The organism is Ramlibacter cellulosilyticus (genome assembly GCF_014297465.1).
Lineage (GTDB): Bacteria > Pseudomonadota > Gammaproteobacteria > Burkholderiales > Burkholderiaceae_C > Ramlibacter > Ramlibacter cellulosilyticus.
The window spans coordinates 57,672-100,641 of the sequence record NZ_JACORT010000016.1; the positions used below are offsets into that span (position 1 = coordinate 57,672).

A 42,970-nucleotide genomic window follows, 5' to 3' on the forward strand; every position below is an offset into this window, starting at 1 on the left:
ACTCCTCAGTCGGTGGAGATGGTGTTGGCCGGCGCGCTCGGCGCGGGCCGCTTGACGTACTTGAACGTGCCGGTGGCGTGCGCGCAGGCGTTGCCGGCCTCGTCGTAGATCGTGCCTTCGGTGAAGGCCATGGACTTCGTCCGGTGCATCAGCCGGCCCTTGCCGGTCAGCAGGCCCTTGCAGGGCTGCATGAAGGTGGTCTTCATCTCGATCGTCACGACGCCGATCTCCAGGTCGACGCTGCGCGCGGCCGTCGCCATGGTCACGTCCAGCAGCGTCATGATCGCGCCGCCGTGCGTCACCAGGAAGGAGTTCATGTGCTCGTGCTTCGGCAGGTACTTCAGCTCGGACTGCCCGCCCTCCATGGCAATCAGCTCGAAGCCGAGATGGTGGACGAAGGGGATCTCCACCCCGAACAGCTTGGGTGTCGCCACGTCCTCAGCCTCCGGTGATCATGGAGACGCCGCCGTCCACCGCCAGCCACTGGCCGGTGATGTGCTTGCCGGCGTCCGAGGCGAACAGCAGCGCCGTCCCCTTGAGGTCCTCGTCGTCGCCCAGCCGGCGCAGCGGTGCGTGCGCGGCGAGCTTGTCCTCGCCCAGGCGCTCCAGCGTCCCCTGGGTCATCTTGCTGGGGAAGAAACCGGGGCAGATGGCGTTGACGTTGATGCCGTAGCGGCCCCACTCGCCCGCGAGCGCCTGCGTGAAGGTGATGACCGCGCCCTTGGACGTGTTGTAAGCCAGCGTGGTCATGTCCGCCGGGTTGCCGCCGAGGCCGGCGATCGACGCGATGTTGACGATGCGTCCCGTCTTGCGCGGGATCATGCTGCGCTTGCCGATCTGCTGCGACAGCAGGAAGTAGCCTCGGACGTTCAGGTTCATCACCTTGTCCCAGGCTTCCAGCGGGTGGTCCTCGGCCGGCGCGCCCCAGGCGGCGCCCGCGTTGTTCACGAGGATGTCGACGTCGCCCATGCGCTCCAGGGTCTGGTCGGCCAGCTTGCGGATGTCTTCCTCGCGCGCGCAGTCGGCGGCGATCCAGCGTGCGTCGATGCCGGCTGCCTGCAGGTCGGCCACGGCCTCCTCCAGGTCTTCCGCCTTGCGGGACGTGAGCATGATGCGCGCGCCGGCTTCGCCGAGCGCATGCGCGATCTGCAGCCCGAGGCCGCGCGAGCCGCCGGTGACGAGCGCGGTGCGGCCCTTCAGGTCGAACAGTTGCTGGATGGTGCGGGTCATGGGGAGCGGTGTCTCCGGTTCAGGGTTTCGAGTCCGGCGCCTGCGGCAGGCGCGAACGCACGATGATCAGCACCACGCCGGCGACGGCGGCCAGCGCACCGATCACCGACAGGCTCCAGCCGCCGATCCGCGTCTCGTCGTGCGAGGCGATGCCCAGCACCAGCAGGAACAGGCCGCCGTAGATCAGGGTCCAGGCGAGAGCGTCGATGCGGGCGAGCGTGCGCTGGGAAGCCATCAGAACGCCTCCTCGGGCATGGTGGCGCAGGTGGGATCGCGCGTCTCCACGACGCGCAGCCACGCGGGGATCCTGGGCAGCTCGTAGTGGAAGAAGTAGCGCGCCGCGCGCTGGCGGCCTTCGTCTTCCGGGCGCGCAGGCTGCGCCGGCACGGACAGCAGCACGTCCAGCCAGGTCCACGCGATCACCAGGTGGCCGAAGGCCTGCATGTACGGCACGGCATTGGCCAGCGCATCGGACGGGTTGGCGGTGGCCCAGGCCGCCTTGGTGGCGGCGCCGACCTTCTGCAAGGCCTGGCCCAGCGCATTGGCGTGTTCGGCAAGGTGCGGCTGCTGGATGGCCCGCTCGATCGTCGCGTTGATGCGGCCGGCCAGCAGCAGGAGGCCCTTGCCCCCTTCCATCACCACCTTGCGCCCGAGCAGGTCCGCGGCCTGGATGCCGTGCGTGCCTTCGTGGATCATGTTCAGGCGGTTGTCGCGCCAGTACTGTTCCACCGGGAAGTCGCGCGTGTAGCCGTAGCCGCCGTGGACCTGGATCGCAAGCGAGTTCGCCTCCAGGCAGAACTCGCTGGGCCAGCTCTTGGCGACGGGCGTCAGCACCTCCAGAAGCAGGCGCGCTTCTTCCGCCGACCCGGGCGTGCCGGTGTGCTGTTCGTCGACCAGGCGCGCGCAGTGCAGCAGCAGGGCCAGCGCGCCTTCGCAGTACGACTTCTGCGCGAGCAGCATGCGCTTGATGTCGGCGTGCTCGATGATGCGCACCTGCGGCTGCGAGGCGTCCTTTCCCGCGGGGCCGACGGGGCGGCCTTGCGGGCGGTTCTTCGCGTAGTCGAGGGATGCGTAGTAGCCCGCGAGGCCGAGCGCCGTGGCGGCCAGGCCGATGCCGATGCGCGCCTCGTTCATCATGTGGAACATGCAGCGCAGGCCTTCGCCCGGCTTGCCCACGAGGTAGCCGATCGCGCCGGCGCCGCCGCGCACGGGGTACTTGCCCTCGCCGAAATTCAGCAGCGTGTTGGTCGTGCCGCGCCAGCCCAGCTTGTGGTTCAGGCCCGCGAGCGCGACGTCGTTGCGTTCGCCGGTGAGCTGGCCATCGGTGCCCACCAGCTTCTTGGGCACGATGAACAGCGAGATGCCGCGCGTGCCGGGCACGAGCTTGCCGTCCGGGCCGGGGATCTTGGCCAGCACGAGGTGGACGATGTTCTCCGCCAGCTCGTGTTCGCCGGCGGAGATCCACATCTTGTTGCCCTTGAGGCGGTAGCGCGGGCCGAGGGGGTCGCCCTCGAAGCCGGCGCCATCCGGCGTCGCGCGCGTGGCGATATCCGAGAGCGAGGAGCCGGCCTGCGGCTCCGACAGCGCCATGGTGCCGGAGAACCGGCCGCCGAACTCGTTGCGCGCGAAGACTTCCTTCTGCAGCTCGGTGCCGTGCACCATCAGCAGGTTCGCGTTGCCCTTGGTGAGCAGGCCGCCGCCGATGCTGACCGACGCCGTGGCGAAGAAGGTGCCGGCCGCGGCTTCCACCGTGTAAGGCAGCTGCATGCCGCCTTCCTCGTAGTCCTGCGCCGCGCTCAGCATGCCGGAAGCGACGTAGGCCTCGTGCGCGTCGTGCGTCGCCTTCGGCAGGATCACCTTCTCGCCATCGAACCGCGGCTCCTCGGTGTCCACCAGCCGGTTGAACGGGGCGTACTTCTCGCGCGCAATGCGCTCGCAGGTGTCGAGCACCGCATCGAACGTCTCGCGCGAATGGTCCGCAAACCGCGCGCGCTCGTTCAGCCGATCGGCATGCAACCAGTCGTAGAGGAGGAAATCAATCGTGGGGCGAAGGGAGGACATAAAGACGGGTACCGGACGCAAAAGCCGCGAAAGTACGCAAAAGTCGCAAAGAAAACCTTGAGGGATTTCCTTTTGCGACTTTTGCGGAACCTTTGCGACTTCTGCGTCCGGCTGTTTGGTTATCAGAGAACCTCGAACACCCCCGCAGCGCCCATCCCGCCACCGATGCACATCGTCACCACGACGCGCTTCGCCCCGCGGCGCTTGCCTTCGATGAGGGCGTGGCCGGTCAGGCGCTGGCCGGAGACGCCGTAAGGGTGGCCCACGGCGATGGCGCCGCCGTTGACGTTCAGGCGGTCGGCGGGGATGCCAAGCTTGTCGCGGCAGTACAGCACCTGCACGGCGAAGGCTTCGTTCAGCTCCCACAGGTCGATGTCGTTCACGGTCAGGCCCAGGCGCTTGAGCACCTTCGGCACCGCGAACACCGGGCCGATGCCCATCTCGTCCGGCTCGCAGCCGGCGACCGCGAAGCCGAGGAAGCGGCCCATCGGCTTCAGGTTGTTGCGGCTCGCGTATTCCTCGCTCACCACGACGCAGGCACCCGCGCCATCGGAGAACTGGCTCGCGTTGCCGGCCGTGATCACGCCGCCGGGCAGCGCGGAACGGATGCCCGCGATGCTCTCCTTGGTGGTGCCGGGACGCAGGCCTTCGTCCTGGGAGACGGTCACCTCCTTGGTGATCAGGCCCATCACCGGATCGGCGACGCCGGCCTTCACCGTGATCGGCGCGATCTCGTCCTTGAACTTGCCGGCTTCCTGCGCGGCGACGGCCTTCTGCTGGCTGGCGGCGCCGTATTCGTCCATGCGGTCGCGCGAGATGTCGTAGCGCTTGGCGACCTGTTCGGCGGTCTGCAGCATCGACCAGTAGATCTCCGGCTTCTTCTTGTCCAGGGTCAGGTCGCGCAGCATGTGCTGGTTCATCTCCTGCTGCACGCACGAGATGCTCTCCACGCCGCCGGCGACGTACACCTCGCCCTCGCCCGCGATGATGCGCTGCGAAGCCATGGCGATGGTCTGCAGCCCGGAGGAGCAGAAGCGGTTGACCGTCGCGCCGGACACGGTGACCGGCAGGTCGGCCATCAGCGCGATCTGGCGCGCGATGTTGGCGCCGGTGGCGCCCTCGGGGTTCGCGCAACCCATGAGCACGTCTTCCACGGCGTCGCCGGGCACGCCGGCGCGCTGCAGCGCGTGCTTGACGGCATGGCCGCCCAGCGTGGCGCCGTGCGTCATGTTGAACGCGCCCTTCCAGCTCTTGGTCAGGGGCGTGCGGGCGGTGGAGACGATGACGGCCTTGGTCATGGTGGATTGCCTTTCAGGGTCGGATGCGGATCAGGGCGCCGGCGCGTTCAGGTTGCGCAGGAGCTGGTGGTAGAAGCGGACGAGCTCGCCGAGGTTGGCCACGGAGATGCGCTCGTTGGTGCCGTGCAGCCGGGGCAGGTCGGAAGGCCGCGCGCGCACCGGGGAAAAGCGGTAGATGCTGTCCGCGATGGGGACGAAATGCTGCGAATCGGACCCGGCCACGTACAGTGCCGGCGCGACGATGGTGCCGGGGAAGACCGAACGCAACGTCCGCTCCATCACGCGGTAGGAGGCGGCCTCGGTGGAACTCACCGGGGTGGGCTCCTTGCTGCCGCCGACGGGGTTCACCTCGATGCCCGCCCCGGCCTTGTCGCGCACGTGCTGCAGCACCGAGGAGACGCTGTCGCCCGGCAGGATGCGGAAGTCGATGATCGCCTCGGCCTGCCCGGGGATCACGTTGTGCTTGTTGCCCGCGTTCACGATGGTGAGCGCCGTGGTCGTGCGCAGCATCGCGTTGGTGCTCGGGGCCTTGGCGAGCTGCTTCTCCACCAGCGGGCCGAACAGCCACAGGTTGGCCAGCGCCACGCGCTGGAAACCCTGCATCTCGGGCGCGAGCGTCGCGAACAGGTCGCGCGCCACGCCCTTCAGCCGCGGCGGGAACTGCTGCTCGTCCAGCCGCTGCAGCGCCGCGCCGATCTGCGCGATGGCGGTGGTGCCGGGCGGCGGCGGCATCGAGGCATGGCCCGGCTGCGCCACGGCCTTCAACTGCACGGTGACATAGCCCTTCTCGGCCACGCCGATCAGCGCGGCGGGCGCCGCGACGCCGGCGACCACGCCTTCGGTGAGCACCAGGCCTTCATCGATCACGAAGTCCAGGCGCACGCCGCGCTCCTGCAGCAGCTTCGCGATGGGCGCGGCCCCGCGCAGGCCGGCGACTTCCTCGTCGGCGCCGGACACGATGTAGACGGTCTGGCGCGGCTGGAAGCCCGAGGCCAGCAGCATTTCCACGGCTTCGAGCTGCGCGACGAGGTTGCCCTTGTCGTCCCAGGCACCGCGACCCCACACGTACCCGCCCTTCACCACGCCCGCGAAGGGCGGCTCCTCCCACTGGCCCTCGGTGCCGGCAGCGATGGGGGCCACGTCGTGGTGCGCCATCAGCGCGATCGGCTTCGCCGCCGGGTCGCTGCCCTGCCAGGTGTACAGGAGGCTCAGGCCGCCGACGAACTCGCGCTTCAGCCGCGCGTGCACCAGCGGAAAGCGCTGCTCGAGGGCCGCGTGCAGCTTGCGGAACTCCGCCGTGTTGAGCGCCGGGTCCTGGTCGCTGCTGACCGTCTGGAACCGGATCAGCGTCGCGAGCTTGTCGGCGACGGCGGCGTTGTCGATCGCCAGCGGCGGCGCGGGCGCCACGTCGACCTGGCGCGAACCCTGCCGCCACGTGTTGACGCCCACCGCTGCCACGAGCAGCAGCAGCACGGCGAACACCAGCAGCAGGACACGCTTGGCCATGCGGGCCGCCTCAGCCGTTGAAGCCCTTGCCTTCCTGCGCCAGCTTCAGCAGCAGGGGGGCGGGTTCCCAGAACTTCGCGTCGTCGCGCGGGTTCTGCTGGAACCGCTTCATGGCGTGCACCACGTTGAACAGGCCGACCTGGTCCGCGTACAGCATCGGGCCACCGCGGTGGATCGGGAAGCCGTAGCCCGTGATGTAGACCATGTCCACGTCGCTCGCGCGGGCCGCAATGCCCTCTTCCACGATGCGCGCGCCTTCGTTGACCAGCGCGAACACGAGGCGCTGCACGATCTCCTCGTCGGAGATCTTGCGCGGCTCGATGCCCAGCGACTTGCGGTGTTCGACGATCATGTCCTCCACCAGCTTCGACGGGATCGCGTCGCGCTTGCCCGCTTGGTAGTCGTACCAGCCGGCACCCGTCTTCTGGCCGAAGCGGCCCAGCTCGCACAGCTTGTCGGCAGTGCGCGAGTACAGCATGTTGGGACGCTCCTGCGCGCGGCGCTTGCGGATCGCCCAGCCGATGTCGTTGCCGGCCAGGTCGCCCATGCGGAAGGGGCCCATCGCGAAGCCGAACTTCTCGATGGCCTTGTCCACCTGCTGCGGCGTCGCGCCCTCGTCCAGCAGGAAGCCGGCCTGGCGGCTGTACTGCTCGATCATGCGGTTGCCGATGAAGCCGTCGGTGACGCCGGAGACGACCGCCGTCTTCTTGATCTTCTTGGCCAGCGACATCACGGTCGCGAGCACGTCCTTGGCCGTCTTGTCGCCGCGCACCACTTCCAGCAGCTTCATCACGTTGGCGGGGCTGAAGAAGTGCAGGCCGACGACGTCCTCGGGCCGCTTGGTGAAGGAGGCGATCTTGTTCAGGTCCAGCGTGGAGGTGTTGGATGCGAGGATCGCGCCCTTCTTCATCACCTCGTCGAGCTTTTCGAAGACCTTCTGCTTGACGCCCATCTCCTCGAACACCGCTTCGATCACGAGGTCGGCGTCCTTGATCTCGTCGTAGGAAAGCGAGGTCTTGAGGAGCGACATGCGCTGCTCGTACTTGTCCTGCTTCAGCTTGCCCTTCTTGACCTGGGCCTCGTAGTTCTTGCGGATCGTGGCGATGCCGCGGTCCAGGGCTTCCTGCTTCATCTCGAGGATGGTCACCGGGATGCCGGCGTTCAGGAAGTTCATGGAGATGCCGCCGCCCATGGTGCCGGCGCCGATCACGGCCACGGACTTGATGTCGCGCTGCTTCGTGTCTTCCGGCACGTCGGCGATCTTGGACGCGGCACGCTCCGCCATGAACAGGTGGCGCAACGCGCGCGATTCGGGCGTGAACATCAGCGCGGTGAAGATCTCGCGCTCGTAGGTCATGCCCTCGTCGAACTTCTTCTTCGTCGAGGCTTCCACCGCGTCCACGCACTTGGCCGGCGCGGGGAAGTTCTTGGCCATGCCCTTGACCATGTTGCGGGCGAACTGGAAGTACGCGTCGCCCATCGGGTGCTTCGAAGGCAGGTTGCGCACCAGCGGCAGCGGACGGGTGTCGGCGACCGAGCGGGCGAAGGCGATCGCCTCCTCCATCAGCGACTCCGGCGAGCCCGCCATCTTGTCGAACAGCTTCTGGCCGGGCAGCTGGGCGAGCATCTCGCTCTTGACCGGCTCGCCGCTCACGATCATGTTCAGGGCCGGCTCGACGCCCAGCACGCGCGGGAGGCGCATGGTGCCGCCGGCGCCGGGGATGAGGCCCAGCTTCACTTCGGGCAGCGCGATGTTGGCGCCGGGCGCCGCGATGCGGTAGTGGCAGCCCAGGGACAGCTCCAGTCCGCCGCCCATGGCGACGGAGTGGATCGCCGCCACGATGGGCTTGGACGAGTTCTCGCAGGTCAGGATCACGGACAGCAGGTTCGGGTCCTGCGTGGCCTTCATCGAGCCGAATTCCTTGATGTCGGCGCCGCCCGAGAACGCCTTGCCGGCGCCCGTGAGCACGATGGCCTTCACGGCCGGGTCCGCGTTCGCCTGGTCGATGCCCTGCGTGATGGCGACCCGGGTGGCGTAACCCAGCCCGTTGACGGGCGGGTTGTTCATCGTGATCACGGCGACGTCGCCGTGCACCTTGTATTCAGCCGTCATGCGGAAATCTCCAGTGGGTGGTGTCGGGGGAGAAAAGAACGGTCGTTCGCTTTTGGCGATTCTAGAGGGGGAAGAGCCTTCCACCCGCGCCTCATGTCACAGGTGGGACAAAACTGGGCAGAGGTCTATCACAAGCGAGCGCGCAACTCCAGCGCGGCGGTAAGCGGTGGGGTTCGCTGCGCTCACCTTCCGGCGCTGCCGCGCCGCCACCCTACGACGGGCAGCGTGCCGCTGGTAGGGTGGCGCGGCGAAGCCGCGGAAGGTGAGCGCAGCGAACCCCACCGATGGACCTCAGACCTCCAGCCACTCCTTGCGGATGTACGCATCCGCCCACAGCGTGTCCGGCGTGCCGTGGAACACGATGCTGCCGTGCCCCATCACCAGCGCCCGGTCCGAGATCGCCATGGCGATGGTGAGCTTCTGCTCGATCAGCAGCACCGAGACGCCGCGCGACTTGAGCTTCTTCAGGTACTCGCCCACGAGTTCCACGATCTTGGGCGCGAGGCCCTCGGTGGGCTCGTCGATGATGATCAGGTCCGGGTCGCCCATGAGCGTGCGGCACAGGGTCAGCATCTGCTGTTCGCCGCCGGAGAGCACGCCCGCTTCGGTGTGCTGCCGCTCCTTCAGCCGCGGGAACATGCCGTACATGTCGTCGAAGCCCCAGCGGCCCTTCTGCTTCGCGCTCTTCTGGCCGAGCATCAGGTTCTGGTGCACGGTGAGCTTGGGGAAGATGTCCCGGTTCTCCGGCACGTAGCCCAGGCCGAGGTGCGCGATCTCGTAGGGCTTGCGGCCCTGGATTTCCTGGCCCTTCCAGTGCACGCTGCCGGTGCTCTCCACCATGCCCATGATGGCCTTGGCGGTCGTGGAGCGGCCGGAGCCGTTGCGTCCGAGCAGCGCCACGATCTCGCCAGCGCGGACGTCGAACTCCACGCCGTGCAGGACGTGGCTCTTGCCGTAGAAGGCGTGCAGGTTGGCGACTTGCAGCATCAGTGGCCTCCTTCCTGCTGCGCGGCGACGACCGAGCCGAGATAGGCTTCCTGCACCTTCTGGTTGGCGCGGACCCGCTCGGGCGTGTCGAAGGCGATGATCTCGCCGTACACCACCACCGCGATCTTGTCGGCGAGGCCGAACACCACGCCCATGTCGTGCTCGACCGTCAGCAGGGTCTTGCCCACGGTCACTTCCTTGATCAGGTCGATGAAGCGCCGGGTCTCCTCGCGGCTCATGCCCGCCGTGGGCTCGTCCAGCAGGATCACGCTGGCGCCGCCGGCGATCGTGATGCCGACTTCCAGCGCGCGCTGCTCCGCGTAGGTGAGGTTGCCGGCCAGCACGTCGCGCTTCTTGTGCAGGCGGATGCGCTCCATGAGCTGCTCGGCGCGCTCGTTCGCGTCGTGCAGGTCGGCCAGGAAGCGCAGGAAGGTGTACTTGTAGCCCAGGCTCCACAGCACGCCGCAGCGCAGGTTCTCGAACACCGACAGCTTGGGGAAGATGTTGGTGATCTGGAAGCTGCGCGACAGGCCGAGCCGGTTGATCTCGAAGGGCTTCTTGCCGTCGATGCGCTGTCCGTGCAGCAGCACCTGCCCGCTCGTGGGCGCGAAGCGGCCGCTGACCAGGTTGAACAGCGTCGACTTGCCGGCGCCGTTCGGGCCGATGACCGCCACCCGTTCGCCGGCGGCGACCTGCAGGTTGCAGCCGCGGATGATCTCCGTGCGGCCGAAGCTCTTGCGCACGTCCTTCAGTTCCAGCGCGGGCGTGGTGCCGGTCACAGCGTCTCCCTCCGCTTGATTTCCTTCTCGATGAATTCCTGGATGTCGCCCCACTGCCGCAGGAACTGGCGGCGCGAAGCCTCGAACAGGCCCAGGCCCGTCAGCAGCACGAAGCCGGCGCCGAACCAGCTGTTCACGCCATGGGCGTCCAGCGGGATGCCCAGGAAATGCAGCTTCGGCCCGAGGGCGGAATTGAGCTTCAGGTGGTAGACCATCTCGATCATGGCGCCAGCGCCCACGAGCGCGACGAGCGCGGTGACGGCCAGCGCCAGGTAACTCACCCAGACCTCCTTCAGCCGCCCGAAGGACGCGACGCGCAGGTTCATCATGATCAGGCTCGCGATGCCGCCGGGGGCGTACATCACCATGAACAGGAACACGAGCCCGAGGTACAGCAGCCAGGCCTTGGTGAATTCGGACAGCAGCACGAACGCGAGCACCATGAGCACGCCGCCGATGATCGGGCCGAAGAAGAAGGTGGCGCCGCCGAGGAACGTGAACAGCAGGTAGGCGCCCGAGCGCGGAGCGCTCACCACTTCCGAAGTGACGATCTCGAAGTTCAGCGCCGCCAGCCCGCCGGAGATGCCGGCGAAGAAGGCGGAGAGGATGAACACGATGTAGCGCACCTTCTGGGTGTCGTAGCCGATGAACTCCACCCGCTCCGGGTTGTCGCGCACGGCGTTGATGATGCGGCCGAGCGGCGTGCGCGTGAAGGCGAACATCGCGGCGGTGCAGACGAACGTGTAGACCGCGATGAGGTAGTAGAGCTGGACCTGCGGGCCGAAGGTGATGCCCAGCGGCTTCGGGCCCGTGACCCGGTTGCCGGAGATGCCGCCCTCGCCGCCGAAGAACTCCGGGAACATGAGGGCCGAGGCCCACACGAGCTCGCCGATGCCCAGCGTGATCATCGCGAAAGGCGTGGCCGCCTTCTTCGTCGTGACGTACCCGAAGGCCACCGCGAACAGCGCGGACGCGGCGCCGCCCACCAGCGGGATGAGGCTGACGGGCACCGCCCAGGCCCCCTTGGAGACGAGGTTCAGCGTATGGATCGCGAGGAAGGCGCCCATGCCGGAATACACCGCATGGCCGAAACTGAGCATGCCGCCCTGGCCGAGCAGCATGTTGTACGAGAGGCAGACGATGATCGCGATCCCCATCTGGCTCAGCATCGTGTGCGCCAGGCTGGTGGTGAAGACGAGGGGCGCCACGAGCAGCAGCAGCGCGAAGGCGCCCCACACCACCCAGCGCCCGACGTTGTAGGGCCGGAACTCGTAGAAGTCCCTGCGCGAGCCGCCTCGCGCGGGCACGCGCGACGGCACGGCGGCCGGCAGGTCCATGGGCACGCCCGCGCGGCGGTTCTCGCGTTCGGCTTCCGAGCCGGGCTCGATGTTCGACAGGGTGCTCACGTCAGCCCTCCCGCGTGCCCAGAAGACCCTTGGGCCGGAAGATCAGGATCAGCACCAGGAACACGTAGGGCAGGATCGGCGCGATCTGGCTGATCTTCAGCTTCCACAGCGTGTAGCCCGGGCTCTCCGGCGTGACGGCCATCCCGAGGGACTGGAAGGCGCCCATGAGAGAGGCGTCCACGCCGACGGCGAAGGTCTGGATGACGCCGATCAGCAGCGAAGCGACGAAGGCGCCAGCGAGCGAGCCCATGCCGCCCACCACCACGACCACGAAGATCACCGATCCCACCGTGGCGGCCATGCCGGGCTCCGTGACGAAGGCATTCCCCCCGATCACGCCCGCCAGCGCCGCCAGCGCGCAGCCGCCGCCGAAGACCAGCATGAACACGCGCGGCACGTTGTGGCCCAGCGCCTCCACCGTCTCGGGATGCGTCAGCGCGGCCTGGATCACCAGCCCGATGCGCGTGCGCGTGAGCAGCAGCCAGATGGCCACCAGCATCAGCAGCGCCACCAGCATCATGAAGGCGCGATACATCGGGAACTGCGTGCCGTAGATCGTGAAGAGCGGGCCATCGAGCACGTCCGGCACGCGGTAGTCCACCGAGCTCGTGCCCCACACGAGCTGCACCATCTCCAGGATGATGAAGGACAGCCCGAAGGTGATCAGCAGCTCGGGCACGTGCCCGAACTTGTGCACCCGGCGCAGCGCGTACTTCTCGAACAAGGCGCCGATGAGCGCCACCAGCAGCGGCGCGATCACCAGGGCGGGGAAGAAGCCCACCAGCTGCGCCACCGTGTACGCGAAATAGGCGCCGAGCATGTAGAAGCTCGCGTGCGCGAAGTTGAGGACGCCCATCATGCTGAAGATCAGCGTGAGCCCGGAGCTGAGCATGAACAGCAGCAGCCCGTAGCTGATGCCGTTCAGCAGCGAGATGGTGAAGAACTCCATTCGCGTCGTTTCTGTTCTCTTGGTGAGCCTGCCGCATTCTGCCGGAGCGGCACGCAAAAAAAAGCCGGGGACGCTGACGGCCCCGGCTGCTCGCGTCGCGCGGCCTCAGCCCGCCGGCCGCTTCATCTGGCAGCTGGTGGGCGTGCTGGAGACGTACGGATCCATCTGCTTGATCGGAACGAAGGTGTAGCCCGTGTTCTCCACGCTGTACTCGCCCTTCTTCGCCTTCTGCCACTTCGTGATGAACATCGACTGCTGCAGCTGGTGGTCGGCCGCGCGCATGGTCACGTCGCCGGCGAAGCTCTTGACCGTGAGCCCTTCCATGGCGCGCGCCACGGCTACCGGGTTGGTGCTCTTCGCCCTGGCCATCGCGGCCCCCAGCAGGTTGATGCCGTTGTAGGTGGCATAGGTGTAGTAGTCGTCGTTGAACTTCTTGTGGAACTCGGCGCCCATCTGGCCCAGCTCGCCGGTGTGGTTGGCGTGCCCGTACGCCACCACGTACACCTCGCTGTCGCCGCCGCCCGCGAGCGCGGTGGGAGTGCCGGTCACGCCGGCGTAGTAGGTGTACATCGGGATCTTCAGGCCCGCGTCGTTCATCGCCTTCACCAGCAGCGTGAGGTCCTGGCCCCAGTTGCCGGTGAGCACGCTGTCGGCGCCCGACTGCTTGATCTTCGCGACGTACGGCGCGAAGTCCTTGACCTGGCCGATCGGGTGCAGGTCCTCGCCGACGATCTGCACGTCGGGGCGCTTGCGCTTGATGGCGTCCTTGAAGTACTTCGCGACCTGCTGGCCGTGCGAGTAGTTCTGGCCGATCACGTAGACCTTCTTGACGCTCGGCTGGTCCTTCATGAACGAGGTCAGCGCCTCCATCTTCATGGAGGTGTCGGCGTCCAGGCGGAAATGCCAGTAGTCGCACTTCTCGTTGGTCATCGCGGGGTCGACGGCCGCGTAGTTCAGGTAGACCACCTCCTTGCCCGGATTCCGCTCGTTGTACTTGGAGACGGCGTCCAGCAGCGCGAGCCCCGCGCCCGAGCCGTTGCCCTGCGTGATGTAGCGGAAGCCCTGGTCGATGGCCGCCTTGAGCGTGTTGAGGCTCTCCTGCGGGGATCCCTTGTTGTCGAAGCCGACCACCTCGAACTTCACGCCGGCGGGGTTGCGGCCCGACAGCTTCTCGGCGGCGAACTGCCAGCTTTTCAGCTGGTTCTGGCCGACGTTGGCGAACGGGCCCGACAGCGGGTCCATGAACGCGATGCGGACCGTCTCGCCCTTCTGCGCGAAGGCGCCGCCGGCGGCTGCCAGCACCGCACCCGCGACGACGATCTTGAGCGTGAACTTCATTGCCTGTCTCCTGTGGTGTGCAACGACAGCGCGCAGGGTACAAGTAATGGTGCAGCGCAGCGCTCAGGGATTGCCCCTAAGCTGCCGCACATGTGACACGGGAACTCAAGCCGAGGGCAGCTTGTAGTCCTTGAGTTGCTCCCGCAGCCGGGTCTTCAGCATCTTCCCGGTCGCCCCGAGGGGAATGGCCTCGACGAACACCACGTCGTCGGGCACCTGCCACTTGGCGATCTTGCCTTCGTAGAACTTGAGCAGCTCCTCGCGGCTGACGTCCATGCCCGGCTTCTTCACCACCGCGACGATGGGGCGCTCGTCCCACTTCGGGTGCCGCATGCCCACGCAGGCCGCCATCTGCACCGCCGGGTGCGCCATGGCGATGTTCTCGATGTCGATCGAGCTGATCCACTCGCCGCCGGACTTGATCACGTCCTTGCTGCGGTCGGTGATCTGCATGTAGCCGTCGGCGTCGATGGTGGCCACGTCGCCCGTGGGGAACCACCCGTTCACCAGCGGGTCGCCGCCCTCGCCCTTGAAGTACTCGCGCACGATCCAGGGCCCCTTCACGTGCAGGTCGCCGTAGGTCTTGCCGTCCCAGGGCAGCTCCTGGCCGTCGTCGCCCACGATCTTCATGTCGACGCCGAAGATGGCGCGGCCCTGCTTCAGGCGGATCTTCATCTGCTCGGCGGGGGGCAGCGCCAGGTGCTTGTTCTTCAGCGTGCACAGGGTGCCGAGCGGGCTCATCTCCGTCATGCCCCAGGCATGCAGCACGTCCACGCCGTGCTCCTCGCGGAAGGCGTCGATCATGGCCGGCGGGCAGGCCGAGCCGCCGATCACCGTCCGCTTCAGCGCGGTGAAGCGCAGGCCGTTCTGCTTCATGTGCCCCAGGAGCATCTGCCACACGGTGGGCACGCCCGCCGCGAAGGTGACCTGCTCCTGCTCCACCAGGTCGTACACGGACTTGCCGTCGAGCGCACCACCGGGGAACACCAGCTTGCAGCCGGTGAGCGCCGCGGAATACGGGATGCCCCACGCGTTGACGTGGAACATCGGCACCACGGGCAGCACGGAATCGCGCGCGGACAGGGACATGACGTCCGGCAGCGCGGCGGCATAGGCGTGCAGGATGGTGGAGCGGTGGCTGTAGAGCGCGGCCTTCGGGTTGCCGGTGGTGCCGCTCGTGTAGCACATGCTCGAAGCGGAGTTCTCGTCGAAGGACGGCCACGCGTACGTGGTCGGCTGTCCGCCGATCCAGGACTCGTAGCTCACGAGGTTGGGCACGCCGCTGTCCCTGGGCAGCCTGTCCTCGTCGCACAGCGCCACGTACTGGCGGATGCCGGGGCACCTGGCGTGCACCGCCTGCACCAGCGGCAGGAAGGTCATGTCGAAGCACAGGACCTGGTCTTCGGCGTGGTTGGCGATCCAGGCGATCTGCTCGGGGTGCAGGCGCGGGTTGATCGTGTGCAGCACGCGGCCGGAGCCGCTGACGCCGAAGTACAGCTCGAGGTGGCGGTAGCCGTTCCAGGCGAGCGTGGCCACGCGGTCGGAGAACAGCAGCTGCATCCCGTCCAGCGCGTTGGCCACCTGGCGCGCGCGGCGGGCCACGTCGCTCCAGCGGTAGCGGTGGATGTCGCCCTCGACGCGCCGCGAGACGATCTCGCCGTCGCCATGGTGGCGGTCGGCGTGCTCGATCAGCGAAGAAATCAGCAGCGGTTGGTTCTGCATCAGGCCCAGCATCGTTGTTCTCCTCGGAAATGCTGGGGGCGATGCTAAACCCGGACGGGCGCGATTCAGCTCGGGGCCGACCCGAGAGGCTGGAAGTACAGCGTCACCATGGTGCCTTCGCCCAGGGTGGAATGCACCTCGATCCCGCCGCCGATGGCCTGCATCACGCGCTGGCAGAACATCAGGCCCATGCCGCTGCCGCCCGAGGCGCCGCGGGTGGTCACCGGCTCCTTCGTCAGCTTGGCGAGCACTTCCGGCGGGATGCCGGGGCCGTTGTCCCGCACCCGGATCCAGGCGCGCCGGCCGGCCGCCTGCTCGGTGCTGGAATCCACCTCGAGCCAGAGGCGTGCGTCGGGGCGGCCGCGCAGCGCGATCAGGGCGTTCTTGGCCAGCGTGCACAGCACGAGGTACAGCAGGTCGCGGCGGCCCGGCAGCCGGAAATCGTGGCGCACGTCCAGCGTCACGCAGCCGCGCTCGTTCTCCTCGAAGGGGAACTCGTCCAGCAGGGCCTCGACGAGGCTGCTCGCCGTGATGGACTGCGGCACCGCGTCGGGATAGGCATCGCGCGCGGACTGCACGAAGGTGGACACGAGCGACTGGCAATAGAGCGCCCGGCGCTCGGCGCGCTCCAGCGCCGTCACCAGCTCGCCCGGATACTCCTCGGTGAACTGCGCGACGCCCGCCGGGGCGCCCTCGGCCGGCGGCACGTAGCGCGCGGCGACCGATCCCACGTAGCCGCGCACGGTGGCCAGGGGCGTGTTCAGCTCGTGCGCGAGGAAGCCGAGCGCCTCGCGCAGGGCCGCCACGCGGCCCTCGTTCACCATCCGCTCCAGCGCCTGCGCGCGGTACACGGACAGGGCCTCGCGCAGCGCCTCGCGGGTGGATTCGCCGTCGAGCGGCTTCTCCAGGATGCGCAGCACCTTGCCCTGGTTCACCGCGGCGATGGCCACGTCCTTCTCGGCGTACGCGGTCGCCAGCAGCCGGATCACGTGCCGGAAGTCGCGCTGCACCGCGCGCAGCAGCTTCATGCCGTCCCGCTGCGGCATGCGGTAGTCGGTGACCAGCACGCCGAACTCGCCGCTGCGGTCGCCGAGGATCTGCAGCGCCTCGTCGGCGCTGCCGGCGGTCACGACGGTGAATTCATCCCCGAACTCCAGGGCGAACCACTTCCGGGAGGTGGGTTCGTCGTCGACGAAGAGGATGGAAGGGTTTTCGCCGGAAAGCTCGAACTGCATGGTCCTCAGGAGAGAGTGCCGGAACGCGTCTGCTGGTCACAGTATGCCCGCAGCGCTTCCTCGGTCCGGCGCGCGAGCGCCTGCAGCTGCGGCAGCCACTGGTGCCCCGTCGGCCACTCGCCCTGCTCCAGCAGCGGCACGTACAGCTTGCGCACGTGCTGGTACAGGGCCTGCGCACCCGCTTCGCCGCTCATGCCGAGGAGCGAGTGGAGCGCGGCTATGCTGCCCTGCACGTCGGCGCCTTCGACGGCCTCGCGCAACGTGACCACCAGCCGCTCCATTTCCGGCAGGTAGTCGTTCAGCAGTTCCTCCAGCATGCCGAGGCGGCGGTAGCTTTCCAGCCGCTGGAGGTTCAGGAGGCCCTGCTCGCCCTGGGTCCCCGCGGCCTGGGCCACGGGCGCCGGCTGCGCCACGGCGCTGCCGCCGGACATCAGGCGGCCGAGCGTGTCGTAGAGCACCATCGCGTCCACGGGCTTGACCAGGAAGCCGTTCATGCCCGCGGCCGTGGCCGCCGCCACCGCCGGTTCGTCGGAACGCGCCGTCATCGCCACGATCGGCACGCCCGACCACGGTTCGCGGGCGCTGCGAATGGCACGGGCCGTCTCGAGGCCGTCCATGCCGGGCATGTGCAGGTCGACGATCACCGCGTGGATGCCTTCCTGCGCATGGAGCTGCTCCAGCACGGCGCCGCCGTGCTCGACCTCGATGACGATGGCGGCGGCGTTGCGCAGGTGCGCGGCGATGGCCTTGCGGTTGAACGCGCTGTCGTCGGCCACCAGGATGTGGCGCCCGGCCAGGCGCCCGGCCGCCGTGGCGCCCGCAGCAAAGGGCCGGCGCGTGACGTGTTGCAGCGCCGCGAGCAGCGGCAGCTGCGCGCACGGCTTGCTGACGAAATGGTCCATGCCGGACTGCGTGGCGCGGTACCTGGCCAGGTGCGCCGGCTCGCTGCTGTAGGCGACGATCAGTGCGTCCTTGTTCGCGCCGCCGGCGCGGATCTTCTCCGCGACCGCGTACCCGTCGAGTCCCGGCATGCGCAGGTCCAGCAGCACGATGTCGAACTTGCGCTCGTCCAGCATCCGCAGCGCGGACTGCCCGTCCGGCGCCTCCTCGAGCTCGCTGGTGAGTGCGATCGGGCCCAGCTTCTGGCGCGTCATGGCGCGCTGCAGGTCGTCGTCCTCGACGATCAGGATGCGCTTGCCCGCCAGCGCGGTCCGCGCCTGCGCGATGGTGTCGAGGCGGTGCTGCTCGCGCTCCTGCTCGCTCACCGGCGGGAACGCCATCGTGAATTCGGTGAACTCCCCGAGCGCCGAGGTGCACTGGATGCTGCCGCCGAAGGCCTGCATCACCCGCTGGCAGTACGCCAGGCCCAGGCCGGTGCCGCCGGCCTTGCCGACGGAGCGGAACACCTCGAACAGGCCCTTGAGCACCTGGGGCGCGATGCCGGGGCCCGTGTCGTGCACCCGCACCTGCTGGCCGCCCACCGTGATGGTGATGCGGGTACGCGGGAAGGCGGCGGAATAGAACAGCGCGTTCTTGACCAGGTTGAACAGCACGAACAGGTAGGCCGTCTCGTCGCCGCGGAAGGTGAAGTCGTCCTTGACCACCACGTTCACGCGGTCGCGGTCCTCGTCGCTGTCGTAGCCGTACTCCTCGATCGCCTTGTGCACGACCTCGGCGGCCGAGAGGTAGCGGAAGCTGGAGGCGTCCATCGGCTTGTTGCTGACGCCGTCGAGCGTCATCGAGATCACCTGGAGGCCGCGGCGCACCGCGACCTCGCTGTCGGACAGGTGGCGCGCGAGCGCGTCCAGCTGCTCGGTCTCGAGGATGCGCCCGCCGGCCGGGACGACCTTGGGCCGCGCCAGCAGCGCCTGCATCTTCTCGAGGGCATACGAGATCCGGCTGAGCGGGTTGCGCATCTCGTGCGCGATGGAGCCCGCCAGGGCCGCGGCCAGGCGCGACTTCTCGCTGTCGATCTGCTTCTCCGACAGCTTGAAGGCGCCGCCGCCGATCAGCACGATCAGGTAGGCGGGGATCTGCGCCAGCATGTCCGGCGGCCAGCGGCCGCCCGGGTGGAGGCTGAAGAAGAGGCTCGCTGCCGCCGTGATGCCGACCACCAGCATCGCGATCGTGTTGCGCCAGTCCGTCAGCATCACCAGGAAGCTCAGGGCGATGAAGCAGTTGGACATCGACGGCACGCCGCCTCCCCGCTCCAGCGAGAAGTACACGTTGAAGAACGGCATGGTCACGATGAGCGCCGCGTACGAGTACGGCAGGTAGTACTTCCGCAGCTTCTCCGGCCAGTGGTCCCGCAGCGCCAGCAGCGTGAACAGCGTGATCACCATCAGGCGCAGCCCGATGTCGTCGAAGGGCTTGGGATTCGGCTTGGTGAACCGGATCAGGTAGAAGGTGAGGTACGTGAGCGCGCCGATGATGCCGATGTACTTCAGCAGCGGGCGGCCGTGGCCGTGGTAGGTCGTGTAGTAGCCGTACAGCCTGCGGAAGGGCGCGAGCAGCAGGGAGGCGATGTGCGTCATGGTCATGTCACCCTCCTCACGCGGCAAGCGGCTGGCGGGCGAGCTCGCGGGCCAGGCGGCGCTCGGCATCGGTGGAGGCCGAGGTCTCGAGCACGTCGGACACGGCAGCCTGGATCAGGTGGTAGGGCTTCTCCTCGCCGGGCACCCGCACGTCGTTGGCGATGACCGAGAACCCGAAGCGGCGGTAGAGGCGACTGAGCACGGGGGTACAGGAGGCGAAGGCGTAGCCGGTGGTGAACTCGCGTGCGAGGTGGGAGACGGCGAGGAACACGCATTTGCCCAGGAGCTCCGGGCCCGCGCGATACGCCGGATCGAGGACCAGCCTGCCGAATTCCCAGTTGCCGGGAGTGGCCAGGTGGTGGGCGCCGCGTTCGCGCAACATGGCTTCGACCGGGCTCAGGCCCTTGCCCATGGGCAGGAACCGCATGGTCCCGATGAAGTCGTCATTCCACTCGAAAGCGCCTACCAACCCTTCGCGGTCTCTTTTTTTTCGCGGGTCAGGAATCCGGGGTCGGCCAGCGCCTTCCCCGGGAGCTGGATCTCGGATCGCAGCTTGTGGATCGCCTGGAGTTCGTCGGCGGCGTGGAGCCTGCGGAATTCGATTTCTTCGAGCTTGACGTCGTAGCTGCGTTGGCGGAGATCCGCCAGGCCGCCTTGCAGTTCCGCCGTGGCCGACGGCAAGGCAAACGAATGCTCCATCCCGGAAAAGTCGCTCACTGGTTTCCTCCCTCTGATAACCTGTACTCCGATGCGGTCATTATCCGGCGCAGGGACCAGCCTCGGCGAGTAAGCCTTTCCCCTAAGGACCACGGGATGACGCGCCCGGCGGACAATGGCGCATGCATCAAGCCCTTGCCGCCGAGGCCGATGCCCCCATCGAACTCGGCCCCGCCTGGCGCCACGGCTTCGCCGCGCTGGGCTCTTCGTTCTACACGGAGCTGCGCCCCACCCCGCTGCCGCAGCCCCACCTCGTTTCCCTCAACCGCAGCCTCGCGGCCGAACTCGGCCTGGACGCGGACCTGCTCGCCACGCCGGAAGCGGTCGCCGCATTCACCGGCAACGCGCTGCCTGCGGGCAGCCGGCCGCTCGCCACGGTGTACAGCGGGCACCAGTTCGGCGTGTGGGCAGGCCAGCTCGGCGACGGCCGCGCCATCCTGCTCGGGGGCGTGGAGACGCCGGCGGGCGTGCAGGAGCTGCAGCTGAAGGGCGCCGGCCGCACGCCTTATTCGCGCATGGGCGACGGGCGCGCGGTGTTGCGTTCCAGCATACGGGAGTACCTGTGCTCCGAAGCGATGCAGGGACTCGGCGTCCCGACGACGCGCGCCCTCCTCGTCACGGGCTCGCCGCAACCCGTGCGCCGCGAGGAGATCGAGACGGCCTCGGTCGTCACGCGCGTGGCCCCGAGCTTCGTGCGCTTCGGCCACTTCGAGCACTTCTCCGCGCGCGGGCAGGAGGAGGAGCTGCGCCAGCTGGCCGACTACGTGATCGACACCTTCTACCCGCACGTGCGCGGCAGCGAAGCGCTCGCCGGCAACCCGTATGCCAACCTGCTCGAGCAGGTGAGTGCGCGGACCGCGGCGATGGTGGCGCAGTGGCAGGCGGTCGGCTTCTGCCACGGCGTGATGAACACGGACAACATGAGCATGCTGGGGCTCACCATCGACTACGGCCCGTTCCAGTTCCTCGATGCCTTCGTGCCCAACCACATCTGCAACCACAGCGACGAGACGGGCCGCTATGCGTACAACCGGCAGCCGAACGTCGCGTACTGGAACCTGTTCTGCCTCGGACAGGCCCTGCTCCCGCTGATCGGGGACCAGGAGCTGGCCCTGGCCGCGCTGGAACCGTACCAGGCCTCGTTCCCGCGGGAGCTGGAGTCGCGCATGCGCGACAAGCTGGGCCTGGTGGACGAGCAGCCGGGAGACCGCCAGCTCGTGGAAGGCATCCTCACGCTGCTCGCGGCCGACCGCGTCGACTACCCGGTTTTCTGGCGGCGGCTGTCGGCGTTCGTGGCCGGGAGCGAACTGGCGCCGGTGCGCGACCTGTTCCTCGACCGCCCCGGCTTCGACGGCTGGGTCTCACAGTACGAGGCGCGCCTGCCTGACGGCCGGGCCGAGGCCGGACAGCGCATGCTGCGCACCAACCCGAAGTACGTCCTGCGCAACCATTTGTGCGAACTGGCCATCCGGCAGGCGAAACTCGGGGACTTTTCCGAAGTCGAAGCGCTGCTGAGCCTCGTCCAGTCGCCCTTCGACGAACATCCGGGCCACGAGGACAAGGCCGGCTTCCCGCCCGACTGGGCCGCCCACATCGAGATCAGCTGCTCTTCATGAACGACGACTATCGCATCCGGAAAACCGACGCGGAATGGAAGGCCCTCCTGGCCGAAAAGGGCGCGGAGCCCGGCGCCTTCCAGGTCACCCGCCATGCCGCCACCGAGCGCCCCTTCAGCGGCAAGTACGAGCGCGTGTGGGCGGACGGCAGCTACCACTGCATCTGCTGCGGAGCCAAGCTGTTCGACTCGGACACCAAGTTCGACGCGGGCTGCGGCTGGCCCAGCTTCTCCCAGGCGATTCCCGGCGCGATCAAGGAGATCCGGGACACCAGCCACGGCATGATCCGCGTCGAGACCGTCTGCGCCGAATGCGGCGCGCACCTCGGCCACGTGTTCCCCGACGGCCCGGAGCCCACCGGGCTGCGCTACTGCATGAACTCGGCCTCGCTCGATTTCCACCCCGAAGGCAAGGCCTGAACGCATGAAACTGCTGCTCGACTTCTTCCCCATCGCCCTGTTCTTCGTGGCGTTCAAGCTGTGGGGCATCTATGTCGCCACCGCCGTCGCCATCGTGGCGACCATCGCACAGATCGCCTGGCTGCGGTACTCCACCGGCAAGATCGAGCCGATGCAGTGGCTGAGCCTGGGGATCATCGTCCTGTTCGGCGGCGCGACGATCCTGGCCCACGACGAGACCTTCATCAAGTGGAAGCCGACCGTGCTGTACTGGCTGATGGGCGCGGCGCTCGCCGTGGGCCTGCTGGTCTTCCGCAAGAACCTGCTGAGGTCCCTCATGGGCACGCAGCTGGAGCTGCCGGACAACGCGTGGCGCGCCATGAGCTGGAGCTGGACCGGCTTCTTCGCGGTGATGGGCGTCCTGAACCTCTGGGTCGCGTACAACTTCGACACCAATACCTGGGTGAACTTCAAGCTGTTCGGCGGGCTGGGCCTGATGGCGGTCTTCATCGTCGGCCAGGCGCTGTACCTGGGCCGCTACATGAAGGACACGAAGGGCGCCGAGGCGGGCGACTCGTGAGCGCCGCCACCGGGACCGGCATCACCGCGGAGGCATTGCGCGCGCGGCTGCAGGAGCGGCTCGCGCCCACGCGCCTCGAAGTCCTGGACGAAAGCGCGGCCCACCTCGGGCATGCGGGCCAGGACGGCACCGGCGCCGGCACGCATTTCCGCGTGCGCATCGCATCTCCGGCGTTCGCCGGCCGCCCGCGGGTGGCCTGCCATCGCCTTGTGTATGATGCCCTGCGCGACTATATCGACCGCGACCACGGCGTCCACGCGCTGGCGATCGAGAGCGCCGAAACCTGACCCAGATTCCGTTCCCAAGGGAAATCCCATGAAGAAAGTCCTCCTGACCGCGCTTGCCGCGGCCTTCGTCGGCATCGCCATGCCCGCCGCCGCGCAGAACGTCGCCATCGTCAACGGCAAGCCGGTGCCCAAGGCGCGCGTCGACATGCTGGCCGCGCAGCTCGCGAAGGCCGGCCGCCCCGTCGGCAAGGAGATGGAAGGCCAGCTGAAGGACGAGGTCATCGCCCGCGAGATCTTCCTGCAGGAAGCGTCCAAGCGCGGCCTCGACGCCACCGACGACTACAAGGCGCAGATGGAGCTGGCCCGCCAGACCATCCTGATCCGCGAGCTCTTCGCCGACTACCAGAAGAACAACCCGGTCACCGACGCCGAGATCAAGGCCGAATACGACAAGTTCGTCGCGGCCAACGGCGGCAAGGAATACAAGGCGCGCCACATCCTGGTGGAGAAGGAAGAGGACGCGAAGAAGCTCATCGCCGACCTGAAGAAGGGCGCGAAGTTCGAGGACCTCGCCAAGAAGCAGTCCAAGGACCCGGGGTCCGGCGCCAACGGCGGCGACCTGGACTGGGCGACCGCGGCCAGCTACGTGCCGGAGTTCGCCGAGGCCATGATCAAGCTGAAGAAGGGCGAGACCACCGCCGCCCCGGTGAAGTCCCAGTTCGGCTGGCACGTGATCCGCGTCGACGACATCCGCGAAGCGCAGCTGCCCAAGCTCGAGGAAGTGCGCCCGCAGATCGCGCAGCAGCTGCAGCAGCAGAAGCTGGCGCAGTTCCAGGAAGGGCTGCGGAAGAACGCGAAGATCGAGTGATCCTGCCGATCTTCCATTGAAAAGCGGCCCACATGGGCCGCTTCGCGTTTGTAGGCTGGGTTGCGCGAAGCGCACCCCAGCAAGCTCAGGCCGGCTGCCCCATCAACTCCTCCTGCCGCGCCTTCAGCCTCTCCCCCAGCGCCACCAGGTCCACGCTGCTCGCGCGGGCCTTGGTGAAGAGGTCCTCGCGCTCCTCCTTCACGTGGTGCTCGATGACGCGGGCCAGCTCGCTCACGAGGTCGTCCATCGTGGGGTCCGCCGCCTGCAGGCCCTGGATGCGCGCGATGAGGTCCTTGGCCTGCTGGTGTTCCGCCACGGCTTCGTCCAGCAGGTCGTCGGCCCCGATCGCGCCGCGCAGCGCCGGATAGAAGATCTCCTCCTCGATCTGCGCGTGCACGGTCAGCTCCTGGCAGATGCGCTGCGCGAGCACCGGCCGGTCGCCCTGCTCCTTCGGCGCGGCCATCGCCTGGCGCGCGTACTCGACGAACAGGTGCTTCACGGCGATGTGGTCGGCGTCCAGCAGTTCGCAGGCGTCCTTCATGGCAAGTTCGGTCATGGTCATTCCTTCCCTGGGTTCAGACGAGCGGCGGGTCCATTTCCCGGCCGAAGTGGCGGTGCTTGGCGAGGGCCTGCACGAAGGCTTCCAGGCCCGCTTCCGCCGCGTCGCCGTCGACGACGATGAGGCCGGTGCCGCCCTGCGCCAGGCTCTTGTCCATGGCGATGGGGATGCCCGCCTGCGTGAGCAGCTTGCGCGAGGCGCCCATGGCCAGGATGGTCTTGCAGTGGCGGAACTGGTCCTTGATCCATTCCGCCGTGTGGCCGTCCTGCGCGAGCGCGGCCACCGCTTCGTCGCCGTCCGGCAGCACGAGCGCGTCGAACAGGAAGCCCGGCTCGTTCTCCAGCGAGGCGTCGGCCTGCACCACGTCGCCCGACGCGGTCTCGAAGCCGCCGATGCGCGAGCCGACGAACCGGCCCACCACGCCCTGCGCGAGCAGCGCCTCCTGCAGCCGCAGCAGCGGCCCGGCGACCACGCCGGGCGCCACCAGCATCGCCACCTTGCGTCCCATGAGGGGCGCCTGCCCGGGCCGCGACAGCAGCGACAGCGGCGGCGACTTCATCACCTCGGGCTGCGGCGGGTTCGGCAGCGCGCGCGGCAGCGGATCGGGCATCGGGTCCATGCCCAGGCCGTCCGCCACCATCTTCGCGAGCTGCTCGGACGCGTTGCGCAGGCCCGCGACCATGCGTTCGCGGATCGCCGGCACGGTCACCTTGCTCAGCTCGAAGCGGAAGGCATTGGCGATGTGGACCTGCTCCACCGGCGTCTGGCTCTCGTAGAACAGCGTCGCCTGCGTGTAGTGGTCGGCGAACTTCTCCGGCTTGGCGCGCACCTTGCCCTGTTCCTCCTTGGCCTGGATGCGCGCGGGCACGCTCACGAAGCCCTGTGCCGCACCGGCCTGGAAGGGGCAGCCGCCGGCCAGCGAGTTGGGCTCGTAAGCCACGCGGCCCCGGTGGATGGCCTGCCGGTGCATGCCGTCGCGCTGGTTGTTGTGGACCTGCACGACCGGCGAATTGATCGGGATCTCGTGGAAGTTCGGCCCGCCCAGGCGGGAGATCTGCGTGTCGACATAGGAGTGGATGCGCCCCGCCAGCAGCGGGTCGTTGCTGAAGTCGATGCCGGGGATCACCTGCGCGGTGCAGAAGGCCACCTGCTCGGTCTCGGCGAAGAAGTTGTCGGGATTGCGGTTCAGGACCATGCGGCCGACCGGCAGGATCGGCACCATCTCCTCGGGCACGATCTTGGTCGCATCGAGGATGTCGAAGCTGTACCGGTCCGCCTCTTCCTCGGTGAAGACCTGCACGCCCAGCTCGTACTCGGGGTAGTTGCCCGACTCGATGCGCTCCCACAGGTCGCGGCGGTGGTAGTCCGGGTCGGCGCCGGAGATCTTCACCGCCTCGTCCCACACCAGCGAGTGCGTGCCGGCGAGCGGCGTCCAGTGGAACTTGCAGAAGCGCGACTCGCCCTGCTCGTTGACCAGCCGGAAGGTGTGCACGCCGAAGCCCTGCATCGTGGCGAAGCTGCGCGGGATGGCGCGGTCGCTCATCACCCACATCAGCATGTGCGTGGATTCCGGCATCAGCGACACGAAGTCCCAGAAGGTGTCGTGCGCGCTCGCGGCTTCGGGCATGTGGTGGTGCGGCTCGGGCTTCACCGCGTGCACGAGGTCGGGGAACTTCATCGCGTCCTGGATGAAGAACACGGGGATGTTGTTGCCCACGAGGTCCCAGTTGCCCTCGTCGGTGTAGAACTTCACGGCGAAGCCGCGGACGTCGCGCGCCGTGTCCTTCGAGCCGCGCGCGCCCTGCACGGTGGAGAAGCGCACGAACACCGGCGTGCGCTTGCCCTTGGCCTGGAACGGCGCCGCCTTCGTGTACTGCGTGAGCGGCGCGTAGGCCTCGAAGAAGCCGTGCGCGCCGGAGCCGCGCGCGTGCACGATGCGCTCGGGGATGCGCTCGTGGTCGAAGTGCGTGATCTTCTCGCGGAGGATGAAGTCCTCCAGCAGGGCGGGGCCGCGCACGCCGTACTTGAGCGAGTTCTGGTTGTCCGCCACCAGCACGCCCTGGTTGGTCGTCATGGCGCGGCCGGTGGAGTCGACGCGCACGCGGTCGAGGGTGTCGATCGTGTGGTTCTGGCCGTCGAGGGCTTCGGTGCCGGTCTTGTCGGAGCTGTTCGCCTCGGACAAGGTGCTGGCGCCAGGCAGGCGCGACGGCGGTTCGACCACCGCACCCGCGATCGGCTGCACGCCGTTCGCGAAGCCGTGTTCGGCGGCCTTCTGCTCTTGGTTCTGCATCGCCGCGGCCATCGCCTGCGTGTCCGCCATCTTGCGGGCTGCGGCGTCGGCGGGTGCGCCCCCGGGAAGCTCCGCGGGGCCGCTGTCGGTGTTGCGCGCGGCAGCCTTGGCGGCGGCCTTCTTCGGGGGCGCGGGGGCCTTGGGGGTCTTGGGCATGGGTGCAAGCGTTCGGAAGCGGCGACATTGCCGTCCGACACCGTAAGGGCCGCCCACGCACTCGCTTGTAGGCGGATGCTGATGGCGCGTGCTATGACGCCCTATCGGGCCGATAGCATTCGCCCGATGAGCTTGGCTGCTCAGCCGCGGAATGGCTGCACCAGGGCCAGCACGCCGATCAGCAGCGGCTGGTGCAGCATGTACCAGCTGAGGCTCCAGCGCCCCATCCACGCGAGCGGTGCGAAGGCGCGCGGGATCCGCCCCTGCAGCACTTGCGGTGCCCGGCGCAGCAGCAGCTGGCCCGCTGCCATCCCCCACCACATCGCGCCCAGCCACGGCAGCAGCGGCACGTAGTCCTGCGTCACCGGCTTCATGGAGACGAAGCCGATCCAGTTGAGCCACGGCGTGTTGAGCCAGCCGAGGTTGCCGAAGTGGACGTGCACGGGCAACGCGAAACGCGGCAGCACGATGGCGATCGCGCCGGCGAGCCAGAGCCACTGCCCCCAGCCGGCCGTGAGCCGCACGATCACCAGCATCACCGCGATGCCGTGCAGCACGCCGAAGTAGATGAAGCTGTCCGGGAACATGAGCGCCGACCCGGCCGTCACCAGCAGGGCGCAGCCCGCGACCTGCGCCCAGCGCCGCCAGAAGCGCGGCCACCCCTGCCCCTGCGCATGCGCCACGGACTGCCCGAGGCCGGCGCAGAACAGGAACAGGCTGACGATCGCCGTGCGCTGCGTGGTCCAGAACGGGTCGTAGAGGAAGTTCTGCCGGATCCAGCCGAAGTAGTTCAGGTCGAAGCAGAAGTGGAACACCGTCATCCAGACGATGGCGGCGCCTCGCAAGGCGTCGATGCGGTCGTAGCGGGGGGTGGCGGGCACGCGCGGAGTTTAGGGCCGCCACGGTTGACGCAGGCGGGGCGCTTCGCTCCAATCCCGCGAACGTTGGTCCAAGGAGATGCGATGACGGTCACGCGACGCGGGTTCTGTGCGATGGGGGCCGCCGGGCTGCTGGCAGGCTGCGGCACGCCGGGGAAGCCTTCGGCCGGTGCGGCACGCGCGGAACTGGGATCCACGGGCAAGCTGCGGGCGGCCATCAACTTCGGCAATCCGATTCTCGCCGCGCGCGGCGCCGACGGCCCACGCGGCGTCTCGGTCGACCTGGCGCGCGAAGCCGCGCGCAGGCTGGAGCTGCCCATCGAGCTCGTCCCGTTCACCTCCGCCGGCAACACCGTGGAGGCCATCAAGGCGCGCCAGGTGGACCTGGCCTTCGTCGCCATCGACCCGGTGCGCGCCGCGGACATGGAATACACGGCGCCCTACGTGATCATCGAAGGCGCGTATGCCGTGCGCGAGGCTTCGCCCCTGCGCCGCAACGAGGACGTGGACCGGCCCGGAACGCGGATCGCCGTCGGCCGCGGCAGCGCCTACGACCTCTACCTCACGCGCGAGATCAAGGCGGCCTCGCTGGTGCGCGTGCCGACCTCGCCGGAGGTCGTCGACCGCTTCCTGGAGCAGAACCTGGAGGTCGCGGCGGGCGTGAAGCAGCAGCTGGAAATGGATGCCCGCCGCGTGGGCGGCGTGCGCCTGCTGCCCGGGCGCTTCATGGTGATCGAGCAGGCGATGGGCGTGCCCAAGGGCCGCACCGCCGCGCAGGCCTGGCTGAGCGCGTACATCGAGGAGATGAAGGCGTCCGGCTTCGTCGCCCAGGCGCTGCAGCGCCACGGCATCCAGGGCGCGGCCGTGGCGCCGCCACGCGCGTGAGCGTTGCTCTGCCGTCGGCCTTTCACCCGGCGGCGGCGCTCCGGAGGGGCGGCCGGTAAAATCCCGCCCTCCCATGTCCCTCCTCTACCACCAGCTCGAGCTGCTCGCGCCGGCCCGCGATGCCGACATCGGCATCGAGGCGATCAACCACGGCGCCGACGCCGTCTACATCGGCGGGCCCGACTTCGGCGCGCGCGTGTCGGCCAGCAACTCGGTGCAGGACATCGAGCGCCTCGCGAAGCACGCGCATCGCTTCGGCAGCCGCATCTTCGTCACGCACAACACGATCCTGCGCGACGACGAGCTCGAGGCCGCGCGCCGCATGGCCTGGGACGTCTACGACGCCGGTGCCGACGTCCTGATCATCCAGGACATGGGCCTGCTGGAACTCGACCTGCCGCCCATCCAGCTGCACGCGAGCACGCAGACGGACATCCGCACCGTCGAGAAGGCGAAGTTCCTGCAGGACGTGGGCTTCTCGCAGATGGTGCTGGCGCGCGAGCTCACGCTGGAACAGATCAAGGACATCCACGACGCACTCGACCCGCAGCGCTGCAAGGTGGAGTTCTTCATCCACGGCGCGCTGTGCGTGGCCTACTCGGGCCAGTGCTACATCAGCCATGCGCACACGGGCCGCAGCGCGAACCGGGGCGACTGCTCCCAGGCCTGCCGCCTGCCCTACCACGTGGTGGACAGCCAGGGCCGCTTCGTCGCGCACGACAAGCACGTGCTCTCGATGAAGGACAACAACCAGAGCGCCAACCTGGCGGCGCTGGTGGATGCCGGCGTGCGCAGCTTCAAGATCGAGGGCCGCTACAAGGACATGGGCTACGTGAAGAACATCACGGCCCACTACCGCAAGCTGTTCGACCAGCTGATCGAGGACCGCGAAGGCTCCGAATTCCCGCTGGCGCGCGCGTCCAGCGGCCGCACGACCTTCACCTTCACGCCCGACCCGGACCAGAACTTCAACCGCGAGTTCACCGACTACTTCGTCAACGGCCGGCAGGACGACATCGCCGCGATGGACTCGCCCAAGAACCCGGGCCGCCCCATCGGCTGGGTGACGAAGGTCAACGCCGATTCCATCGAGCTGGAGCTCGACGAACCGCAGGCGCTGCTGCACAACGGGGACGGCCTCTGCTACTACGACCTGCAGAAGGAACTGGTGGGCGTGGCGATCAACCGGGCGGAACCCGCCGCGAAGCTCGGGGCGTGGAGAGTCTGGCCCAAGGACCCCATCGCCGGCATGCGCGACCTGCGCAAGGGCACGCGCCTGAACCGCAACCGCGACATGGACTGGGTGCGCACGCTGGAGAAGAAGTCCAGCGACCGCCGCATCGGCCTGTGGGCCACGCTGGCGGAGACGCCTGACGGCTTCGCGCTGCGCCTGACCGACGAGGACGGCTACGTCGGCGCAGCGTCCGCGCCCTTCGCCAAGGAGGCGGCCCGCGACGGCGACAAGGCGCTCGCCGCCCTGCGCGAGCACCTGGGCCGCTTCGGCAACACCATCTTCACGCCGCTCGACCTGCAGCTGGAACTGGCGCAGCCCTGGTTCGTGCCGCCCTCCCTGGTCAACGCCTTGCGGCGCGATGCGGTGGCGTCGCTGGAGGCGGCCCGCGCCGCCGGCTACGAGCGCCCCCAGCGCGGCACACCCGTGGAGCCGCCGGTGCCTTACCCGGAGGACACCCTCACCTACCTCGCCAACGTCTTCAACCAGAAGGCGCACGACTTCTACGCGAAGCACGGCGTGCAGGTGATCGGCGCGGCCTACGAGAGCCACGAGGAGGAAGGCGAGGTCAGCCTCATGATCACCAAGCACTGCGTGCGCTGGTCCATGAGCCTGTGCCCCAAGCAGGCCAAGGGCGTCGTCGGCGTGAAGGGCACCATCAAGGCGGAGCCGCTGCAGTTGATCAACGGCAGCGAGAAGCTCACCCTGCGCTTCGACTGCAAGCCCTGCGAGATGCACGTGGTGGGCCGCATGAAGAAATCCGTGCTGAACGAGCAGCGCCGCGAGGCGCAGGCCGTGCCGATGCAGTTCTACCGCACGCGTCCGCGCAAGCCCGTCCCGCAGGCCTGAGCGACCGCTGCCGATGGAGGGCGCCGCCGGCTCGCATTGGCATGCTCGCACCGGCGACGAGGTGCTCGCCGCCCTGGACAGCCGCAGCCATGGCCTGAGCGCCCCCGAGGCCAGCCGCCGGCTGGCGCTGCACGGGCCCAACGCCCTGCCGCCGCAGCCGGAGCGCCACCCCCTCGTGCGATTCCTCGCGCAGTTCCACAGCACGCTGATCTACGTGCTGCTCGCGGCCGCCGTGCTCGCCGCCATCCTGGGACACGTGCTCGATGCGAGCGTGATCGCAGCGGTGGTCGCGGTGAACGCGGTCGTCGGCTTCCTGCAGGAAGGCAAGGCCGAACGGGCGCTGGCCGCGATCCGCAGCCTGGTGTCGCCGCGCGCGCACGTGCTGCGCGACGGCGAGCGGCTCAGCGTGCCGGTGGCCGACCTGATCCCCGGCGACGTGGTGCTGCTCGAAGCCGGCGACCGCGTGCCGGCCGACCTGCGGCTGCTGCGCGCGCGCGGGCTGCTGGTGGACGAGGCACTGCTCACCGGCGAGTCCGTCGCGGCACAGAAGCACGACGCGCCCGCGGCGCACGACGCCCCGCTGGGCGACCGCCACAGCATGGCGTTCTCCGGGACCCTGGTGGCAGCGGGCCAGGCGAGCGGCGTCGTGGTCGCGACGGGCGAGCGCACCGAACTCGGCCGCATCGGCAGGCTGCTGTCCTCCGTGGAGGACAACGGCACGCCCCTGCTGCGGCAGGTGGACCGCTTCGGCCGCTTCTTCGCCCTGTTCGTGCTCGCCGCCTCGGTCGTGCTCCTGCTGTACGCCGTTGCCCTGCGCGGCTGGCCCCTCGTGGACGCGCTGCTGGCCGTGGTGGCGATCGCGGTCAGCGTCATCCCCGAAGGCCTGCCCGCCGTGATCACCATCACCCTGGCCATCGGCGTGCAGCGCATGGCGTCGCACAACGCCGTGATCCGGCGGCTGCCCGCGGTGGAGACACTGGGCGCCACCTCCGTCATCTGCACCGACAAGACCGGCACGCTGACGCGCAACGAGATGGCGGCGCGGCGCGTGCTCGCGCCGACGCGGACGCTGCTCGCAGAAGGCGAAGGCTACGGCCCGCGCGGCGCCTTGCGCAGCGCGCATGGCGAGGACGACGCGGCGGCGCTGGCCGAAGCACTGCCCCTGCTGCGCTGCGCCCTGTTGTGCAACGACGCCCGGCTGCAGCAGCGTGGAGCCCAATGGGCGGTCGTCGGCGATCCCATGGAAGGCGCGCTGCTCGCCCTGGGCGCTCGCGCCGGCCTGGACGCGGAGCACGCGCGCGCCGAGTGGCCGCGCGTGGATGCGATCCCGTTCGATGCCGCGCACCGTTTCATGGCCACGCTGCACCGCGGGCCCGGCGGCGAGACCGTGGTGTTCGTCAAGGGGGCGCCCGAGCGCATCCTCGCGATGGCGCAGGTGCCGCCGGCGCAGCTCGCGCGCTGGGAGCGGGGACTGCACGACGCCGCGTCGGCCGGCGAACGCCTGCTGGGTTTCGGCGCGAAGGAACTGCCGGCGGGACGCGCCCGCCTGGAGTTCGCGGACCTCGAGCAAGGCGTGTCCTGCCTCGGGCTGGTGGCCTTCCAGGACCCGCCGCGCGAGGAGGCGCTGCAGGCCATCGCCGAGTGCCGCGACGCCGGCATCGAGGTCAAGATGATCACCGGCGACCACGCCGCCACGGCGACGGCGATCGCCCGCCAGCTGCATCTCGCGGACGCGCCGCTGGCTCTCACGGGCGCGCAGCTCGATGCGCTGCCGGCAACGCGCCTCGCGGAACGCGTGCGGGAGGCCCAGGTCTTCGCGCGCACCAGCCCCGAGCACAAGCTGCGCATCGTGCGCGCCCTGCAGGCGCAAGGCGCGATCGTGGCCATGACCGGCGACGGCGTGAACGACGCGCCTTCGCTCAAGCAGGCGGACGTGGGCGTCGCCATGGGGATCAAGGGCACGGAGGCGGCCAAGGAGGCGGCGCAGATGGTGCTGCTGGACGACAACTTCGCGTCCATCGTGCACGCGGTGCGCGAGGGACGCACCGTCTACGACAACGTGCGCAAGGTGATCGCCTTCACGCTGCCCACGAATGGCGGTGAAGTGCTGGGCCTGATCGTCTGCATCCTGGGCGGCCTCACCTTGCCCATGACCGCGGCGCAGGTGCTCTGGATCAACCTGGTGACCGAGATCACCCTGGGCCTGTCGCTTGCCTTCGAGCCGGCGGAGCCCGGCGTCATGGCGCGGCCGCCGCGCCCCGCGCAGGCGCCGCTGGTGTCCGGCTTCATGCTGTGGCGCATCGTGCTGGTGTCGGTGCTGTTCGCCGCCGCCACGCTCGCGCTGCTGCAAGGCATGCTGGCAAGCGGCGAAAGCCTCGAGGCTGCGCGCACCCTGGTCGTGAATGCGCTCGTCGCGATGGAGATCGGCTACCTGTTCAGCGTGCGCTTCCTCGCCGGCCGCTCGCTCACGTGGCGCGGCGCGATGGGCACGCCGGCCGTGCTCTGGGCCATCGGCGTGCTCGCCGTGGTGCAGCTCGCGTTGACCTACGTGCCCGTCATGAACCGGCTGTTCGGCACGGCGCCCCTCTCGGCCGGGCAGATGGCCGTGGCCGTGGCCACCGGGGCGGTGCTGATGCTCGTGCTGGAGGCGGAGAAAGCGTTGCTGCGGCGCGTGCGGCCGTCACTGATCCAGTCCGCGTAGGCTGGCGGTGAGCGGAAGCGGACCCCAGCGATCTAGCCCACCCAGCGCCGCGCGTTGTGCCAGATCTGCATCCAGGGGCTGGGGGCCGAGCGGTCGCCCGACGTCCACGACATCTGGATGTTGCGGAACACGCGTTCCGGGTGCGGCATCAGCGCCGTGAAGCGGCCGTCCGCCGTCGTCACCGCGGTCAGGCCGCCGGCGCCGCCGTTCGGGTTGAACGGGTAGCGCTCCGTCGGCTGGCCGTGGTTGTCCACGAAGCGCATCGCGCGGATCACCTTGCCCGCGTCCCCGCGGTGCGCGAAGTTCGGGTAGCCCTCGCCGTGCGCTACCGCGATGGGCAGGCGCGCGCCGGCCATGCCCTGGAAGAACAGGCTGGGCGACTCCAGCACCTCCACCATCGCCAGGCGCGCCTCGAAGCGTTCGCTGCGGTTGGTGGTGAAGCGCGGCCACGCCTCGGCGCCGGGGATGATGTCCGCCAGCTCGGCAAACATCTGGCAGCCGTTGCACACGCCCAGCCCGAAGGTGTCCGTGCGCGCGAAGAAGTCGCGGAACTGCTGCGCGAGCACCGGGTGGAAGGTGATGCTGCGCGCCCAGCCGATGCCGGCGCCCAGCGTGTCGCCGTAGCTGAAGCCGCCGCAGGCGACGACGCCGCGGAAGGACTTCAGGTCGTGGCGGCCCGCCTGCAGGTCGGTCATGTGCACGTCGACGGCGTCGAAGCCGGCTTGCGTGAAGGCGTAGGCCATCTCGACGTGCGAGTTGACACCCTGCTCGCGGAGGATGGCGACCCTGGGTCGCGACTTGCTGACCGCGGGTGCGGCGAGCTGGAAGTCCGCCGGCAGGTGCACGTGCAGCCCCGGGTCCGCCGGATCGCCCGCCGCCGCATGTTCGCTGTCCGCGCAGGCCGGGTTGTCGCGCTGCTGGCAGATCTTCCAGCTCACGCTGTCCCACACCTGGTGGAGGTCGGCGAGCTTCGCGCTGAACACGGTTTTCGTGTCGCGCCAGACCTGCACCTCGCCCTTGCCCACGTCGATGGCGGAGGCGGCAGGCCGCGTCGTGCCGACGAAATGCGCGTGGCGCGACAGGCCGTTCGCGCGCAGGACCTGCATCACGTCGTTGCGCTCGGACGTGCGCACCTGCAGCACGACGCCGAGTTCCTCGTTGAAGAGCGCCTTGAGCGTCAGCTCCTCGCGGCGCGCGCCGACCTGGCTGGCCCAGTTCTTGGCGTCGCCGTATTCGGCACGGCTGTCGCTGATGCCGTCGCCTTCGGTGACCAGCAGGTCCACGTTCAGCGCCACGCCCACCTGGCCCGCGAAGGCCATCTCGCAGGCGGCGGCGAACAGGCCGCCGTCGCTGCGGTCGTGGTAGGCGAGGATCCTGCCGTCCTTGCGCAAGGCGTTCACCGCCTCGACCAGGCGCACCAGGTCCTGCGGATCGTCCAGGTCCGGCACCTCGCCGCCCGGCTGCTCCAGCACCTGGGCCAGGATGCTGCCGCCCATGCGGTTGCGCCCCTTGCCGAGGTCCACGAGCACCAGCGTGGTGTCCTCGTCGCGCTGCAGCTGCGGCGTCAGCGTTGCGCGCACATCGTCCACGCTCGCGAAGGCGCTCACGATCAGGCTGACCGGCGAGGTCACCTTCTTCAGCGCACCGCCATCGCTCCACTGCGTGCGCATGGACAGGCTGTCCTTGCCCACGGGGATCGAGACGCCCAGTTGCGGGCACAGCTCGAGGCCCACGGCGCGCACGGTGTCGTACAGCGCCGCGTCCTCGCCCGCTTCGCCGCAGGCCGCCATCCAGTTGGCGGACAGCTTCACGCGGGACAGTTCGATCGGCGCGGCCAGCAGGTTGGTGATGGCCTCGGCCACGGCCATGCGGCCGGAGGCGGGCCCGTCGACGGACGCGAGCGGCGTGCGCTCGCCCATGCTCATCGCCTCGCCGGCGAAGCCCCGGTAGTCGGCCAGCGTGACGGCGCAGTCCGCCACCGGCACCTGCCACGGCCCGACCATCTGGTCGCGGTGCGTGAGGCCGCCCACCGTGCGGTCGCCGATGGTGACGAGGAAGCGCTTGGACGCCACCGTGGGATGGCTGAGGATGCGGATCACCGCGTCCTGCAGGGCCACGCCGGTGAGGTCCAGCGGCGGCACCTCGCGCGCGACGCGCTGCACGTCGCGGTGCATGCGCGGCGGCTTGCCCAGGAGCACGTCCATCGGCATGTCCACCGGCGTGTCGGCGCCCTCGTCGGCCACGATCAACTGGCGCTGCTCCGTCGCGACGCCGACCACCGCGAACGGGCAGCGCTCACGCTCGCAGAAGGCGCGGAACTGCTCCAGCGACCCGGGCGCGATCGCCAGGACGTAGCGCTCCTGGCTCTCGTTGCACCAGATCTCCTTCGGCGCCAGGCCGGTTTCCTCCAGCGGCACCTTGCGCAGGTCGAAGCGCGCGCCGCGGCCGGCGTCGTTGGTGAGCTCGGGGAAGGCGTTGGACAGGCCGCCCGCGCCCACGTCGTGGATCGCCAGCACCGGGTTGCGTTCGCCCAGCGACCAGCAGGCGTTGATCACCTCCTGCGCCCGGCGCTCGATCTCGGGGTTGCCGCGCTGCACGGAGTCGAAGTCCAGGTCGGCGGTGTTGGTGCCGGTGGCCATCGACGAAGCGGCGCCGCCGCCCATGCCGATGCGCATGCCCGGCCCGCCCAGTTGCACCAGCAAGGTGCCCGGCGGGAAGGGGATCTTGTGCGTCAGGCCGGCATCGATGGAACCGATGCCGCCCGCGATCATGACCGGCTTGTGGTACCCGCGGTCCACGCCGGCCACGTGCTGCTCGTACTCGCGGAAGTAGCCGAGCAGGTTCGGCCGGCCGAACTCGTTGTTGAACGCAGCGCCGCCCAGCGGGCCCTCGGTCATGATCTGCAGCGGGCTGGCGATGTGCTCCGGCTTGCCGAACTTCGCGCCCCACAGCTTCGACACCGTGAAGCCGGTGAGGCCCGCCTTGGGCTTCGCACCGCGGCCGGTGGCGCCCTCGTCGCGGATCTCGCCGCCGGCGCCGGTGGAGGCGCCGGGAAACGGCGAGATCGCCGTCGGGTGGTTGTGCGTCTCCACCTTCATCAGCACGTGGTGGGTCGCCTGCGCGCCGGCGTACAGGCCGCCTGCTCCGGGCACGAAGCGCTCCACCGCGTGACCTTCCATCACCGCCGCGTTGTCGGCGTAGGCGACGATGGTGTGCTGCGGGTGCGTCCGGTGCGTGTGCCGGATCATCCCGAACATGCTCTGGTCCTGCGGCACGCCGTCGATGGTGAAGCCGGCGTTGAAGATCTTGTGCCGGCAGTGCTCGCTGTTCGCCTGCGCGAACATCATCAGCTCCACGTCGGTCGGGTTGCGCCCCAGCCCGGTGAAGGCCTGCACCAGGTACTCGATCTCGTCCTCGGCCAGCGCCAGGCCGAAGCGGCGGTTGGCGTCTTCCAGCGCGTCGCGGCCGCCGCGCAGCACGTCCACGTGCTCCATGGGCTGCGGCTGCAGTTCGGTGAAGAGCCGGTGCGCCTCGGCGACACTGGCCACCACGCTCTCGGTCATGCGGTCGTGCAGCAGCGCGGCCACGGCGGCGAGCTGGGCGGGCTCGAGCGACGCCTTGCCGCCCAGCCAGCCGCTTGCCATCTGCAGCCGGTATTCCACGGCCCGCTCGATGCGGCGCACGGAGAGGCCGCAGTTGTGGGCGATGTCGGTGGCCTTGGAAGCCCACGGCGAGACGGTGCCGAAGCGCGGCGTCACCACGAGCAGGGGGCCGTCCGCGGGGCCGTCGTACGGTTCGCCATAGGTCAGCAGTGCCGCGAGGCGCTCGCGTTCCGCGGCCGAGGGCGCGTGGTCGCTCGCGACGAGGTGCACGTAGCGTGCGGCGATGCCGGCGATCTTGGGATGCACCGCCGCCAGGCGCGGCAGGAGTTGCTGGATCCGGAAGCCGCTGAGGGCCTGACCGCCCTCGAACTCGGTGATGTGCAGGGACACTTGGGTGGAGCCTGTCTGGGGAGAGTGGAACCTGGCCGCCGCTGACTGGGGCGGGAGGAACCCGGCATTCTACCTGCGGGGGATTCCCCCCTCTGGGATAATCCCGGGCATGGGCATCACGATCAAAGACCAACAAGAGATCCAGGGAATGCGCACGGCGTGCCGCCTGGCCGCCGAGGTGCTGGACCACCTCACGCCCTTCATCAAGCCCGGCATCACCACCCGCGAGATCGACCGCATCGCGGCCGAGTACATGAAGAAGCAGGGCACGACGTCCGCCACCCTCGGCTACCAGCCCGCCGGCTACCCGCCCTACCCCGCGTCGCTGTGCACCTCGGTCAACCACGTCGTGTGCCACGGCATCCCCAACGACAAGCCGCTCAAGAAGGGCGACATCGTCAACGTGGACGTCACCGTCATCAAGGACGGCTGGTACGGCGACACGAGCCGCATGTTCGTCATCGGCGAGGCCTCCATCGCCGCGAAGCGCCTGGTGCAGCTCACCTACGAGGCGATGTGGCACGGCATCGTGCAGGTGAAGCCGGGCGTGCGCCTCGGCGACATCGGCTGGGCCATCCAGAAGTTCGCCGAGAGCAACGGCTTCTCGGTGGTGCGCGAGTTCTGCGGCCACGGCATCGGCCGCAACTTCCACGAGGAGCCGCAGGTGCTGCACTACGGCAAGCCCGGCACGCTGGAGGAACTGGTGCCCGGCATGACCTTCACCATCGAACCCATGATCAACGCCGGCCGCCGGGACGTGAAGGAATTCGGCAACGACGGCTGGACCATCGTGACCAAGGACCACTCGCTGTCGGCGCAGTGGGAACACACCGTGCTGGTCACCGAGAGCGGCTACGAGGTGCTGACCCTGTCCGAAGGCAGCCCGACGCCGCCGCCCTTCGTGAAGGCCTGATGGGCGCCGCGGCCGTTCTCCAACCGGAACCGGCCGCCGGCAACACGGCCGGCATCCGCGACGGCTACAAGGCCCGCAAGTCGCAGCTGCTCGCCTCGCTGCAGTCGGACGGCGGCTCCACGCGCACCATCAAGGGCCTGCTGCAGGCGCTCTCCGACGCAGCCGACGACGCGCTGCGCGGCCTGTGGCAGGCGGCCGGCCTCCCGGCCGGCATCGCCCTCGTCGCCGTCGGCGGCTTCGGGCGCGGCGAACTCTTCCCCCATTCCGACGTCGACGTCCTGCTGCTGATGCCCGACGGCGTCTCCTGCGCCGACGACCCGGCCCTGACGCAGCGCGTCGAGACCTTCATCGGCAGCTGCTGGGACGCCGGGCTGGAGATCGGCTCCAGCGTGCGCACCGTCGACGAGTGCCTGGCCCAGGCGGCCGGCGACGTGACGGTGCAGACCTCCCTGCTCGAGTCGCGCCTGGTCACCGGCTCGCGCAAGCTGTTCACGGCCTTCCGCGAACGCTTCCGCGCTCAGGTCGACCCGCGCGCCTTCTTCACGGCCAAGACGCTGGAGATGCGCCAGCGTCACACCAAGTTCGAGAACACCCCGTACGCGCTGGAGCCGAACTGCAAGGAGTCGCCCGGCGGGCTGCGCGACCTGCAGGTGGTGCTCTGGGTAGCCAACGCCGCGGGCTTCGGCAGGAGCTGGGACGAGCTCGCGCGCCGCGGCCTGGCCACGGCCTTCGAGGCGCGCCAGATCAAGCGCAACGAAGCCCTGCTCTCCACGATCCGCGCGCGGCTGCACGTCGTGGCCGGCCGCCGCGAGGACCGCCTGGTCTTCGACCTGCAGAACGCGGTGGCGGAATCGTTCGGCTACACCACCGTGATGCGCACCGACGGACGCATCGTGGCCCGCGCCAGCGAGCGCCTGATGAAGCGCTACTACTGGGCGGCGAAGGCGGTGGCGCAGCTGAACCAGATCCTGCTGCTCAACATCGAGGAGCGGCTGGTCCCCGCCGCCGCGGAAGCGCGCACCATCAACGAGCGCTTCTCCGAGAAGGCGGGAATGATCGAGGTCGCCAGCGACGACCTGTACCTGAGGAACCCCCGCGCCATCCTCGAGACCTTCCTGCTGTACCAGGTCACGCCGGGCATCAAGGGCCTCTCCGCCCGCACGCTGCGCGCGCTGTACAACGCGCGCAAGGTCATGGACGGCAACTTCCGCAACGACCCGGAGAACCACGCGACCTTCCGCGCCATGCTGATGCAGCCGCGCGGCATCACGCACGCCTTGCGGCTGATGAACCAGACCTCGGTGCTGGGGCGCTACCTCTGGGTCTTCCGGCGCATCGTCGGCCAGATGCAGCACGACCTGTTCCACGTGTACACCGTGGACCAGCACATCCTGATGGTGCTGCGCAACGTGCGCCGCTTCTTCATGGCGGAGCACGCCCACGAGTACCCGTTCTGCTCGCAGCTCGCGGCCGGCTGGGACAAGCCCTACATCCTGTACACGGCGGCGCTGTTCCACGACATCGCCAAGGGCCGCGGCGGCGACCACTCGGACCTGGGTGCCCGGGAGGTGCGGCGCTTCTGCCGGCAGCATGCGATCGACCCGGAAGACTGCAGGCTGATCGAGTTCCTGGTGCGGGAACACCTCCTCATGAGCCGCGTGGCGCAGAAGGAGGACCTCGGCGATCCCGAGGTGATCCGCAATTTCGCGAAGCGCGTGGGCAACGAGCGCTACCTGACCGCGCTGTACCTGCTGACCGTGGCCGACATCCGTGGCACCAGCCCGAAGGTGTGGAACGCCTGGAAGGGCAAGCTGCTGGAAGACCTCTATCGCTACGGCCTGCGGGCGCTGGGCGGCGGCGCGCCCGACCCGAAGGCGGAGATCGAGACGCGCAAGCGCGAGGCGCTGGTGCAGCTGCAGCTCTTCGCCCTGCCCTTCGAGGCGCACAAGAAGCTGTGGGACACATTGGACGTCGGCTACTTCATGCGGCACGAGGCGGGCGACATCGCGTGGCACACGCGCCACGTGTCGCGCCACGTCGGCACGGCCAAGGTGATCGTGCGGGCGCGCATCTCGCCCGTCGGCGAAGGCCTGCAGGTGCTGGTCTACACGAAGGACCAGCCCGACCTGTTCGCGCGCATCTGCGGCTACTTCGACCAGGCCGGCTTCAGCATCCTGGACGCCAAGATCCACACGGCCACCAACGGCTACGCGCTCGACACCTTCCAGGTGGTGACGGCCATGATGCCGGACCACTACCGCGAGCTGTGCAGCATGGTGGAATCCGGACTCGCCCACACCATTGCCGCCGCGGGCCCGCTGCCGGCGCCGAGCCGGGGACGCGTGTCGCGGCGGGTCAAGAGCTTCCCGATCCCGCCGCGCGTGGACCTGCGTCCCGACGAGCGCGCGCAGCACTGGCTGCTGTCCATCTCCGCCAGCGACCGCGTGGGCCTGCTGTACTCGATCGCACGCGTGCTGGCGCGCCACAAGCTGAACCTGCAGCTCGCCAAGGTGAGCACGCTCGGCGAACGGGTGGAAGACACCTTCCTGATCGACGGGCCGGAGTTGCAGCAAAACCGCAGGCAGCTCGAAATCGAGACCGAATTGCTCGAAGCCGTTTCGGGCTGAACGCGTCCTTCCGCAGAATGGCAGCGGAGGAGGATCCGCATGTTCGGCTGGCTGAAGGGAAAACCGGTGGCGGAGCCGCCGGTGGAGCGCACCGCGCCCTACGCGGGCGACATGCCGTGGCTCGCCGGGACCACGCTTCCCATCCCGGACTGGGATCTGCTGCTGTCCGACGCGCACCTGCAGCCCGGCGCCGAGCACGCGCAGTGCAGCGCGATGGCGGCCGCCTGGCTGGATGCCATGGGCGCGGCGCTCGGCGGCTACCGCCGCGACGAATCCCCGAACTTCATGCTGCTCTCCCCGCTGGAGGCCCGGCCCGCGCGCGTGCTGCTGGACTACCTGGAGCGCAGCCGCCGGCGCGTGCTCGCCACGCTGGCGGAGGTCGCGAGCGACGAGGGCTGGGGCAAGACGGCCGTCATGGTCTTCGCGGGCGAGGAAGCGTACTACACGTACATCTCCGGCTACGACTCCGGCGACGCGGGCCAGGAAGCCTTCAGCGCCGGGATGTTCATCGACGCGGGCTACGGCCATTTCGTCTTCACGGCGGGCCCTTTCGAGACGATGGAGCCGGTCATCGTCCACGAGCTGACGCACTGCCTCGTCCGACACCTGCCGCTGCCCGCGTGGCTGAACGAAGGGCTCGCCGTCAACACGGAGCACCGGTACAGCCCGGGCCGCCCCCGGTACCGGCCCAACGAGCTCGAATTCCTGTTCCGCCGCTTCTGGAACGCTCGGACCATCCAGGAGTTCTGGAGCGGCAAGTCCTTCCTGCGCCCGGACGACGGCCAGCCCCTCAGCTACGAGCTCGCCCGCTGGCTCGTGCAGCTGCTCGGCAAGGACTACGCGCAGCTCGCCCGCTTCTGCGGGCTGGCGACGCGCGACGATGCCGGCGAATCCGCGGCCGCCAGCGTGTTCGGCGCCGGCCTGCAGGACCTCGCGGAGGTCGTGCTGGGGCCGGGGGACTGGGCCCCGAAGCCCGCGACTTGGTCGACCGGCACGGAACGAGGACAATTCCGGTTTACGCCAAATCCCTAGCCGGCGTTAGAACTTCCCGCGCTTGCTGTCCAGTAGCATCGCGAGCGCCCCGCTAGGAGGGCACCCAGACGTTGGAGAGGATCCCCGCATGTTGAAGTCCGTCGCGCGCCGCGGCCTCGTGCTGCTGGCCGTCGCCGCCGCGAGCACCGCTTTCGCCCAGAAAACCACCGCCCCGGCTCCCCGGGCTGCCGCCGCCCCGGCGGCGCCGCTGAACTGGCCCACCAAGCCGCTGCGCATCATCGTCGGCTTCCCCGGCGGCTCGACGCCGGACCTGGTGGCGCGCACGATCGCCGAGCCGCTCTCCAAGGCCCTGGGCCAGCCCGTCGTCGTCGAGAACAAGGTCGGCGCCGGCGGCAACATCGCGGCCGACCTCGTGGTGCGGGCGAACGACAACCACACCATCGGTTTCATGATCAACGGCAACATGACGATTGCCAAGATGCTGAACCCGGCGGTCCCCTACGACCCGCAGCGCGACCTGCAGCCGCTCAGCCTCGTCGGCACCGCGCCGCTGATGCTGACCGCGCCGGTGAACGCGCCGGGCAACGACGCGCAGGAGTTCTTCCTGGCCGCCCGCAACGCCGCCGACAAGTGGAGCTACGGCACGCCCGGCGTGGGCACCGTGGGTCACATCGGCATGGAGCTGCTGAAGACCAAGACCAACATGAACCCGGTGCACGTGCCGTACCCGGGCAACCCGCAGGTCATCCAGGCCATGATCGGCAACCAGATCCAGCTCGCGCTGCTGCCGCCCGGCCTCGCCCAGGCGCAGGTGAAGGCCGGCAAGCTGAAGGCGATCGGCGTGACCTCGCTGGGCCGCAGCCCGCTGGCGCCCGAGTTCCCCAGCCTGAACGAGCTGGGCATCCGCGGCTTCCAGCTGGAGATCTGGGTCGCCGCCGCCGCGCCCAAGTCGCTGCCGAAGCCCATGGCCGACAAGCTCTCCAGCCTGATCTCCGAGATCACCCGCACCCCCGAAGTGCGCGCCAAGCTGTTCCAGCAAGGCTGGCAGGCCGCCGGCACCAACGCCGAAGGCCTCGCGAACCGCGTCAAGTCCGACACCGCCGTCCTGGGTGGCGTGATCATGATGCGCGGGATCAAGGCGGAATAACGCGAAAGCGATGTCATCCCGGGCTTGACCCGGGATCCATGGGGCGGCTGATCCGGCGCCCCATGGATTGCGGGTCAAGCCCAGTAGTGTCCGGAGATCCATTCTCATTTGAGCGCTAAGTTGTTGATGCGCATGGAGAAAGAGGTGGTCTCCGGAGAAATCTATATCGATTCCGCGTGAGCTGG

General features: G+C 69.0%; 33 protein-coding genes. 12 read left to right on the forward strand and 21 right to left on the reverse strand.

From position 1 onward, the window contains the following. Nucleotides 1–5 precede the first annotated feature (5 nt). From H8N03_RS25165 to H8N03_RS25245, 17 genes are all read right to left on the reverse strand, one after another. On the reverse strand, nt 6–434 hold the full coding sequence (locus H8N03_RS25165; protein WP_187078999.1) for a PaaI family thioesterase: 429 nt from the start codon (nt 432–434) through the stop codon (nt 6–8). A 4-nt stretch (nt 435–438) separates the two neighbouring features. Further along, nucleotides 439–1,230 (reverse strand): SDR family oxidoreductase, encoded by a 792-nt coding sequence (locus H8N03_RS25170; RefSeq protein ID WP_187079000.1) that lies wholly within the window; start codon nt 1,228–1,230, stop codon nt 439–441. A 19-nt stretch (nt 1,231–1,249) separates the two neighbouring features. Further along, the gene (locus H8N03_RS25175) at nt 1,250–1,465 is read right to left on the reverse strand and encodes a hypothetical protein (protein ID WP_187079001.1); all 216 of its coding nucleotides are present in this window, start codon (nt 1,463–1,465) and stop codon (nt 1,250–1,252) included. Continuing rightward, a complete protein-coding gene (locus tag H8N03_RS25180; RefSeq protein ID WP_187079002.1) occupies nt 1,465–3,291 on the reverse strand; it encodes an acyl-CoA dehydrogenase in 1,827 nt (608 codons plus the stop codon). The genes H8N03_RS25175 and H8N03_RS25180 overlap by 1 nt, the downstream gene beginning before the upstream one ends. A 122-nt stretch (nt 3,292–3,413) precedes the next feature. Next, a complete protein-coding gene (locus tag H8N03_RS25185) occupies nt 3,414–4,589 on the reverse strand; it encodes an acetyl-CoA C-acyltransferase (protein ID WP_187079003.1) in 1,176 nt (391 codons plus the stop codon). 30 nt (nt 4,590–4,619) lie between these two features. After that, complete coding sequence (locus H8N03_RS25190) at nt 4,620–6,095, reverse strand: M20 family peptidase (protein WP_187079004.1); 1,476 nt, start codon at nt 6,093–6,095, stop codon at nt 4,620–4,622. A gap of 10 nt (nt 6,096–6,105) precedes the next feature. Further along, entirely contained in the window at nt 6,106–8,208 is a 2,103-nt protein-coding gene (locus H8N03_RS25195) for a 3-hydroxyacyl-CoA dehydrogenase NAD-binding domain-containing protein (protein ID WP_187079005.1), read from the reverse strand. 291 nt (nt 8,209–8,499) lie between these two features. Next, on the reverse strand, nt 8,500–9,195 hold the full coding sequence (locus H8N03_RS25200; RefSeq protein ID WP_187079006.1) for an ABC transporter ATP-binding protein: 696 nt from the start codon (nt 9,193–9,195) through the stop codon (nt 8,500–8,502). Next, entirely contained in the window at nt 9,195–9,974 is a 780-nt protein-coding gene (locus tag H8N03_RS25205) for an ABC transporter ATP-binding protein (RefSeq protein WP_187079007.1), read from the reverse strand. The genes H8N03_RS25200 and H8N03_RS25205 overlap by 1 nt, the downstream gene beginning before the upstream one ends. Beyond that, a complete protein-coding gene (locus tag H8N03_RS25210) occupies nt 9,971–11,311 on the reverse strand; it encodes a branched-chain amino acid ABC transporter permease (protein ID WP_187079030.1) in 1,341 nt (446 codons plus the stop codon). Before H8N03_RS25210 ends, H8N03_RS25205 begins: the two co-directional genes overlap by 4 nt. A 70-nt stretch (nt 11,312–11,381) precedes the next feature. Next, nucleotides 11,382–12,329 carry a branched-chain amino acid ABC transporter permease gene (locus tag H8N03_RS25215; RefSeq protein ID WP_187079008.1) on the reverse strand — a complete coding sequence of 316 codons (948 nt, stop codon included), beginning with the start codon at nt 12,327–12,329 and terminating at the stop codon, nt 11,382–11,384. Between the two features lie 105 nt (nt 12,330–12,434). After that, on the reverse strand, nt 12,435–13,667 hold the full coding sequence (locus H8N03_RS25220) for a branched-chain amino acid ABC transporter substrate-binding protein (RefSeq protein WP_187079009.1): 1,233 nt from the start codon (nt 13,665–13,667) through the stop codon (nt 12,435–12,437). Nucleotides 13,668–13,772: 105 nt separating this feature from the next. Then, nucleotides 13,773–15,401 (reverse strand): 3-(methylthio)propionyl-CoA ligase, encoded by a 1,629-nt coding sequence (locus H8N03_RS25225; protein ID WP_187079010.1) that lies wholly within the window; start codon nt 15,399–15,401, stop codon nt 13,773–13,775. 53 nt (nt 15,402–15,454) lie between these two features. Beyond that, entirely contained in the window at nt 15,455–16,624 is a 1,170-nt protein-coding gene (locus H8N03_RS25230; RefSeq protein WP_187079011.1) for a hybrid sensor histidine kinase/response regulator, read from the reverse strand. Between the two features lie 5 nt (nt 16,625–16,629). Further along, complete coding sequence (locus H8N03_RS25235) at nt 16,630–19,164, reverse strand: ATP-binding response regulator (RefSeq protein ID WP_187079012.1); 2,535 nt, start codon at nt 19,162–19,164, stop codon at nt 16,630–16,632. A gap of 10 nt (nt 19,165–19,174) precedes the next feature. Further along, nucleotides 19,175–19,585 carry an N-acetyltransferase gene (locus tag H8N03_RS25240; protein WP_187079013.1) on the reverse strand — a complete coding sequence of 137 codons (411 nt, stop codon included), beginning with the start codon at nt 19,583–19,585 and terminating at the stop codon, nt 19,175–19,177. A 35-nt stretch (nt 19,586–19,620) separates the two neighbouring features. Beyond that, entirely contained in the window at nt 19,621–19,875 is a 255-nt protein-coding gene (locus tag H8N03_RS25245) for a hypothetical protein (RefSeq protein ID WP_187079014.1), read from the reverse strand. Between the two features lie 122 nt (nt 19,876–19,997). Here H8N03_RS25245 and H8N03_RS25250 point away from each other — a divergent pair, with 122 nt between their 5' ends. The 5 genes from H8N03_RS25250 to H8N03_RS25270 are packed head-to-tail and all read left to right on the forward strand — an operon-like array spanning nt 19,998 to nt 23,564. Beyond that, nucleotides 19,998–21,491, forward strand: coding sequence for a protein adenylyltransferase SelO (locus H8N03_RS25250; protein WP_187079015.1), 1,494 nt, complete (start codon nt 19,998–20,000; stop codon nt 21,489–21,491). Then, entirely contained in the window at nt 21,488–21,910 is a 423-nt protein-coding gene (gene msrB, locus H8N03_RS25255; RefSeq protein ID WP_187079016.1) for a peptide-methionine (R)-S-oxide reductase MsrB, read from the forward strand. Before H8N03_RS25250 ends, msrB begins: the two co-directional genes overlap by 4 nt. A gap of 4 nt (nt 21,911–21,914) precedes the next feature. Continuing rightward, on the forward strand, nt 21,915–22,469 hold the full coding sequence (locus H8N03_RS25260) for a septation protein A (RefSeq protein WP_187079017.1): 555 nt from the start codon (nt 21,915–21,917) through the stop codon (nt 22,467–22,469). Then, nucleotides 22,466–22,756, forward strand: a complete 291-nt coding sequence (locus H8N03_RS25265) for a BolA family protein (protein WP_187079018.1) — start codon at nt 22,466–22,468, stop codon at nt 22,754–22,756. Before H8N03_RS25260 ends, H8N03_RS25265 begins: the two co-directional genes overlap by 4 nt. A 28-nt stretch (nt 22,757–22,784) precedes the next feature. Then, complete coding sequence (locus tag H8N03_RS25270) at nt 22,785–23,564, forward strand: peptidylprolyl isomerase (protein WP_187079019.1); 780 nt, start codon at nt 22,785–22,787, stop codon at nt 23,562–23,564. An 85-nt stretch (nt 23,565–23,649) separates the two neighbouring features. On the opposite strand, the gene H8N03_RS25275 is transcribed toward H8N03_RS25270, so the two are convergent. The 3 genes from H8N03_RS25275 to H8N03_RS25285 all read right to left on the reverse strand — a co-directional run bounded on the left by H8N03_RS25275 (nt 23,650) and on the right by H8N03_RS25285 (nt 27,390). Beyond that, the gene (locus H8N03_RS25275; RefSeq protein ID WP_354005179.1) at nt 23,650–24,120 is read right to left on the reverse strand and encodes a hemerythrin domain-containing protein; all 471 of its coding nucleotides are present in this window, start codon (nt 24,118–24,120) and stop codon (nt 23,650–23,652) included. Nucleotides 24,121–24,139: 19 nt separating this feature from the next. After that, the gene (locus H8N03_RS25280) at nt 24,140–26,569 is read right to left on the reverse strand and encodes a catalase (protein ID WP_187079021.1); all 2,430 of its coding nucleotides are present in this window, start codon (nt 26,567–26,569) and stop codon (nt 24,140–24,142) included. A 140-nt stretch (nt 26,570–26,709) separates the two neighbouring features. Beyond that, entirely contained in the window at nt 26,710–27,390 is a 681-nt protein-coding gene (locus H8N03_RS25285; RefSeq protein WP_187079031.1) for a heparan-alpha-glucosaminide N-acetyltransferase, read from the reverse strand. Nucleotides 27,391–27,531: 141 nt separating this feature from the next. Between H8N03_RS25285 and H8N03_RS25290 the strand changes: the two genes are divergently transcribed. The 3 genes from H8N03_RS25290 (at nt 27,532) to H8N03_RS25300 (ending at nt 33,113) form a co-directional block, all read left to right on the forward strand. Then, entirely contained in the window at nt 27,532–28,332 is an 801-nt protein-coding gene (locus tag H8N03_RS25290; protein WP_187079022.1) for an ABC transporter substrate-binding protein, read from the forward strand. Between the two features lie 73 nt (nt 28,333–28,405). Then, nucleotides 28,406–30,412, forward strand: coding sequence for a peptidase U32 family protein (locus tag H8N03_RS25295; protein WP_187079023.1), 2,007 nt, complete (start codon nt 28,406–28,408; stop codon nt 30,410–30,412). A gap of 13 nt (nt 30,413–30,425) precedes the next feature. After that, nucleotides 30,426–33,113: an HAD-IC family P-type ATPase gene (locus tag H8N03_RS25300; RefSeq protein ID WP_187079024.1), complete on the forward strand. Its 2,688-nt coding sequence runs from the start codon at nt 30,426–30,428 to the stop codon at nt 33,111–33,113. A 32-nt stretch (nt 33,114–33,145) separates the two neighbouring features. On the opposite strand, the gene purL is transcribed toward H8N03_RS25300, so the two are convergent. Then, nucleotides 33,146–37,105 (reverse strand): phosphoribosylformylglycinamidine synthase, encoded by a 3,960-nt coding sequence (gene purL, locus H8N03_RS25305; RefSeq protein ID WP_187079025.1) that lies wholly within the window; start codon nt 37,103–37,105, stop codon nt 33,146–33,148. 109 nt (nt 37,106–37,214) lie between these two features. On the opposite strand from purL, the gene map reads away from it, so the two are divergent. The 4 genes from map (at nt 37,215) to H8N03_RS25325 (ending at nt 42,785) form a co-directional block, all read left to right on the forward strand. Then, nucleotides 37,215–38,018, forward strand: a complete 804-nt coding sequence (gene map / locus H8N03_RS25310) for a type I methionyl aminopeptidase (RefSeq protein ID WP_187079026.1) — start codon at nt 37,215–37,217, stop codon at nt 38,016–38,018. Further along, on the forward strand, nt 38,018–40,645 hold the full coding sequence (locus tag H8N03_RS25315; RefSeq protein ID WP_187079027.1) for a [protein-PII] uridylyltransferase: 2,628 nt from the start codon (nt 38,018–38,020) through the stop codon (nt 40,643–40,645). Before map ends, H8N03_RS25315 begins: the two co-directional genes overlap by 1 nt. Nucleotides 40,646–40,684: 39 nt before the next feature. Then, the gene (locus H8N03_RS25320; protein ID WP_187079028.1) at nt 40,685–41,677 is read left to right on the forward strand and encodes a hypothetical protein; all 993 of its coding nucleotides are present in this window, start codon (nt 40,685–40,687) and stop codon (nt 41,675–41,677) included. 88 nt (nt 41,678–41,765) lie between these two features. Beyond that, the gene (locus tag H8N03_RS25325; RefSeq protein WP_187079029.1) at nt 41,766–42,785 is read left to right on the forward strand and encodes a Bug family tripartite tricarboxylate transporter substrate binding protein; all 1,020 of its coding nucleotides are present in this window, start codon (nt 41,766–41,768) and stop codon (nt 42,783–42,785) included. The last annotated feature ends 185 nt before the right edge of the window (nt 42,786–42,970 follow it).

What these genes read in the sequence shown, in the direction of transcription:
- H8N03_RS25170 (WP_187079000.1), bottom strand. Translation starts at nt 1,230, where the DNA reads ATGACCCGCACCATCCAGCAACTGTTCGACCTGAAGGGCCGCACCGCG.
- H8N03_RS25175 (WP_187079001.1), bottom strand. Translation starts at nt 1,465, where the DNA reads ATGGCTTCCCAGCGCACGCTCGCCCGCATCGACGCTCTCGCCTGGACC.
- H8N03_RS25180 (WP_187079002.1), bottom strand. Translation starts at nt 3,291, where the DNA reads ATGTCCTCCCTTCGCCCCACGATTGATTTCCTCCTCTACGACTGGTTG.
- H8N03_RS25185 (WP_187079003.1), bottom strand. Translation starts at nt 4,589, where the DNA reads ATGACCAAGGCCGTCATCGTCTCCACCGCCCGCACGCCCCTGACCAAG.
- H8N03_RS25190 (WP_187079004.1), bottom strand. Translation starts at nt 6,095, where the DNA reads ATGGCCAAGCGTGTCCTGCTGCTGGTGTTCGCCGTGCTGCTGCTGCTC.
- H8N03_RS25195 (WP_187079005.1), bottom strand. Translation starts at nt 8,208, where the DNA reads ATGACGGCTGAATACAAGGTGCACGGCGACGTCGCCGTGATCACGATG.
- H8N03_RS25200 (WP_187079006.1), bottom strand. Translation starts at nt 9,195, where the DNA reads ATGCTGCAAGTCGCCAACCTGCACGCCTTCTACGGCAAGAGCCACGTC.
- H8N03_RS25210 (WP_187079030.1), bottom strand. Translation starts at nt 11,311, where the DNA reads ATGGACCTGCCGGCCGCCGTGCCGTCGCGCGTGCCCGCGCGAGGCGGC.
- H8N03_RS25215 (WP_187079008.1), bottom strand. Translation starts at nt 12,329, where the DNA reads ATGGAGTTCTTCACCATCTCGCTGCTGAACGGCATCAGCTACGGGCTG.
- H8N03_RS25220 (WP_187079009.1), bottom strand. Translation starts at nt 13,667, where the DNA reads ATGAAGTTCACGCTCAAGATCGTCGTCGCGGGTGCGGTGCTGGCAGCC.
- H8N03_RS25225 (WP_187079010.1), bottom strand. Translation starts at nt 15,401, where the DNA reads ATGCTGGGCCTGATGCAGAACCAACCGCTGCTGATTTCTTCGCTGATC.
- H8N03_RS25230 (WP_187079011.1), bottom strand. Translation starts at nt 16,624, where the DNA reads ATGCAGTTCGAGCTTTCCGGCGAAAACCCTTCCATCCTCTTCGTCGAC.
- H8N03_RS25235 (WP_187079012.1), bottom strand. Translation starts at nt 19,164, where the DNA reads ATGACCATGACGCACATCGCCTCCCTGCTGCTCGCGCCCTTCCGCAGG.
- H8N03_RS25240 (WP_187079013.1), bottom strand. Translation starts at nt 19,585, where the DNA reads ATGCGGTTCCTGCCCATGGGCAAGGGCCTGAGCCCGGTCGAAGCCATG.
- H8N03_RS25250 (WP_187079015.1), top strand. Translation starts at nt 19,998, where the DNA reads ATGCATCAAGCCCTTGCCGCCGAGGCCGATGCCCCCATCGAACTCGGC.
- msrB (WP_187079016.1), top strand. Translation starts at nt 21,488, where the DNA reads ATGAACGACGACTATCGCATCCGGAAAACCGACGCGGAATGGAAGGCC.
- H8N03_RS25260 (WP_187079017.1), top strand. Translation starts at nt 21,915, where the DNA reads ATGAAACTGCTGCTCGACTTCTTCCCCATCGCCCTGTTCTTCGTGGCG.
- H8N03_RS25270 (WP_187079019.1), top strand. Translation starts at nt 22,785, where the DNA reads ATGAAGAAAGTCCTCCTGACCGCGCTTGCCGCGGCCTTCGTCGGCATC.
- H8N03_RS25275 (WP_354005179.1), bottom strand. Translation starts at nt 24,120, where the DNA reads ATGACCGAACTTGCCATGAAGGACGCCTGCGAACTGCTGGACGCCGAC.
- H8N03_RS25280 (WP_187079021.1), bottom strand. Translation starts at nt 26,569, where the DNA reads ATGCCCAAGACCCCCAAGGCCCCCGCGCCCCCGAAGAAGGCCGCCGCC.
- H8N03_RS25285 (WP_187079031.1), bottom strand. Translation starts at nt 27,390, where the DNA reads ATGACGGTGTTCCACTTCTGCTTCGACCTGAACTACTTCGGCTGGATC.
- H8N03_RS25290 (WP_187079022.1), top strand. Translation starts at nt 27,532, where the DNA reads ATGACGGTCACGCGACGCGGGTTCTGTGCGATGGGGGCCGCCGGGCTG.
- H8N03_RS25295 (WP_187079023.1), top strand. Translation starts at nt 28,406, where the DNA reads ATGTCCCTCCTCTACCACCAGCTCGAGCTGCTCGCGCCGGCCCGCGAT.
- H8N03_RS25300 (WP_187079024.1), top strand. Translation starts at nt 30,426, where the DNA reads ATGGAGGGCGCCGCCGGCTCGCATTGGCATGCTCGCACCGGCGACGAG.
- map (WP_187079026.1), top strand. Translation starts at nt 37,215, where the DNA reads ATGGGCATCACGATCAAAGACCAACAAGAGATCCAGGGAATGCGCACG.
- H8N03_RS25315 (WP_187079027.1), top strand. Translation starts at nt 38,018, where the DNA reads ATGGGCGCCGCGGCCGTTCTCCAACCGGAACCGGCCGCCGGCAACACG.
- H8N03_RS25320 (WP_187079028.1), top strand. Translation starts at nt 40,685, where the DNA reads ATGTTCGGCTGGCTGAAGGGAAAACCGGTGGCGGAGCCGCCGGTGGAG.
- H8N03_RS25325 (WP_187079029.1), top strand. Translation starts at nt 41,766, where the DNA reads ATGTTGAAGTCCGTCGCGCGCCGCGGCCTCGTGCTGCTGGCCGTCGCC.